This window comes from Oceanispirochaeta sp., assembly GCF_027859075.1.
Classification (GTDB): domain Bacteria; phylum Spirochaetota; class Spirochaetia; order DSM-2461; family DSM-2461; genus Oceanispirochaeta.
Genome location: NZ_JAQIBL010000308.1, coordinates 1 through 47,211 on the forward strand (window position 1 = coordinate 1; position 47,211 = coordinate 47,211).

The following is a 47,211-nucleotide window of genomic DNA, read 5'->3' on the forward strand; positions in this document are numbered from 1 at the left end:
GATGGTGACCTTTATGACGGCATTTGGCAGGACCTGACTTTGAGAGAAGCCCTGGAAATCGCCAACTCAAGGGATGAGATAAAAATCATCACTTATCCATCGGGAACCTATGCTATTGATATTATGAGTCCTCTTCCCATTTCATCTGAATTGTATCTTCTGGGACCCGATGGGGGACTGACCATCGAGGGTTTGTCGAATTCCCAGCACTTCATTGTGGATGACGGGAATCCGGCCGTGCCTCAGGATGTCTATCTCCAGAACCTCAATCTTGAAGGTGGCAGGAATGCTACAGCAGGGGGTGGATCGATTTTCAGCAGGGAAAATCTATTCATCTATGATTGTATTTTCACCAGCAATACGGCAGCCAAAGGTGGCGCAATCTATCAGGAGGGTGGACAGCTGGTCATTCAAAGTTCGATTTTTGATACAAATACAGGCAATCCCGGATCCGGAGGGGGTATTTATATTACCGACAGTCTCTTTAATGGCTTTAATCTGGTTTTTACATGGAACCAGTTCACATCTGCAGGAGCAGATGGAACATGCATTTTCCTCAATAATAGTGACAGCATCATCTCTTTTTCCACATTCGTTAAAAACTTTGCCATAGATTCTGCCACCATTTACAGTCAGAATTCTAATAATACTCTTATTGTAAACTCTGTTTTTGAATCGAATGCCTCGGCGCCGTCTTTTATGGATGTGGAAGTCACTTCCGGAATACTGAATTTAACAGGCTCCTGTGTCCAGAGTGTCAGTCCCTATGACAATGCTCCATTTTCTTCAGGAGTCTCCCCGGGATTCATCGATATTTTGACCGTGGATTTTCCTGAAGGTCCTGATGGTCTCTGGAAAACCTCGCTTGACACTCTTCATGCCGCCGATAATTCACGGCCCATGGTGGATATCGGGAATGAAAGTTATATACCCAAAGACTGGTTCGATGCCGATGGAGACGGGAACACAACAGAACCCTTTCCTTATGATATCAAAGGGAGTCCGCGGGTCCAGGGACTTGCCGTTGATGCGGGAGCCTACGAATCCTTTTAGTCCTTTTCGCATGGGTAACTTCTCTCTCACTTAAGGCTCATCCTCTTCCGGTTCTTGTTTATTAATGCTATTATAGCCCTCAAATTCCCCCTCTTCAGGAGAGATACAATGAGCAAGCTCTGGGCCAAAGATTATGATCTGAATACACTGATAGAAGAGTTCACCGTCGGCATCGACTACATCCTGGATCAGAAGCTCATCCCCTCGGACTGTGTTGCCAGTCTGGCCCATGCCACCATGCTCCAGTCCATCGGTATCCTCAGCCAGGACGAACTGAAATACCTCAAGAAGGGGCTCAATCAGATTCTGGATGAACATGCCAGAGGTGAATTCGAAATCAAGAGATCCGATGAAGACGGCCACACGGCCATCGAGAACCGCCTTGTTGAGCTTGCCGGTGATGCGGGAAAGAAGATACATACAGGACGGAGCCGGAACGATCAGGTGGTCACAGCCATCCGGGTCTATGCCCGTACAAGGGTTCTGGGCATCATCAAGGAAACGGGAGAGCTGGCCCGGGCCATTCTGGATCTGGCAGAACTCCATAAAGAGACTCCCATGCCGGGACGGACTCATATGCAGATTGCCATGCCCTCCTCGGTAGGGCTCTGGGCCGGCGGATTCGCGGAAGAGCTCATCGATTCGATTCGTCTCCTCTCTGCCGCCTGGGAAATCCTGGATCAGAACCCCCTGGGGGCTGCTGCAGGATACGGTGTTCCCCTTCCTCTGAACAGGGAGATGACCACAGAACTCATGGGCTTTTCCAGGGTTCAGAATAATGTTGTCTATGTGAATAACAGCCGGGGCAAGATGGAGTTGATGGTTCTGGATATTCTGGATCAGATCACTCTGACTCTGAGTAAAATGGCTCAGGACCTGATACTTTTTTCTCTCCCTGAATTCGGCTATTTCAGCCTGCCCGCCCAGTTGTGCACCGGTTCCAGCATCATGCCTCAGAAAAAGAATCCCGATGGTTTGGAACTGATGAGAGCCAAGGCCGGGACAGTCAGTGCCTGCGGGACACAGATCAGGAATATCCTGCGCTCTCTTCCCTCGGGGTATAACCGGGACTTTCAGGAAACCAAGGAGCCCTTTCTCAAGGGCTGTGATATCAGCTCTGTCTCTTTGAAGATGATGACCCTGACGTTCCGGGAACTTGAAGTGAACATTGACGGCCTCAAGGCCGGGTTTTCCAAGGACATTTATGCCACCGATGCGGCCCTGGATCTTGTGGCCTCCGGAATGAGTTTCAGGGATGCTTACAAAGAGGTGGGCCTTCATCTGGACAAGCTGGGCGACCAGGACCCGGACGAATCCATCCATTCCAGAACCTATACCGGTACGAGCGGAAAGCTCTGCCTGGACGAGGCCCTTCAGCGTCTGGAGGCACTGATGAACAGCGCCACAGAGAGGGAAGTGAAAATTGCTACAGCTCTGGAATCCCTGATGGGGCAGAGCCTGAATCTTCTGGTCAGATAACCCTCCCAGGTGTCTGGGAGAGAAAATCTTTACTGATCTGAGAGTTCCTGAATCTGGGTCAGCAGGTCCCGGAGCTTCTGCTGTTCTGACAGACTGTTTTCCAGTTCCTTTTCCAGCTCTATTCTCATCTTTTCCTGTTCTGTTTTCTTCTTTTCCAGAGCGGAGTTTTTGTTACGCAGATTCACTATATCACTCTGCAGGCTCATGCTGAAGTTCGTTGAATCCTGCAGTAGTTTCTTATTCTCCTGAGTATTCTCTTCAATCTTCCTGGAAAAACCGGAATTCAGATCAGAAATTTCTTTTTCAAATTGGGATTTGATTTCATCAATCTTTTCCGGCCGGGAGCTGGTCTTTTCCGCTTCCAGGCTTTCATTCAATCCCAGTGGGTTCATCTTCAGGACCAGGAGTGAACTTTTCAGATCCTGCAGCTTCACATTCATACTGCTGTCGCTAAATCCGCGTTTTCGGGCCAGTATCGTGAGATTCCCTTCGGCGGGGAAGAGACCGCTTAAGCGGCTCTGCCCGGTGAGTTTTCCATCCACAAAGATCTGTCCTCCCGGGGGGGCTGTCCTGATTTCCAGATACATCATGGTGGCTGGATCACGGTAGGGGAGGCCAGGGCCTTCTTCTTCAAAAATCCTCTTGTCTTCCTGGTTCAGTTCTTTTGCCTCAGGCAGGGGCAGGTCTTTGTTCCAACCCTGTAAATCCAGGCTGAAACCCGATGGTACAGTTTTCAGCAGTTTCTCTTCCTGGTTTCCTGATTTCTGGAGGACCACCACGTTTCCTTCCTGAACAGCCACTCTGCTGCCGCCGGAATAGATTTCCACCATGAATTCTGTGCCCTCAACCCGATAGATTTTCTCTTGTGCTATGACTTCAAGATTATCTGTTGCATCCAGGCGGTCAACCTTGTAGATCATTGAACCTGTTAAAAGCTCGGTTCGTATATCTGAATCCATAGGGCTGGATAGGAGTTTTTGAATTTTAACCAGAGTGTTGCTGCGGAGGCTCATGGTGGCCTTGCCGACAAAATGAACCTGACACCAGGATTCATCTACAACCTTGATGACATCCCCTTCCCTGAGGGCATCTCCGACATGGGGAGTGAGGATCAGTTCTTCTCTGATGATGAAAACATCACCGGATATTCTGGATATTATGGCATCACCCGGTTCTATAGGGATAAAACGCAGGGATTCTTCCAGACCTTCATTCCCGGCGGTCTTGAAGAATATGGAATAGCCGTAAAGGAGTCCTACCGCCAGCAGGAGGCCCGCCATGATCAGTAATAGGGATTTAACAAGGGATTTCATTGTGTCCTAACCATCCTGTATTTCACCGGCCAGAACTGATCTGACCAGGGTTGATAGATCTTCAGGTAGCTTGAGTGATATGGGATCAAATAAGCGGATAACCCGTTTTCGGCTGTACCGGCCATCGGCACTCATAATGGACTTTCTGTCAGATTCACTTCTTTGCCAGGTTAGACAGCGCTGAACAGATTTTTTATCATAACAGAGCTGGAAACCTGTAATCCTATCTCCCGAAGCATCATACCAGACGATCAGATCCGTATTTTCATCTACAAACCATCGCCGGTAATCCTCTCCGGGAACCTGCCGGACCTTTTCAATTTCTACCAGCATGGTTCCTCCTGTTCAGGCTTTCTAGTTGTATATTCTCAGAGCCTGAGCAATATTTAGACAATAATCTCCAATCTGATCAATGTGCCGGACAATATCAAGATACAGCAATTCTCCTTTAATGTCCGCACCGCTCTTCAGGTTCTTCCGCACCTCTTTTTTCAGGCTCTTCTTGAAAGACTCCATTTTGCTTTCCATCTCATAGGCTTCTTTCAGGGTTTCCTTACTCATATGCAAATTGACCCGGGACTTGATGAAGAAAAGGAACTTTTGAACCAGAGTTATGACGGGGATCAGCTCCTCAGCGGCTTTGTCATGCATGGGAATGTCTTTCTTGAAACGCCGCTCTGCCAGGAGTATCAGGCTATAGCAGCTGTCTCCAATGCTCTCCAGCTCATTGACGATTCTCATCATGGAACTGACATTGTTGCGCCCGTTCTGATTCAGGCTGTCTCCGAAACAGGCAATCAGAAATTTTGTAATTTCTTCCTGCATCTGATCGCTGTAATCTTCCAGTTCCTTGACTTCCTTGACCCGGGCACCCATCTTCTTCTTTGGATTTTTGAAGACTTCCGTGTAGATATTAAACATGTCTTCAATCACTTTTGTCATATGAGAGACTTCTTTCTGTGCTTCAATAATATTGATCTCGGGAACATTCTGAATGGTTGAATCAATGTAGGTCAGTTTGTATTTTCCCAGCCCTGCTTCCACTTCTCCGGCGGGAATCATCCTTTCAACCATCCTGGCGATTTGAGGTACAAATCCAATGAAAATCAGGGTGTTCAGAATATTGAAGAGGGTGTGGAACATGGCAAGGTTCATGGTGATCTCGTCTCCTGGAACGATCGATCTGACCATGACTATAAAGGGTTTGAACATCAGGGCGACCACAAGGACACCGGCACAGTTAAAAAGGATATGGACCAGTGCTGCTCTTTTAGCATTCACATTGGTACCGATTGAGGCCAGAAAGGCATCGATGGTGGTTCCGACGTTGGAACCCATCACCATGGCGGCCGCGGCTTCCAGGGGTATGAGTCCATTGTAGGCCATGGTCAATGTGATGGCCATGGAGGCGCTGGAGGAGTGGACAATGATGGTGACCAGAGCACCGGCTATAATAAAGATAATGAGCGAGAGGGCGCCTCGGCCTGTGTATTGAGACAGGAAGGAGACCATCTGATCATCCAGTTTGGGCATGTAATTCTTCAAAAAGGAGAGTCCCAGGAAGAGGATACCAAAACCAATCAGGAACTCTCCCCAGTCATTTCGTTTAGCTGACTTGGAAAAGTACAGGGGCAGGCCCAATCCGATAATGGGGAGGGCCATGGTGCTGATTTTGAATTTGAATCCCAGGAGGGAGACGATCCATCCCGTGACTGTTGTTCCTATGTTGGCTCCCATGATGACACCGATGGACTGGGTCAGGGTCAGGAGTCCTGCATTGACAAAACTGACGACCATAACAGTTGTCGCTGAAGAAGACTGGACAATCGCGGTGATCAGGAATCCTGTGAGAACCGCCGCAAAACGATTGGAAGTAATATGATTCAGAACACTCTGAAGCCCGTCTCCCGCAGCTTTCTGAATCCCTTCGCTCATCACTTTCATTCCGAAGAGAAAGACTCCCAGTGCACCAATAATCTGCATGATGTTCAAGACTAATGTCATATTTTTAAAACTCCTGTATTTACTTTATGTAAAGATAGATGGTTCTTTTTTTGAATTGGGAAATAACTGAATCCCTCGGGGGTGAATCAGACGAGTCAGTTTAATCGGGGGAAGCAGACATTTGCAATAGAATTTTCCGGCTTTTAAACTTATATTTAACATTTCCCCGATGAAAGTCTTATTTTGAGATATTTTGTCTGTTTCTCCTTATGGAAAAGAACAGAAGACCAGCTAAGGTTAGAAAGTAGGGGAAGCTGAGAATCAGGCTGGGGGGCAGACCCAGAAATCCCTGGGCTCTGTTGGCCCCCCATTCGGCCAGAGCAAAAAAGAGACAGGCCAGGGCTATACCCGGAATTTTCCTGTATCCCAGGTAGATGGCAACAAGAGCAATCCAGCCTTTTCCGGCAGACATGCCGGGTACAAACACTCCCAGGCGGAGAGATAAAGCCGCTCCAGAAAGTCCGCAAAGAATCCCTGACAGGAGTAGCATGTTTTTTTTGACTCTCAAGGGGGATATTCCCCGGCTGATCAGGAGATCGGGATGATCACCGCAGGATCGGATGATCAAGCCCTGCCTTGTTCTGTAAAATAGGATCATCAGCACCAGAATGGTCGCCAGAGCCGCCCAGACAAACATATCGAGTCCTGCAGGCCGGGGAAGAGAGCCGATCTGCAGGGGTCTGATAATCCCCTGATTCCCATAGAGCTTCTGTGTTATCGATGCGATGAGGGCCGGGACCAGAATATTGATGCCCAGGCCGCATATAAAGGGATTCCCCTTGAGAGTGAAACTGCTGAAATTGAATACTGCCGCCACCAGGATTCCCGCCAGAAGAGCCGCCAGAATTCCCAGGACAGGACTGCCGCTCAGGCCTCCCACCAGAAGGGCCGTGAAGGCGCCGCTCAGAATCATCCCCTCCAGAGCGATATTCAAAATACCCGCTCTTTCGGTTAACAATCCGCCCAGGGCGGCTAGAATCAGAGGGGAGGCACTGCTTAGAATATTCAGTATCATCCCAGATCTCCCTTTCCTACAACCCTGCGGAGTCTCAGGACCTGTGAGGAGATCAGGAGAAAGAGTATGCCCTGAATGATGGCGCCCAGCTCAAGGGTCAAATCGGACTGAAGCACGGCAATTTTGGCTCCCTGGCTGATCCAGGCAAAGAAAAGAGCCGCCGGTACGATGGCAGGGATTTTATTCCCGGCGATCAAGGCTACGGCTATGCCATTCCATCCCAGTCCGGAGGTCAGTCCCTGTATTCCTGCATAATAGGTCCCTGTCAGAACCAGTGACCCTGCGAGTCCATGAAGGGCCCCGCTGATGGTCAACGGGATGGTTTCATAAATTCCCGTATTCAGACCGCCAAAGCGGGCGAAACTGCTGCTGCTCCCTGTCATCTGCAATTCATAACCTGCCCGGGTATGATTCACTATATAATAAGAAGTAGGGAGCAGGACAAGGGGGAGGAGAAAGCTCAGATTGAAGGGGCTGGGAGGCAGGATGGAATTCAGTCTGAATTTTTCAGCTAGAGCTGCCGTTGTCATAAGATAGCTGGACGGGTCGCTCAAGGGACCCGTGATCAGATAATCAATCACCTTGGTGACCCCTGCAGAGAGTAGAAATGTGCTGATAAGATCATCCACCTTCCAGATGGCCTTCATCAGTCCCGAAATCAGCGCCATCATGGCCCCTCCGATCATGCCGCAGAGAGTGATGATCAGGATGCCGGGGATTCCCGGAAGGTCCGGGAAGTATCTGGCTGCCAGGACGGAGCATAAGGCCCCCATATAAAGCTGACCTTCTCCTCCGAGGTTGAAGGAACCGGCCCTGAAGGCCACAGTGATCCCCAGACCTGTCAGGCTCAGAAGAACAAGCATATTCAGCATTTCTCCCAGATAGAGAGGGTTGCTGAGAACTGCCGGGATGAAGTAATAGAGGGTTTCCAGGGGGGATGCGCTGAAGATGAAAATAACCGTTCCTGCCGCTAGGAGGCAAAGGATCAAAACCATGGCGGTGGGTGGTATTCTGATTTTTTTCATACTCTGTCGGCTCCGGTCATTCTTTCTCCTACAAAGGTTCTGTTCCATTCTTCTTCATTCCTTGATATCTCGCTGAGAACTCCCCCCGTCAAAACGCAGGCTCTGTCGCTCAAAAGAAGCATCTCATCCAGATCTGTTGTCAGCAGCAGGACCGCTGTTCCCTCATCCTTTGCCTGGAACAGCTGATCATGAAGGGCTTCCCTGCTTTTGAAATCAAGTCCCCAGCTGGGTTCGGAAACAATAAGAAGGCGAGGAGAGCCTCCCAATTCCCGGGCCACTATCATCTTCTGAATATTGCCTCCCGAGAGAGTTCTTACCTGTTGATCCGCCAGACCTTTTATTTTATGGATACGGATATATTCCTTCGCCCAAAGGAGGAGTTTTTTCCGGTAACTGCTTAACCCGCCGGAGATTTCCCGTTTGAGGACCGATAGGTTCTCGGCCAGTGTTGAATTTGGATCGGCTCCCCTTTGGAGACGGTCTGCCGGGATATAGGAGATGCCCCAGCGCCTCAGCTTATAGGGGCTGAGAGGTATTCTGTTCCGGCCATTGATTAATATCAGTCCCGTTGAGGGCTGGACCATTCCGCTCAGGAGGTCTTCCAGATGGGTCAGACCGTTTTCCCGGATTCCACTGATTCCAAGAATTTCTCCTGCATCAAGATGAAGAGATATGTTTTTCAGCCGTTTGGTACCCAACTCGGTCACATCAACATCCATGAGTTCCAAAACGGTTTTACCCCGGTCTTCTCTCCCCGGTGATTTTCGAAGAACAGTTTCCCCCGGTTTTGATTCGCCGATCATCAGGCGTGAGATTTCGGAGGCATTGAAGTCTTTCTTGTTCACCACCGCCATGAGCTGTCCCTTACTCAGGATGGCCAGTCTATCGGCCGTGATGATGGCTTCATGGATTTTGTGGGTTATAAAGAGGATGGTTTTTCCTTCTTCTTTGAACTGTTTCATCAAGGCAAAGAGTTTATCTCTCTGTTTATCCGAAAGACTGGCTGTCGGTTCATCCAGAATGATGAGGGATTTCTGTTTCCATAAGGCACGGATCAGTTCGGCTCTCTGGATTTGAGGCGCCGTCAAGTCCATCCCCTTCATGTCCAGATCCAGGGGAAGGTCATAGCGTTCCTGAATCTCAGAAATATCCCTTCTGAGGGACTTTGGATTAAAGATGGGATTTAAATGGCACCCGCCTTGTTCCAGGATGATATTTTCAAAGACTGAAAGGTTCCCGGCCAGAAGAGGCTTCTGATGAATCATTCCGGTGAATTCTCTTCTGGCCCGGGGAGTTGACCCTGACGGAACGGTCATCCTTCCCTCGCTTGGAATCAGGAATCCCGAGAGCAGGAACATCAGGGTCGACTTCCCGGCTCCGTTCTCTCCCATAAGAGCCAGGATCTCCCCTTTGTATGCCTGAAGGCTGATGTCCCGGCAGGCAAGAATACCGTTTTCTGAAAACCGATGAGTAATTTTATCTATGGTAAGAACCGGTTCTTGGCTTTTTGACAAGGGAATCCTTTCTCCTTTGCAGTCGTTGAGAGCTTATCGGAAGAGGAGGGTCCCTTTTCTGAGTTTAGTATGCTCTTGCGTCATAGTATCCCGCAGTACCTGGGGGACATATTCAATATACAGTGGATCGTCGTCGATAAAGTCAATATAGCCTTCCATCACTCCTGCATATACAGAGGACCCCGGTTCCAGTTTTCCTTCAAGAGCCAGGAGGGTCTGTTCATAGGCTGCCCTGTCTTCCTTGATAATACCGCTTCCCAGTACCACTCCAGGTTCGATGCTGTATCCGTTGGTATCGTACCAGAGGACATAATGGCCTTTCTCTTTTGCCGCACTGACAACGCCCTGGTTGGCTCCGCCTGCAATGGTCAGGATAATATCGACCCCATCGTCATACATGCTGGTCGCCAGGTCGGATGCCTTGGCGGCATCATACCAGTTTCCAATCACACGGAAATCCAGTTCGGCGTCTCCCCCTGCGGCAGCCTTTAGACCCTGAGTAAAACCGGGTTTGATTTTCTGCATCATTTCAGGATACTCCTGTCCAGCAATAAGGCCCACTTTCAGTTCCCGGTTGGCTCCACTCAGCTCATCCGATCTAGTTGCCAGTCCGGCAAAATATCCCAGAAGGTAGGACAGTTCCAGATGGCTGAAAAGAAATGTGGATACTGTATCATTCTCAATGCTGCTTCCTTCGAGGATCAAAAAATTCTGATGGGGGTATACTTTTTTTATCTCACGACAGATTTCAGGCATTGACGGGTTGGATGTGATAATCAGGTCATATTTTTTTTCAGAAGCCAGAGCCAGTACCTGGGATTTCCATTCGGCCTGATTGAATCCGCCTTCAATGGTTTTGACTGGAATATCTTTTGTTGCGGCTGCTTTTCGAACACCTGCATCCATCATTTCGTAGGTCGGGCTTCCAGAGAGCACTCCCGGGACAAACACGGCCAGAGACGAAACTGCAGGGGAGGAAGAGGACTGGACCTTCTTTTGGGGGGTACAGGAACTCATCAAAATCAGTATCAGGGCCATCATCATCACTATATTATGTTTTTTATTATGATAAATCATTTCATACTCCTTGGTCCGGGGAACTTTTAAATCGGATGTTGTTTCATACTTTAATGATCCTATACGTGTATTATAGGGACCTTCACCCGGATTGAGCAAATTATGGTGCAATCATCTGTGCTGGTAAACCCCATTTCGAGACTGAATCTCCTCTGAATCTAGGGAAAGCGAATATTGACCCCTCATGATGGGACATGATATCTTTTCAGCGAAGTTCACAACAATTAAGGATAACAGATGAGTTTTTCCAAACCAACGTCTCTTGGGGTGATCGCCTGCCCGGGAGGAGAGCAATTTGCAGATGAAATTACCTCCCATTTGAAGAAGATTTACAGGACAAGGTTCGAAAATAAAGTCAGCTATATTTCCCGTCTTTATAATATAGATAGAGTGGAGGTAAGCAAACAGTCCAACTTTGCGGATGATGTGATTTCTCATCGGGTTACCGCAGTGGGTGATGCAAGTAATTACAGGAGTCCTTCATTCAAAATACCATGCAAAGTGACAAAATTTGCCAATGGGGAAGTGAAGGCAGAGATTCTCCGTTCCATCAGGGGAGCGGATGTCTACATTGTTCAGGATATGGCCAACAATACGCCTATTCGCTTCGCCGGTTCTGACGAAAAAAGTGTCTGCTCCATCAACGATCACCTGATGAGTCTGTACGTGACAATTGATGCCGCCATGCAGTCGGGGGCCAGGCGGGTCAGTCTTGTACTCCCGACCTATCCTTACAGCAGACAGCATAAATCAAAAGGCCGTGAAGGTCTGACGGCTTCTACCCTGGGGCGGATGTTTGAAAGTATGGGTGTAGAGAGAATCATAACCCTGGATATTCATTCTAAGGAAATATCCCATTGTTTTCATAAACTTTCTCTCGAAAACCTCCATGCTTCCTATCAAATTCTGCGTCAGCTGAGCGGCAAGATCAACATGTTGGAAGAAGATCTGGTTGTCGTTTCCCCTGATACGGGTGCCATTGAACGCAATAAGTTCTATGCCAACTCACTGAAAAAGCCACTGGCTCTCCTTTATAAAGAGAGAGACTATTCCAAGCTCACCAGGAGCGCTGCCGACTCCAATATTACCTCAGCCCGTCTTTTAGGGGATGTGGTAGGAAAGACAGTCTTTATGGCAGACGATATGCTGGGGACCGGAGGGACCCTGATCAAGGCCATGAAACTGATCAAAGAACTGGGTGCCAAGAAAATAATCTGTTCTGTGTCTCTTCCCATGTTTTCAGGTTCTGCAGTGGAGCATTTTGATGAAGCCTATAAAGCAGGCTATTTCGATTATATTGTGGGTACCAATGCGGTCACTTTACCGGAAGAGATCCTGTCCAAGGAGTGGTTTTTTTCAGCCAGCGTCTCCAATCTTTTTGCACGGTCCATTTCCAGGGTTCATCATAACCGTTCTGTTTCTCCTCTGCTGGATAACAGCAAGATGATTCAGAGGATGCTGAAGAAAAAGTAGTTTTCCCATGTAGAGGTAATCATTGATACTGGCAGTTGATATCGGAACATCCTCGATGAAGGGTGGACTTATAACCGAGGAAGGTTTTCTTTTCTCTTTTCACCGGGTCGGCTTTTCTGCGGACTCCCTCAAGGGAAACTTCTCATTCCCCCCCGAACTATGGAGTCAGGGATTTCTGGAAATCCTGGAAACCCTGGGAGCTTCCCGGGTCAGTGCTGTCGCCATCAGTGGAAATGGTCCGACCCTGGTTCCCGCCGAATTGAATGGCAAACCCCTGTCTCCGGCCCTGATGTGGAACGATGACTACGGGACAAGTTCTCTGATCAGTGATTCCTACTATCTTCCTAAAATCCACTGGCTTCGTGAAAATGAGCCCGCATTGTATAAAAGAGCGGATCTGTTCCTGTCCTGCCCTGAAATTCTGTATACCCAATTGACGGGCAAGTCTGTCATGGTTTCGCCCCAAAAGGGCTATATCCCCTATATCTGGTCCGATTCAGAGCTGGATAAACATCAGTTCAGAAAATCGGCATTTCCCGATCTTGTACCCATGGGGTCCGTTGTCGCTCCTGTTTCGGCGACAGCCCTCCTTAAAACCAGCCTGAAGGCCGGCACTCCTGTTATTGCCTGTGGTTCTGATTTTATTGTGTCCCTCATAGGTTCGGGAGCCATACAGCCGGGACGCATCTGTGACAGGGCCGGAACCTCGGAAGGCATCAACTACTGCGCCACTCATGCCTGCGGTGACAGCCGGGTGCGGGAGTTGCCCCATGCCCTGGAGGGCCTCGTGAATGTTTCGGCCATCCTCTCCTCAACAGGCAGCCTGTTTGAATGGTACCGTCAGCTTACTGGGCAGGAAAAGTATAATTATAAAGAAACTATGGATGGAGTGAATGCCATTCCCGCCAGTCAGGATCATCCTTTCTTCTTCCCCAGTATGAAAGGGGAGAATCTTTGGGAGTTTTCAAATGGCATGTTTGCGGGTCTGGATCCGGGGCAGGGCAAATTTGAATTGGGACGTTCTGTGATGGAAGCCATCGGTTTTGCAGTCAGACGGAGTCTTGAAATCTTTGAAGAGCTTGATCTTCCGGTGAAAGAACTACGGGTGGCCGGGGGGCAGGCCAAGAGTCCTGTCTGGAATCAGATGAAGGCGGATATTACTGGAAAAACCGTGTTGATTCCTGAAGTTGAAGATGCCGAATTATTAGGTTCCGCCTGTCTTGCCTCATGCGCCCTGGGGCGGTATAAAAACATAAGGGAAGCGTCGGAAGACCTGGTTAAGATAAAACGTGAAATCTACCCTAGAAAGGATTTTTCAGAAATCTACGACAGAAAATATACCCGCTACAGAAGAGCCTGTGAAAGTGTTGTCTCTTTTTATCAGGAATATCCAGGAAAAGAATAAAATTATTCAGTGTAGAGATATATTTGGAACTTATATTTATCTGCTATTTTTTCTTTAAAAGAGTTGACAAAGGAAAAGCATTTTGGTAGTTTACATGAGCAATTCGCAGCATGCCTCTGTAGCTCAGTCGGTAGAGTACGACCATGGTAAGGTTGGGGTCACCGGTTCAAATCCGGTCGGAGGCTTTATTCATTTCTACAAGAGACAGTATGTGAGCCTGTTGATTCAGTAATGCACGGGAGATTTTAATAATGGCAAAAGCAAAGAAAGGGGCAGTAGAACTGATTGCCCTTCAGTGTACGACTTGCAAGAGAAGAAATTATACCACTACAAAAAACAGAAGAAATATCCAGGGAAAGTTGGAACTGAAAAAATATTGTAAATGGTGTAAGGTGTCTACTGATCACAAAGAGACCAAAATTAAATAAGTTTTTTATTCAGGCCAGTAGCTCCAATGGCTAGAGCGCCGGTCTCCAAAACCGGATGTTGTAGGTTCGAGTCCTACCTGGCCTGTTTTTTAATTTTTTTTCTGATTAGACTGACCTCCGACCTAGTGTCGGAGTTTGTTTGTCTAAAGAGGCAGAGTGAATTCATCTGTCTACAATCATCGGGAGCTTGTTATGAATAAAGTTAAGGCTTTTGTTTTAGTAAGTTATGGAGAGCTTAAAAAGGTAGTTTGGCCAGGTAGGGAATCAGTCACCGCTTCAACAAAAGTTGTGCTTGTTTCTACTGCGTTGTTCGCCATCTTTTTTGGTCTGGTTGATTTTGTCCTTATGAAAGGGCTTTTCTTTATTTTCTAATGCCCCCAGCGGCAAGGATGTATAATGGCAAAGGGATGGTACGTGCTTCATACCTACTCGGGGTATGAAAATAAAGTGGAAAAGTATATCCGCCTCTATATGGAAGACGGATCTCTTTCCGGTGCAGTGCTTGATGTAAAAGTACCTGCCGAAGATGTTGTGGAAGTACGCAACGGTAAGAAACGCACTGTGTCTAAAAAATTCCTGCCAGGTTACGTCCTCATTGAGATGGACCTTCCTGATCGCGGGTGGAAAAATGTTTGTACTCAAATAAAGAAGATTCAAAGCGTTGTCGGTTTTGTCGGTTACGCTTCCGGTTCCAAGCCGCAGCCTATCAGTCATGATGAGGCTAAATCTATATTGCAGAAAACAGGTGCTATTAAAGCAGAGCGCCGTTATCAGTCCAAGCAGGATTTTGCGATAGGTGAGGAAGTTCGGGTTGTAGAAGGACCCTTTGAATCTTTTTCCGGAAACATCGAAGAGGTGCATCAGGAAAAAGGTAAGCTGAGAGTTCTGGTCGGAATCTTCGGCAGGAGTACTCCTGTTGAGGTTGACTTCTCTCAGGTTGAAAAGATCTAAGAACGGCGGTTGGCGCTGTTTGTAAATAGATGGGAGTCCTTTCTTTTGGAAGGATGTTAATACCACAAGGAGATATAAATGGCCAAGAAAAAGGTAACAGCTTATATTAAGCTCCAGGTGCCTGCGGGTAAAGCAACCCCGGCGCCTCCTGTAGGTCCGGCCCTCGGTCCTCATGGTGTTCCTGCTCCTCAGTTTGTTCAGCAGTTTAATGAACGGACTCAGAATTACGAGCCGGGACTCACAATTCCTGTAGTTATTACAGTATTCGGTGACAGAACATTTACTTTTGTTATCAAGACCCCTCCAGCAGCGGTTCTTTTGAAAAAAGCTGCGAAATTGGATAAGGGATCTGCTGAACCTCACAAGGTTAAGGTTGCTACTGTGACCCGTGCTCAGGTTCAGGAGATAGCTAAAACCAAGATGGAAGACTTGAGTGCTAATGACATGGATGCTGCGATTAGCATCATTTCAGGAACCGCCCGTTCAATGGGCATAAAGGTGGAGGGCTAAGGCTGGTGAAAAAAGGTAAAAATTATATAGCCGCTGCAGCTAAAGTCGAAGAAGGCAGAATCTATGATTGCAACGAAGCGATTGAACTTGTAAGAGAAGTTGCTTATGCAAAATTTGATGAAACCGTCGAATGCTCTGTTAAGCTCAATATTAAAAAGAATCACTCTGTCCGTGATACCGTCAGTCTTCCTCATCAGTTTACAGCTGAAAAAAAGATTCTCGTGTTTGCCAAGGGTGATAAGGCGAAGGAAGCATTGGATGCCGGTGCTACCTATGTTGGTGATGATGACCTTGTTGCCAAGATTAAAGACGGATGGCTTGACTTTGATGTCTGTGTCGCGACTCCCGATATGATGAGGGAGGTCGGTAAGCTCGGTCCTGTTCTCGGTCGTCGAGGCTTGATGCCGAACCCCAAGACCCGGACTGTTACCATGGATATAAAAGGTGCTCTTGCCGAATTGAAGCAGGGACGTGTTGAATATCGTGCAGACAAAACTGGTGTTGTTCACCTTGCTGTTGGAAAAGTCTCTATGGGCGCTTCCAGTATCAGGGAAAATGTCGATGTTTTTCTGGGAGACCTTAGGAAGAAGAGACCTACTGATGTAAAAGGTGATTTTGTAAAATCCATTGCTCTGTCTTCTACCATGGGACCTGGTGTTAAAATAGCGGTCAAGGAGTAAGAGATGGCAGATAAAAAAATACAGCAGAGTAAAATCGACGCCGTTAAAGCTCTGAAAGAGCAATTTGACGGCGTAAATAGCTTCTTCTTTACTGATTACAGGGGTTTGACTGTAGAACAGGTTACAATCCTGAGAGCTAAGCTGCGGGAGCAGGATGCTGAGTATCATGTAATCAAGAACAATCTGGCCAAAATTGCCATGCAGGACCTTGGAAAAGATGGTCTTAATGATTTGCTGGTTGGACCTACTGCGGTAGCTCTGGCCCATGATGAGGCCGGGCCTGTTGCCAAGACAATACTTGATTTTGGTAAAAAAACGACAGTGACCATGAAAGGCGGTTTTCTGGATGGCGCTTTCTTCGATGAAGCTGCTGTTGTGGCTTTTTCAAAGCTGCCTACCCGTACAGAGCTTATTGCCAAGTTGATGGCAACAATGCAGGCTCCTGTTCAGAACGTGGCATTTGTCCTCAATGGTGTTACTACAAAGCTGGTTAGAACCCTGGCAGCCGTTGCAGAACAGAAAGGAACAGAATAAGTTATCCCCTTATAGGGATCTTATGATATTGCGGCGTTAGTCTTCTGGTAGTTGTTATTGCTATCGCTGCAGAAAAAAATTAAATTACAAGGAGAAGATAATATGACAACTGAAGAAATTCTGGACGCAATTGCAAGCATGTCTGTTATGGAAGTTTCCGAGCTGGTTAAGGCTATGGAAGAGAAATTTGGAGTTACAGCCGCTGCACCCGTTGCCGCTGCTGCTGGACCCGCCGCTGCTGCTGAAGTAGTAGAAGAGCAGTCCGAATTTGACGTAATCCTTAAGGGATTTGCTGACGGTAAGAAAATTGGCGTTATCAAAGAAGTTAGAGCGATTACAGGTCTTGGTTTGAAAGAAGCTAAAGAACTGGTTGAGGGCGCTGATAGTGTCGTTAAAGAAGCCATTTCTAAAGAAGATGCTGCCAAGATTAAAGAACAGCTGGAAGGTGCCGGCGCAACTATTGAAATTAAATAATTCCAATAGCTGTATATAGAGTTGATTCTTTCTCATTTGACCACAAGAGTTTATTTTCTCTTGTGGTTAAGTGCATATCAGGGGGTTTTGAGTGTTTGAAAGGGAAAAGTTAGAAAGCCGGAGCTATATCGGTAACAGATATGAAGAAGTTATAGATCTGCCTGGATTGATTGATATTCAGCTTTCCTCGTATGAAAAGTTTCTACAGACCAATGCCCTGCGGGGTGATAATACCATGGCCAGCCAGGGATTGGAAGAAGTTTTTCAGGCTACATTCCCCATTGAGAGCGCCAATGGAGAGTTGGTTCTCGATTATGACTATTATAAGCTGGATTATAATGGTGTAAAAATGACCGAAGCCGAGTGCAAGAAAAAAGGTCTGTCTTATGCTGTTCCTATTAAGGCTCGTATCAATCTGATTTTCCAGTCAACCGGAGAAATCAGACAAAAAGAAATTTACATGGGCGATATTCCTCTCATGACTGATAGAGGAACCTTTATTATTAATGGCGCCGAAAGGGTTGTCGTTTCACAGATTCACCGGTCTCCGGGTGTTATCTTCTCAGTTGAAAAGGGTCTTTATTCTTCGCGAATTATCCCCTATCGTGGATCATGGCTTGAGTTTGAAATTGATCCCAAAAAAGAGCTGGTTTTTACCAAAATAGATAGAAAGAAAAGAATTCTCGGTTCTCTGTTCCTCAGAGCTTTGGGGCTGGATACTCGAGAAAAAATCATAGATCAATTTTACAAAATTAAAAAAGTAAAAGTAAATAACAAGAGAGACGGGGATAAGTCTCTTGTCGGTATGGTTTTTGGACGCGCCGTTTATACAGAAATTGAGGGTGTTAAGAAGAAAATCTACAGAGCCGGTGAAAAAATCCATCCTCATGATACTGACGAACTCGTTCATTCCAAGATCAAGACGGTTGAAGTGATTGACTTTAAACATCCTGAATCCCTGAATTCTTCCTTGATTCTCAATTGTTTTGAAAGAGAAGAAGCTAAATATAATCAGGACGATCCTGATCAGGATGAACCAACAAAAGAAGATGCTTTGTCTTCTATATACTCCGTGCTGATGCCCGGAGAGCCTATCACCGTTGACAGTGCCGAGAAAGATCTTATTTCCATGTTTTTCTCCAGCAGACGATATGATCTGGGGCGCGTCGGTCGCTACAAGCTGAATAAAAAATTCGATTATGAAAATCCCGAGGACGTTCATGTCCTGACACGTGAGGATGTCGTTAATACGATGGGTTTTCTGATTAAGGTTTATGACGGAGATGCTTCGATCGACGATATCGATCACCTTGGGAACAGAAGAATCCGTTCCGTTGGTGAGCTTCTGTCCAATTCTCTCAAGACAGCTTTTTCCAGAATGGAAAGGATTGCCAAGGAGAGGATGTCCCTCAAAGAAGTCGAATCTCTGAAACCTCAGGATCTTGTGTCCATCAAGCCCATCGTGGCGGCGGTTAAAGAGTTTTTTGGTTCGTCTCAGCTGTCTCAGTTTATGGATCAGGTCAACCCTCTTTCAGAGTTGACTCATAAAAGAAGGCTTAACGCACTGGGGCCCGGAGGTCTTTCAAGAGATAGAGCCGGTTTTGAAGTTAGAGATGTACATTACACTCACTACGGACGGATGTGTCCTATAGAAACCCCTGAAGGTCCGAATATCGGTTTAATTGTATCTCTGGCAAACTTTACCAGAGTCAATGACTACGGATTTCTGGAGACTCCCTTTAGGAGAGTTGTTGACGGACGGGTTACCAGGGATGTTGAATATCTGTCTGCCATGGATGAAGAGAAATACTTCATTGCTCAGGCCAGTGCTGCCCTGGATAAGGATGGCGGATTCGTTGAAGAGATGATTGCCGTTAGAAAATCAGGTGATTATACAATCAAAAATCATAGTGACATCAAATATATGGATGTTTCTCCCCGGCAGATTATTTCTACCGCAGCTTCATTGATCCCCTTCCTGGAACATGATGATGCGAACCGTGCTCTTATGGGTTGTAACATGCAGCGTCAGGCTGTACCTCTACTTTTTCCTGAGGCTCCACTTGTTGGAACCGGGATGGAGAAAAAGGCAGCCTATGACTCAGGCGTGTGCATTAAAGCTAAAAAAAACGGTGAAGTTATTAAAGTAACCTCCCAGGAAGTCATTATTAAACCGGATGATGCGGAGAGCGAAGTCAACGATCTCTATCCCATGGTTAAGTATCAGAGGACCAACCAGGATACCTGTTTTAATCAAAAACCCATTGTCAAACTGGGTGAAAAGGTTAAGGCCGGAGATGTCCTGGCAGACGGACCCTCCACGAAAAATGGAGAGCTCTCTCTGGGTAGAAACCTGCTGGTTGGATTTGTTCCCTGGAACGGTTACAACTATGAGGATGCTGTACTTATCTCTGAGAAAGTTGTCAAAGATGATTATTACACCTCTATCCATATCAAAGAGTTTGTGACTGAAGTTCGGGAAACCAAACTTGGTCCGGAAAAACTGACAAGGGATATTCCAAATACTTCAGAAAAAGCTCTTGAACAGCTTGATGAAGAAGGTATCATCCGTGTGGGTGCCAAGGTTAAGTCCAGCTATATCCTGGTTGGAAAGGTGACTCCCAAGTCGGAAACAGAAACAACACCAGAATTCAAATTGCTTAACTCCATTTTTGGAGAAAAGGCAAAAGAAGTTAGAGATACTTCCCTGAAGCTTCCTCATGGTGTGGAAGGAACTGTTATTGACATTCAGCGCCTCAAGCGCTCCGAGGGTGATGATCTTTCTCCCGGTGTTGATGAAGTCGTCAAGGTTCTTATCGCCACCAAGCGAAAACTTAAGGAAGGGGATAAGATGGCAGGTCGTCATGGTAACAAGGGTGTAATCGCCCGTGTTCTTCCAGAAGAAGATATGCCCTATATGGAAGATGGAACTCCTTTGGAAGTCTGTCTGAATCCCCTTGGTGTGCCTTCCCGTATGAATATTGGTCAGATCATGGAAACTATGCTTGGTATGGCGGGAGCCAGATTGGGGAAAATGTATGAAACAGCCGTATTTAATTCCGCTTCTACTGAAGAGATCTCAGCAGAACTGGTAAAATCGGGTGTTACAGCGTCAGCCAAGATTAAGCTGTATGACGGATATACCGGAGAGCCCTTTGAGAATGATGTATTTGTCGGATACATGTATTATCTGAAACTGCATCACCTTGTCGATGACAAGATGCATGCCCGTTCTACCGGTCCTTACTCGCTGGTAACACAGCAGCCTCTGGGTGGTAAGGCTCAGTTTGGTGGACAGAGACTGGGAGAAATGGAAGTTTGGGCTCTTGAAGCCTATGGAGCTGCCAATACTCTTCAGGAACTCATGACCATCAAGTCAGATGATATGAATGGAAGGGCGAAGATTTATGAAAGCATTGTTAAGGGTGATGCGAGTACTGCAGCCGGTATTCCCGAATCCTTTAACGTTCTCGTACAGGAATTGCGTGGACTGGCCCTGGATGTCAGAATCTATGACACCAAGGGCAAACAGATCCCTTTCACAGAACGTGATGAGGAACTGATAAACAGACAGGGAAGCCGGTTCTAGGCAGAAGGGGACTTTAAGTGAAAGAAATACAAGATTTTGACAGTCTGATGATAAAGTTGGCATCTCCGGAACAGATCAGAGCCTGGTCTTATGGAGAGGTCAAAAAGCCCGAAACTATCAATTACAGAACCCTTCGTCCAGAAAAAGACGGTCTGTTTTGTGAACGTATTTTCGGTACTACGAAAGAGTGGGAATGTTATTGCGGTAAATTCAAATCCATCCGTTACAAGGGTGTTATTTGTGACCGCTGTGGTGTTGAAGTTACTCATTTCAAGGTCCGGCGTGAACGCATGGGTCATATTGAACTGGCTTCTCCCGTTTCGCATATCTGGTACTACCGATCAGTTCCTTCTCGAATGGGCCTGCTTCTGGATTTGTCCATAGCAGCACTCCGTTCCATCCTCTACTATGAAAAATATGTGGTGGTTGAAGCGGGCGATACAGACCTCAAGAAGATGCAGCTCCTTTCTGAAGAGGAGTTTATGGAGGCTCAAGACCGTTACGGTATGTCCTTTACTGCCGGAATCGGTGCCGAAGCCGTCCGAAGTCTTCTTGAAGGAATGGATCTGGATGCCCTCTCTGTAGAGCTCCGTGCAAAAATGGTCGAAAAAGGACCAAAGGCCGATAAGAGACTCCTGAAAAGGATTGAAATTGTTGAGAACTTCCGGGATTCGGGAAACAGATCTGAATGGATGATTCTGGATGTCATACCGGTAATACCCCCCGAACTGAGACCCATGGTTCAGTTGGACGGAGGCCGTTTTGCTACTTCTGACCTGAATGATCTCTACAGAAGAGTCATCAATAGAAATAACCGTCTTAAAAGACTGATGGCATTGAACGCACCTGATATCATCATCCGGAATGAAAAACGGATGCTCCAGGAAGCTGTAGATGCCCTTTTTGACAACTCCAAAAAGAAGAAAGTAGTCAAGGGTGCCTCTAACAGGCCCCTCAAGTCTCTCTCTGATCTTCTCAAAGGAAAGCAGGGACGTTTCAGACAGAACCTCCTCGGAAAACGTGTCGACTATTCAGGTCGTTCCGTTATTGTTGTAGGACCTAATCTGAAACTGCACCAGTGTGGTCTTCCTTCTAAGATGGCTCTAGAGCTTTATAAGCCTTTCATCATGAAGAAATTGGTAGACAAGGATATCGTCTATAACATCAAGAAAGCCAAAACTCTTGTTGAGCAGGAAACTCCTGAAGTCTGGGCCGTTCTGGATGAAGTTGTTAAAGAACATCCTGTCCTTTTGAACCGTGCTCCTACGCTTCACAGATTAGGAATACAGGCTTTTGAACCGGTTCTGGTAGAAGGAAAAGCCATTCGACTGCATCCTCTTGTCTGTCATGCTTTTAATGCGGACTTTGACGGTGACCAGATGGCTGTTCACGTTCCTCTGACCCATGCGGCTCAGATCGAGTGCTGGACCCTCATGCTTTCAGACACAAATCTTATGAACCCCGCCAACGGCCAGCCCGTTGTATTCCCCTCGCAGGACATGGTTCTGGGGCTGTATCACCTGACCAAGAACAGGCCCGGTGCCAAGGGTGAAGGACGATACTTCTCCTGTGCAGAAGAAGTCATTATGGCTCTTGACTCCCGGTCTGTGGCTTATCAGGCGATGATCAAAGTTCGTCTGGATGGTGAGTTTGTTGAAACAACACCGGGAAGGGTTATCTTTAATGAACTTCTTCCAAAGAAGGTGCTCTTTGTCAATCAGACACTTGGTGATAAACAGATCAGAACACTGATCGAAAAAACCCATGAAATACATGGGGCTTTCACCACTGTTTTGATGCTGGATATCATTAAAGATACGGGCTACAAATATGCAACAAAATTCGGTGCTTCAATTGGAATGGATGATATTATTATCCCCGAAAACAAGAAAGAGCTGATTGATGCAGCCAATGAGGAAGTCCTGAAAATCCAGAACCAGTACCTTTCCGGACATATTACTCAGGAAGAACGGTATAACCGTGTTGTTGAGGTCTGGAGTAAGACCAATGAAGAATTAACCAACGTAATGATGGATAACCTGAAGAAAGATCAGGGTGGTTTTAATAACGTATTTATGATGGCCGACTCGGGAGCGAGAGGTTCCAGAAATCAGATTAGACAGCTGGCCGGTATGCGTGGTTTGATGGCAAAACCTTCGGGAGACATCATCGAACTGCCTATCCGTTCAAACTTTAAAGAAGGCCTGTCGGTCATCGAGTTTTTTATCTCGACAAACGGTGCCCGGAAGGGACTGGCCGACACCGCTCTTAAGACGGCGGATGCAGGTTACCTGACCAGACGTCTCGTAGACATCGCTCAGGACATGGTTGTCAATGAAGAAGACTGCGGTACCATCAACGGTATTGAAACCCATGCTCTTAAAGACGGTGAAGAAATCGTTGAATCTCTAGCTGACAGAATCCAGGGACGTTTTACTCTTGAACGAGTGAAGCACCCTATCACAGGTGAAGTCATCATTGATGTTAATGAAGAGATTACTGATGAAATTGCCCGTGCCGTTGAAGAAGTCGGAGTTGAAAACGTAAAGGTCAGAACCGTTTTGACCTGTGAGGCTAAACATGGTGTCTGTCGTAAGTGCTATGGCCGGGACCTTTCTACAAAGAAAACTGTGAATATAGGTGAGGCTGTCGGTATCATTGCGGCACAGTCTATCGGACAACCCGGTACGCAGCTGACAATGAGAACCTTCCATGTTGGTGGTACTGCAAGTACCATTGCCGAGGATAACAGAGTCTCCCTGCGCTACCCTGTTCTTGTTCGAGAGATCAACGGTACACATGTCGATATGGATAACGGTACCAAACTCTTTACCAGAAGAGGTTCCCTCTTTGTTGCCAAGGTTCTTGACTCGTTTGACTTGAAAAAAGATGTTGAAGTTCTTGTTGAGGATGGACAGAAGGTTATTAAGGGCGAAGTGATTCTCAAGGTGAAGGGCGAAGAAGTTTTCGCGAATGAAATTGCATTTATCGCCATAGTCGGAAAGCATCTGCTCTTGGTGGCTCAGGATCAGAAGTTGGTCATCAGAAATGGTTCTACAGTGCAGGTCGTTGTTGGACAGGTTGTTCCGGCAGAAGATGCATTAGCCTACTTCGACCCCTTTAGTGATCCGATTATTGCCGAGCAGGATGGAAAAATCCGTTTTGAAGATATCATTATCGGTACCACTCTAAGAGAAGAAGTAAACGAAGATACTGGAAACATTGAAAAGAAAATTACAGATTTTTCTCTCGAGTCCCTCCAGCCCCGTATTCTTATGATCGGTCCCGATGGAGAGGAAGTTGGAAGTTATTATATCCCGGGAAATGCCTATCTGAACGTCGAAGACGGCCTGGAAGTCAAGGCTGGACGCACCCTGGCTAAGATGCTGAAAGAATCTACAAAAACTCAGGATATTACCGGGGGACTTCCCAGGGTTGGTGAACTTTTCGAAGCCAGAAAACCCAAAGAAGCCACGGTTATGTCCGGAATTAACGGTAAAGTTCGATTTGACGGAATAGTCAAGGGTAAACGTGTCCTCACAGTGGTTGATCCTTATGACAACGAGTATAAACATCTGGTCCCTATGGGTAAGCACCTTCTCGTTAGAGACGGTGACCTGGTAGAAGCAGGAGAGTCTCTGTGTGAAGGGGCAAAAGACCCGCATGATATACTGGATCTTTTGGGGGAAAATGCACTGCAGCAGTTCCTTGTAGATGAAGTCCAGGAAGTTTACAGAATGCAGGGTGTTAATATTAATGATAAACATATTGGTGTTATCATTCGTCAGATGATGAGAAAAATTGAGATTATCGATGTTGGTGATACTCATTTTATCTATGGACAGCAGATTGATAAGTACAACTTCCGCAGGGAGAATGAACGAGTCAAAAGAGAAGGGGGGGAATCTTCAGTTGCCAAACCCCTGCTCCTTGGTATCACCAGAGCCTCTCTGAATATTGACTCCTGGATATCTGCTGCGTCATTTCAGGAAACGACAAGAGTGCTGACCAATGCAGCCATTGCCGGACAGGTTGACCATTTAAGAGGCCTGAAAGAGAATGTTGTTATAGGACATATCATTCCTGCCGGTACTGGAATGAAGAAGTACAGAAATATGAAGTTGTTTAATAAGGATAGTCAGGACCTGGATTCCCATGTTCAGATGATTCTTGAAAACAGGAAGAAAGAGCAGGAGCTCGCCAGTTTGAATCGTGAGCCTTTTGATGAATCTTACGATGAGAAAGCCGAATCTTAAATAGTCTTTGGCCCGGTGTTGTCGTTACTGAGCAGCTCACTTGCAATTTGCAAGCTTCGCTGCTCAGTGCCTAAACACTGAACCAAATCCTTATTTAAGTTGATTCTTATGAGAAATATGGTAGAAATACCACAGTTTTTACCGGAGAGATTATGCTGGTCTTTCCGATATAATTTTTTTGAAAATGCGAAGTGTATCGCTTTTTTGGGAAAATTCCATATATATCTAAATTATGCTTGACTCTAAGTTTTAGAATTGTTAGAGTCCCTATGCATTTAATTCAATTTGTTAACGGGAGAATGTAGTATAAATGCCTACAATAAATCAATTAGTCAGAAATGGACGGAAGTCTTTAATTAAAAAGACCAAAGCCCCCGCCCTTCAGGCTTGTCCTCAGAAAAGAGGAGTTTGTACAAGGGTTATGACCATAACACCTAAGAAACCTAACTCAGCGCTTCGAAAAGTTGCCAGGGTTCGTTTGACCAATGGTATTGAAGTGACTGCTTATATTCCTGGTATTGGTCACAATCTCCAGGAACACTCTGTGGTTGTTCTACGTGGTGGAAAGGTGAAAGACCTTCCCGGTGTACGGTATAGAATTATTCGTGGTACTAAAGATACTCTTGGTGTGGATGGTAGAAGAAAGTCCAGATCTAAGTATGGTACCAAGCGACCAAAGGCGTGAGGTAGGAAATTATGGCAAGAAGACGTGAGGCGCCGGTTAGACCGGTAATGCCCGATTCAAAATATAACAATACAACCTTAGAAAAATTTATCAAGAGAATGATGGTTGATGGTAAAAAATCTACCAGTGCTGCCTGTATTTATGGAGCTTTGGGTATTGTTAAAGAAAAGGGTAGTGAAGATGAGCTGCAGGCATTTTTGAAAGCGCTCGAAAATATTAGACCTGCTGTCGAAGTAAAATCAAGACGTGTTGGTGGATCTACTTATCAGGTTCCTGTTGAAATCAGGGACTCCAGAAGAGATGCACTTGCTATGAGATGGTTGATCGCTGCAGCAAGAAAAAGAAGTGGTAGAAGCATGAGTGAAAAACTCAGTGCTGAAATCATGGATGCATCTAATTCTACCGGTACTGCCTTTAAGAAGAAGGAAGATACTCATAGAATGGCTGAGGCAAATAAGGCATTCTCCCACTATAAGTGGTGAGTTTGTGATACTAGGTTTACTGCTGTTGGCAGTAAGCCCCTCGACGGAATGCCTTCCGTTTGTTTAAATTGAAGGCCGCTACTGTGACAGAGGTTTTGTGCGATAATCAGCGTTTGAGCTGCTTGTCTTCCTGTGATCTAAACCGTTTATAAAATAAATAGGTGGATGGAAGAGTTGTTGTACCGACATATAAGGTTATCTCTCCTTAGTTCTGTTCTTTAGTGAAAAAAATCTGTCATGTTTTGGATCTTTTCTTTTGTTTGGATGTTGTCGTGTGGTAGCTGTTTTTGCTAGTATCACGCTGATACCCGATTAGAGGTGTCCGAAAAAGCGTTTTTTAAAAGAGCCTAGGAGGTAGAAATGGCTAAAGAAAAATTTAAACGAACCAAACCGCATATCAATGTTGGTACTATTGGTCATGTTGACCACGGTAAAACCACTCTTACAGCAGCAATTTCAAATTATTGTGCTTCTAAAAGTGGAAGTAAGGTCATGAGCTATGATGATATTGACAACGCGCCCGAAGAAAAAGAGCGTGGTATCACTATCAATACAAGGCACGTAGAGTACGAAACAGATGCACGACATTATGCTCACGTTGACTGTCCAGGCCATGCTGACTACATCAAAAACATGATTACCGGTGCTGCTCAGATGGACGGTGCTGTTCTTCTTGTAGCTGCTGACTCTGGGCCTGAGCCCCAGACCAGAGAGCATATCCTTTTGGCAAAGCAGGTTGGAGTTCCAAAACTTATTGTTTTTATGAACAAATTAGACCTTGCTGATCCCGAATTGGTCGATCTGGTAGAAATGGAAATCCGCGAACTTCTTGATGAGTATGGTTTTCCCGGAGATGATACTCCCATCATTAAGGGATCTGCTTTTGATGCCATGTCAAACATCGAAGACGGTGAGAAGACTGCCTGTGTTCAGGAACTCCTGGATGCTATGGACTCTTATTTTCCTCTTCCTGAGCGAGCTATTGATCAGCCCTTCCTGATGCCCATTGAAGACGTTTTTTCAATTTCAGGCCGTGGTACTGTTGTAACTGGCCGTATTGAAAAGGGTGTTCTGAAGATTGGTGATCAAATTGAGATCGTTGGAATTAGAGATAATCAGACAACAACTTGTACAGGCGTTGAAATGTTCAATAAACTTCTTGAAGAAGGTCAGGCTGGTGATAACATCGGTACTCTTCTTCGTGGTATTGATAAAAACAATGTTCAGAGAGGACAGGTTCTTTGTAAACCCGGTTCAATTAAACCTCATACAAAGTTCAAAGCTACTCTGTACTGTCTGACAAAAGAAGAAGGTGGCCGTCATAATCCATTCTTCTCCGGTTACAGGCCACAGTTCTATTTCAGAACTACCGACATTACAGGAACAGTAACTCTTCCCGAAGAGAAACAGATGGTAATGCCTGGTGACAATACAGAAATCAATGCTGAATTGATCCACCCCATCGCAATGGATAGTGGACTGAGATTTTCTATCCGTGAGGGTGGAAGAACCGTGGCTTCAGGTCAGATTATTGAGATCTTAACATAAGAGTAATTGAAAGTATCGCCCTGTTTTTTACCGCAGGGCGATTTTCTGGAGGATTAATGGGTAAGGAACGAATACGCGTTAGATTAAGAGGATTTGACGTTGAGTTGATTGACCAGAGTGCAAAGGCCATAGTGCAGGCCGTTCAGAAACAGGGAAGCAAAGTTTCTGGGCCGATCCCTCTGCCTACACGAATTAATAAATTTACTGTATTGAAGTCAACTTTTGTAAATAAGAAGTCTAGAGAGCAGTTTGAAATGAGAACGCATAAAAGACTTATAGATATTTTAGAGCCAACCTCTGCTGTTATGGACGCTCTCATGAAGCTCGAGCTACCTGCTGGAGTGGATGTAGAGATCAAGCAGTAAGTAAGAATGTTGAGGTATTAGATGATTGGTTTAATTGGCAAGAAAGCTGGAATGACACAGGTGTTTGATTCCGAAGGGAAGCTCACTCCTGTTACCGTTATTAAAGTAGAGCCTAATGTTGTCGTAGCCAATAGAACTGTTGAAAGTGACGGCTATAGCGCGGTAGTTCTTGGGGCGGTAGAGATGAAATCCAGCCATGTTAGCAAACCTTATGCGGGACAGTTTAAAGACGATACTACCCCTAAGAAACATGTAATGGAACTACGGGACTTTGAGAGAGAATGTAATGTTGGCGATTCTTTCGGTGTTGAACTGTTAGAAGAGTTTTCCTTCGTTGACGTTATCGGAACATCTAAGGGGAAAGGTTTCCAGGGTGTAATGAAACGGCATAATTTTAGTGGAGGACGTGCAACGCACGGTTCAAAATTCCACAGAGTCGGTGGTTCTACTGGTATGGCAGCATACCCTTCGAAAGTAATTAAGGGTACGAAAATGGCCGGACGAATGGGTGGTGAACGTAAAACTATTCAGAATCTGGAAGTAGTAAAAGTAGATGCTGAAAAGAAAGTAGTATTGGTCAAGGGTGCTGTGCCCGGTACGAAAGATAGTGTTGTCTTAGTACGTAAAGCCAAGAAGAAATAGAGGATTATTATGGACAGAAAAGTCTTTTCAATTGATGGAAAAGAGCTGCGGACAATAACTCTTGAAGATTCAGTATTCGCTCGTGAAATTAGTGATGGCTCTATTTACAATGCTATCAAAAATGAGCTTGCTAACAAAAGAGTTGGAACAGCCAGTACTCTCACTCGTAGTGAAGTGAGAGGAACAACAGCGAAACCTTGGAGGCAGAAGGGAACTGGACGGGCGAGAGCCGGTCGAAGAAGATCTCCTGTTTGGGTTGGTGGTAGTGTCGTATTCGGTCCTAAGCCGAGAGACTACAGCTATTCTCTTCCCAAGAAAGTAAAGCAGTTAGCTATGAAATCCATACTCACTCTGAAAGCTCAGGATGAGAATACATTTAGAATTGTAGAAGATTTCACGGTTGATACCGGAAAAACCAAAGATTTTAAAGCCATTTTGAAAGCTTTGGTAAATGATGATAAAACAGTTGTTGTTCTTAAGGATGATGACAAATTGATCAGACAGGCAGGTCGTAATCTTCCAAATGTTAGATTCCTTTCTTACAACAGGCTGAGTGCACACACTCTGTTTTATGGTAAGAATGTATTGATGTTGGAAGGCGCCGTTTCAAAGCTGAACGAATTTTATGGTGTATGAGGTTGAGTATGGATGCCTATAAAGTAATTATAGAACCTGTATTGACAGAAAAATCTAACTTTCTCCGTGATGGTGAAACAAAGAAATATGTCTTTAAGGTTGATAAGAAAGTAAATAAGATCCAGGTAATTGAAGCAGTAAAAGATATCTTTTCTGTGAATCCTGTTAGCTGTAATATAGTGAATGTTCGTGGAAAGAAGAAAGCGAATGTTCCTATTTCCGCTGCCAGCTTCATAAGAGGTTATGGTAAGACTTCGTCCTGGAAAAAAGCAATTGTGACACTTGCCGCAGGTGAGAAAATCGATGCTTTTGAAGGCGTGTAAGGTAGGAGTAATTCTGTGGGTATAAAAAAGTATAATCCTAGAACACCGTCCCAGAGATTTAGACAGAGTTTGACTTTTGAGGGTCTCACCCGAAGTCAGCCTGAGAAATCACTCTCTTCTGGTAAATCTTCAAAAGCCGGTCGTGGAGCTGGAGGATGGATTAGTGTTCGCCGCCGTGGTGGTGGCCACAAAAGAAAGTACAGAGAGATAGATTTCAGACGAAATAAGTTTGATATTCCTGGTAAGGTTGCTCAGATCGAATACGATCCGAACAGATCAGCCAATATCGCTCTGCTGCATTATGCTGATGGTGAAAAACGTTATATTGTTGCTCCCAAGGGTGTTGAAGTTGGAACTGTGCTTTTAAGCGGTCCTAATTCACCCATTGAAGTGGGAAATTGTCTTCCTCTGGAAAATATTCCGGTAGGTCGTGTTGTTCACTGTATTGAATTGCAACTTGGTCGTGGTGCTCAGATGGTAAGAACAGCCGGTAGTGGTGCTCTTATCGCAGCTAAGGAAGGTGATTATGTAACCATTAAGATGCCTTCCGGTGAAATGCGCCTCGTTTTCAGCAAGTGTATTGCAACTATTGGAGAAATCGGCAACGAAGATCACATGAATGTGAAAATCGGAAAAGCCGGTCGTTCTAGATGGATGGGTAAAAGACCCAAAGTTCGTGGTGTTGTTATGAACCCCGTTGATCACCCCCATGGTGGTGGTGAAGGTAAGACTTCCGGTGGACGTCATCCTGTTTCCCCCTGGGGAAAACCGACCAAAGGTTTCAAGACAAGAAAGAAACATAAAAACTCTGACAATTTTATTGTTAAGAGACGGAAATAGGAGTAAAACGTGTCTAGATCAATTAAAAAGGGACCGTTTATTGCCAAAAGCTTGTTTAAAAAGGTTATTGAACAGAATAAGTCCGGTTCCAAGAAGGCTATGATAAAAACTTTCAGCAGAACCTCCACAATTATTCCAGAAATGGTCGGTTTGACAGTTTCGGTTTACAATGGCAAAACATGGATTCCTGTATATGTAACAGAAAACCTTGTTGGTCATAAACTTGGTGAGTTTTCTCCAACCAGAATGTTCCGTGGACATGCTGGTTCCGATAAGAAATCGAAAAGGTAGGTGAGTGATGGAAGCAAAGAAAGGTTACAAAGCGATAGCTAAGAATTTGCCAATGTCTCCCACTAAAATCAGACCTATTGCTGATAATATTAGAAGGAAACCTTATTCTGAAGCAGTTGCGATTCTTGAGAATCTGCCGAATAAAGGAGCTAAACTTTTAAAGAAAGTTGTCATGTCTGCAGCTGCTAATGCATTGCACCAGAACAACATGCTTGATGAAGATGCCCTTTATATCAAAGAACTGTTAATTGACGGTGGTCCCATTCAGAAGAGAATGTGGCCTCGTTCAAGAGGAAAAGCAGATAGACTGCTTAAAAGATCTTCACATATTTCTGTAGTAGTAGATGAATTAGGAAGTACGGGGGAATAAATGGGACAGAAAGTAAATCCTTACGGTCTCAGACTGGGAATAAATAAAACTTGGAAGTCAAAATGGTATGTTGACCCCAGAGATTATGCTGATTCACTGCATGAAGATCTGGCCCTCAGGAAAGCCCTTATGGACAGTCCTGAAGCTCGCGGTGCTGAGATTGGTGATGTTGAAATTATCAGACAGCCTCAGAGAATTACCATGATGATCTATACTGCAAGACCTGGTGTGATTATTGGTACCAAGGGTGCCAACATTGAAAAGATCGGCCAGCGACTGCAAAAGATGACTGATAAGAAAATACAGGTAAAAATCAAAGAAGTGAAGAAGCCTGAGGCTAACGCACAGATTGTTGCTTTGAATATTGCCCGTCAGCTGAAAGGCCGTGTCGCTTTCAGAAGAGTTCTTAAGATGACTGCATCTAACTCTATGAAAGCTGGAGTTAAAGGAGTCAAAATCAAGGTTTCTGGAAGACTCGGCGGTGCTGAGATGGCCAGAACTCAAGAAGTAAAAGAGGGACGTATTCCTCTGCACACCTTGAGAGCTGATATTGATTATGGTTTTGCAGAAGCAAATACAACCTTTGGTGTTATCGGTATCAAAGTCTGGATTTTTAAAGGCGAAGTTTACGGTCATGAACAGAAAGATGATGCCGGACTTCTGGTGAGTAGAAACCAGAGAGACAAGGCTTCAAGGAGCTAAGAGATGCTGAGTCCAAAGAAAACGAAATATAGAAAACGAATGAGAGGCGGACCTCTTAAAGGGAATGCCACTAGAGGGAACACTATTGCCTTCGGTGAATGTGGACTGGTTGCTATGGATAACAAGTGGATTAGTGCTAGACAGATTGAAGCAGCTCGTGTGGCGATGACACGTCACATCAAGAGAGGTGGGAAAGTCTGGATACGAATCTTCCCGGATATCCCTTATACCAAGAAACCTGCTGAAACCCGAATGGGAAAAGGTAAGGGTAACCCTGAAAAATGGGTTGCTGAAGTTAAACCTGGAACTGTAATGTTTGAAATCGGCGGAGTTGAGAAAGATCTGGCTCATAAGGCTATGATCCTTGCAGGAAGCAAGCTGCCTATTAAAACTAAGTTCGTCTATAAGGAGGCGTAATAGTCATGAAAGAGCGTTTCAATGACCTGTCGGTTGAAGAGCTGATCGCCAAAAAGGACGATCTAAGCAAAAAGCTGCAGAAAATGAGATTTGATATGGTTCTGGGACATGTAGAAAATCGGATGGATAAAAGAAATCTGAGAAGAAGCATTGCTCGTTTGAACACAATGATTAACGAGTTTGATCTCGGAATCAGAAAGGTGTAAGGTAAGTCATGGAAAAAGAGACATCCAAGAAGACAGGAAAGAAAGTCTTCACCGGCGTGGTCGTCAGTGACAAGATGGATAAAACAGTCGTTGTGCAGATTACAACTAAGAAACTCCATCCTTTGTACAAAAAGTACGTTACCAGTTCGGTAAAATATAAAGCACATGATGAAAAGAATGATGCTCATATTGGTGACAAAGTCCGCATTCAAGAATGCAGGCCTGTCAGTAAAGATAAATGCTGGTCTCTTCAGGAAATCCTTGAGAGAGCAGTGTAGCGCTGGAGGGTATAAATGATTCAGGATAATACATATTTGAATGTTGCTGACAACTCTGGTGCTAAAAAAGTTATGTGTATCAAGGTTCTCGGCGGAAGTCATAGAAGATATGCCACTGTTGGCGATATCATTGTAGTTGCAGTAAAAGATGCGATTCCTCATGCTCCCATAAAGAAGGGAGATGTCAGGAAAGCTGTTATCGTAAGAACACACAAAGAGTACAGAAGATCAGATGGTACTTACATCAGATTCGATGACAACGCCTGTGTTATTATAGATGATAAAAGCGCTCCCGTTGGAAAGCGTATTTTCGGGCCCGTTGCAAGAGAACTCAGAGATGCTGATTTTATGAAAATTGTATCCCTGGCACCTGAAGTTCTTTAGGGGAGTATGAAAGATGGCTGAAGTGAAATATAAGATTAAAAAGGGCGATCAGGTAAAGATTATTGCTGGCAAAGACAGTGGTAAGACCGGACGCGTACTTAAGATCCAGAGAGGTACCGGCCGAGCAATAATTGAAGGTTTGAACATGGTCAAAAAGACTGTAAAACCTAAGGCTCAGGGCGACAAAGGCAATATCATTGAAATTGAGGCTGCCATAGATCTCTCAAATGTACAGGTTCTCTGTAAGAAATGCGGTCCAACCAGGATCAGCATTAAAGTTGACGGAGATAGTAAAGTAAGAATTTGCAAGAAATGCGGGGAAGCTTTATAATGGCGGCAAATAAACCTAGATTAAAAACTGTTTATTCAGAAAAAATCGCTCAGGAATTATTTACTGAGTTTGGCTATAAGTCCAAAATGCAGATTCCCAAAGTTGAAAAGATTGTTGTAAGCATGGGTGTTGGTGAAGCAATTACCAACAAAAAGCTTCTTGAATCTGCAGTGGAAGAATTGACACTGATTACCGGTCAGAAAGTCATGAAAACCAAGGCAAGGAGATCTATTGCGAACTTTAAGGTTCGTGAAGGTCAGGAAATTGGTGCTAAAGTAACTCTAAGAGTGATTAAGATGTACGAGTTTCTCGACCGTCTGATCAATATTTCTCTCCCCCGTGTAAAAGACTTTAGAGGAGTTAATCCCAAGGCTTTTGACGGTAGAGGTAATTATTCTCTGGGAATTACAGAGCAGATCATTTTTCCGGAAATTGACTACGATAAGATTGAGCAGATTAACGGTCTGAACGTAGCCATTGTAACTACGGCTAAAACTGATGACGAAGCAAGAACACTTCTTGCCAAATTCGGTATGCCTTTCAGGAAATAGGCCCTTAGGCCTAAGGATAGGAGTTTATAGATGGCAAAAAAATCTATGATCGTTAAGTGTAATAGAAAGCAGAAATTCAGTACTCGTGAATACAACAGATGTCGTATTTGTGGGAGACCTCGTGGATATATGAGGAAGTTTGAGATGTGTAGAATCTGTTTTCGAAAACTTGCTAACGAAGGTATGATTCCCGGCGTTACGAAATCGAGCTGGTAGGAGAGTATTATGAGTGTTTCAGATCCTGTAGCGGATATGCTCACAAAGATTAGAAATGCCAGCAGGGCTAAATTTGAGAAGGTCGATATTGTTCCTTCCAAGCTCAAGCTGGAAATTATTAAAATTCTGAAGAATGAAGGTTTCGTCAAGAATTTCAAAAAAGTGACTCAGGATGACGAGAGTGTTATTCGTGTCTTTTTGAAATATGATGATCAGGAAAATCCAATTATTCATGGAATCCAATCTGTATCTACTCCCGGTAGACGGGTTTATACAGGTTACAAGGATATTCCCCGTGTATTAAATGGATTCGGTACAGTGATTGTTTCTACTTCAACTGGAGTGACAACTGGCAAGAAAGCCACTGTCGGGAAAGTCGGTGGTGAGATCATCTGTAAGGTCTGGTAAGGGGGAGAATTAATGTCTCGTATAGGTTTAAAACCAGTATCAGTCCCTAAGGGTGTCACTGTTGCTGTAAAAGACAATATACTGACCGTTAAAGGAGCCAAGGGTGAATTGACCCAGGCTTACGAGCCTGAAGTCAGCTTTGAACTCAAGGGTGATTCGGCTATAGTCAGCAGAAGAGATGATACCAAAAGAGCCAAGTCAATGCATGGCCTTTACCGAAAACTGTTGGAAAACATGGTAGAAGGTGTTTCCACTGGATTTTCAAAATCTCTTGTTATCAATGGAGTTGGTTACAGGGCAGAAAGCAGAGGTAAAAGTCTTTTTCTGAACCTGGGATTTTCAACCCAGATCGAATATGTTCTTCCCGAAGGGGTGAGCGTTACTTCAGAGGGTAATAAGGTTACTGTTTCTGGTATATCCAAGGAACTAGTAGGACTTGTTGCCAGTGAAATCCGTGGACTTAGACCTCCCGAACCTTATAAAGGTAAGGGGATTAAATACGAAACAGAACATGTCAGACGTAAAGTCGGTAAGTCTGGTGTTAAATAGGTTGTAAATTATGGATAGAATTAAAGAAAAGCAAGCTAAACGGTTGCAGAGAAAAAAACATGTTCGGAAAAAAATATCCGGAACTGCTGATAGGCCCAGACTGACTGTTTTTAAAAGCAACAAAAATCTTAATCTCCAGGTAATTGATGACGTTAAGGGTCACACCATCGTCAGTGCCTCTACACTGGAAAAAGATCTTACTGCAATTAAAGTTAACGTCGAAGGTGGAGCTCAGCTTGGTAAGGTCATCGGCGAAAGAATGAAAGCAGTAGGAATCAATGCAATAGTATTTGACCGTAACGGTTTTATGTACCATGGTATTGTTAAAGCAATTGCTGAAGCAGCCAGAGCCGAAGGCATTCAGTTTTAAGAGGTAAACTATGGCGTATGAAAAAAGAAACAGAGAAGAAAAAGAATTTACCGAAAAGTTAATCAAGCTGAATCGTGTTTCAAAAGCTGTAAAAGGTGGACGAAAAATGTCTTTCTCCGCACTGATGGTTGTCGGTGATGGTAAAGGCCGCGTTGGTTTTGGATTCGGTAAAGCTAATGATGTAGCTGAAGCAATCAGAAAGAGTGTTGAAAAGGCTAAGGGTAACCTCAGAACCATTCCTCTCAAGAAGAATACAATTCCCCATGAGATTCTGGGTGAGTTCAAAAGTGCTTCTGTATTACTGAAACCTGCTGCACCCGGTACTGGTATTATTGCTGGTGGTCCTGTTCGTGCGGTAATGGAAGCTGCAGGCATTCATGATATTCTGTCCAAGTCTCTTGGCTCCAAGAATACCATGAATATCGTTAAGAGCGTTTTCAACGGTCTGGATAATCTGTTCGATGCTAAAGCCGTTGCAAGCGGTCGTGGTAAGAACATAAGTGAACTGTGGGGTTAATATGGCTAAGAAAATTCGTGTTAAACTTGTACGCAGTACAATAGGCCGCAAGCCCCAACAGAGGAAAACAGTCAAGGCCCTTGGTCTTGGTAAGCTCAATTCTGTTGTTGAGAAAGAGGTTAACCCTTCTGTTCTCGGTATGGTTCAGTCCATTTCACACCTCGTTGAAGTAGAGGAGATGGAATAGATGAATAACATTTTTGTACTTAAAGCCCCTCAGGGTGCTAACAGAAAGAAAAAAGTTCTCGGAAGAGGGCATGGTGCCGGTACTGGTAAAACATCCGGTCGAGGTCACAAAGGTCAGAACTCCCGATCCGGTGGCAATGTTCGCCCTGGATTTGAGGGTGGGCAGATGCCTCTGTATAGAAGAGTGGCAGCAAGAGGTTTCTCGAACTATATGTTCAAGAAGACTGCTGTTCCTGTGAATCTGTTCCTATTGGAAAAGAATTACAGTGACGGCGAAATTGTTTCAATGAAAACGCTGCTGGAAAAAGGCCTGATCAAAAAATCCGAGAAGAGTATAAAAATACTTGGAAATGGTGAGCTGAGTAAAAAGCTTGACGTCCAAATTGAAAAAGTTTCCGCTGGTGCAGTTGAAAAGATTGAGAAAGCCGGTGGAAAAGTAGTTAAAAATCCAAATCAGGAATAGTTGGTAATTTATGGCTGGTAATCCACTCTACGACATGTTTAAAGTAAAAGAGCTCAGGATGAAGATCTTTTTTACTCTGGGAATGCTGATAGTATTCAGATTAGGCGCAATCCTGCCCATACCGGGCATTGATGCTTCTGCACTCAGGCTCTATTTTCAGAATCAGGCATCAAGCGGTTCGGCAATGGGAATTACAGAATATCTTGACTTTTTTGCTGGAGGAGCCTTTAAAAACTTCTCTATCTTTATGCTTGGTATAATGCCCTATATTTCCATGTCCATTATCATGCAGCTTCTGCTGCTTGTGTTTCCTCGTTTAAAGAAAATTGCCGAGGAAGATGGCGGTAAAAAGAAAGTTCAGAAACTGATTCGTTACGGAACTGTAGTTGTATGTATCATTCAGTCTTATGCTGTAACCGTATATGCCAGCAGAATCCCTGATGCTATCATCCCGTCCATGTTTGGGTGGAAGTATACCGTTGTTGCCATGTTAACTGTAACAACCGGTACCATGTTCCTGATGTGGATTGGTGAGCAGATCAATGCCAAAGGAATTGGTAATGGTATTTCATTACTGATTTTTGCCGGTATTGTAGCTAGAATGCCTGGTGCATTCAGCATTTTGGGTAAAGAAATCCGTAGTGGAAATCTAAACCCTGTATTTGTAATTTTCGCTCTATTGATGTTTGTGGGTATCATTATGCTGGTGATTTACGAACAACAAGGGCAGAGAAAAATCCCTGTGAATTATGCGAAGAGAGTAGTTGGTCGGAGGATTTATGGTGCACAGAACACCTATATACCCATCAAGATCAACCCCAGCGGTGTAATCCCCGTTATCTTTGCTTCCTCTATTCTGACATTCCCCCTTCAGATAGCTGGTACACTCGGAAGCACTAGTAAAGCTTGGTCACAGGTTGCCAGTTGGCTCAGGCCTAATGGTGGACCTTATCTGGTTTTATATGCACTGTTAATTATCTTTTTTGCTTACTTTTATACCCAGGTTTCTATGAATCCTATTGAAATTGCTAGGCAAATAAGAGAGAATGGCGGTTCAATCCCGGGAATCCGGTCGGAAAACATGGAAGGGTATCTGACAAAGATACTCAACCGTATTGTACTTCCCGGATCAATGTTCCTGGCATTGATAGCTTTGATTCCTTCCTTTATCATTAACCTGTTTGGATTCCCACAGCAGGTTGCCTACTTGATGGGAGGTACTTCGTTGTTGATTATGGTCGGTGTTGACCTTGACACAATGAGTCAGATTGAGGGCCATCTTAAGATGCATCACCATGATGGACTCGTGAAACGAGGGAAACTTAAAACAAGGAATCTTTGAGAGGTATATTATGAAGGTTAGAGCAAGTGTTAAACCTATTTGTGATAAATGTAAGGTTATCAGAAGACGTGGTGTCCTGAGAATCATATGTGAAAACCCTAAGCACAAACAGAGACAGAAGTAGGAGGTCCATAAGTGGCTCGTATTGCAGGTATTGATCTGCCCAACAAGCATGCAGATATTGCATTGACATATATCTTCGGTATAGGTAGAACCTCTGCTAAAGAAATCTGTGCAAAGACAGGTGTAGATCCAGAAAAACGAATCAATGAACTCTCAGGTGAAGAAGTCAATGAGCTGAGAAAATTGATCGAAAGTGAATATAAGGTTGAGGGTCGTCTGAGATCTGAGGTTGCTTTGAATATCAAACGACTAATGGATATCGGATGTTACCGGGGTCTTCGCCATAGAAGAAGTCTGCCCGTTAACGGACAGAGAACCAAAACTAATGCCCGAACCCGTAAGGGGAAGGTCAAAACCGTTGCTAAGAAAAAGAAATAGAACGGTTGGAGGTTTAAAAATTGGCTAAGACAAAGAAAAAGAAAGAAAAGAAAAATATATTTGAGGGTAATGTTTATATTCAGGCTACCTTCAATAATACTATCGTAACCATTACTGACTTGAAGGGAAATGCAGTTGCATGGAGTAGTGCTGGATCCCTGGGTTTTAAGGGTGCTAAAAAATCTACTCCCTATGCCGCTCAGACTACAGCCGAAACAGCAGCCAACAGAGCCCTTGATTTTGGGCTTCAGGAAGTTAACGTTTTTGTTAAAGGTCCTGGTGTCGGTCGGGAATCTGCGATCAGATCCTTGGGTGGACTTGGTCTTCGGGTGAAATCTATCAGGGATATTACTCCAATTCCTCATAATGGATGCCGTCCTAAAAAGAGCAGAAGAGTATAATACCTAAAAGCAGGTGGAACAAATACCGGTTTGATACTTCAAACCGGTTGTTCGCTTATTTGTAGTAAGGAGCATAAATGGCACGTAAAAACCTATTGAAGGGATTTAAACGACCAAAAGGAATCACCTTTGAACATGGTGAGCAAGAATCTGGTTATGGTAAATTTATGGCTTACCCTTTTGAAAGAGGATATGGAGCAACAATCGGTAATTCATTACGTCGGATTTTGCTTTCTTCTATTCAGGGATACGCCATAACAGCAGTGAGAATTACAAGCTACAATAAAGATGGTAATGCTCATGTTATAACCAGTGAATTTGAATCCATTCCTGAAGTCGTTGAAGATACACCCGAATTGATAAGCAATTTAAAATCTCTGCAATTAAGCCTTCCTGAAGACATTGAAGAGAAGACAATCCTTGTTGAGTGGAAAGGGATTGGCGTCATGACTGGTGCAGATCTTGAAAAAGATGGTATCACAGTGACCAACAAAGACCTCAAGATTTGTACCTTGATGGAAAATGCTGATCTCGAATTCGAAATTCAGATAGACCTTGGAAGAGGCTATGTTCCTTCTGAACTGAATGATAAATATATTGAAGTTGTAGGGACAATCCCTATTGATTCAATCTTTTCCCCCATCAGGAAAGTAAGGTATGAAGTTGAGAATACTCGTGTCGGTCAGAGGTCTGACTATGACAAATTGATCCTTGAAATCTGGACCGATGGTACAATTTCACCTGAGGACGCTCTTGCAGAGTCAGCCAAAATTGCTAAAGACCATTTCACTATTTTTATCAATTTTGATGAAGACGATGTGGTTGGAGATGATGAAGTTGATGAGGAAGAAGAGAGAGTTAAAGCTCTTTTAGACACTCCTGTTGAAGAACTCGAATTGTCAGTACGCTCAAGTAATTGTCTAAAAAATGCAAACATCAAAACAATTGGTGATTTAACCAGAAGAACTGAAGAGGATATTGCTAAAACCAGAAATTTTGGTAAAAAATCTTTGATGGAAATTAAAGAAAAGCTGAAAGAATGGAATCTCTCTTTAGGTATGGTTGATTATAGTGTTTTGAAAAAAACAATTAAACTTGAGAATAATAAGGAAGAATAGTCATGCATAACCGAATTGGTTTTAATAGGCTCGGCCGTAAAGCCAGTCATAGAAGAGCTCTTCGTAGAAACATGGTCACTTCTCTCTTTAAACACGAGAGAATCCAGACCACTAAAGCGAAAGCACTTGAAATCAGAAAAACAGCCGAAAAGATGATTACCAGAGCAAAAGAAGACTCTGTGCATAATCGTCGGATCATAGCCAAGAATATTGCTAATAAAGATATTCTGAACAAATTGTTTACTGAAATTGCACCCCGTTTTACAGAAAGGCCCGGTGGATATACAAGAATTCTTAAAATGGGATTCAGAAAAGGCGATGCTGCTGAAATGGTTCTCCTGGAACTTGTTGAAAAAGCAGATAAGTAAAGAAAAACAAAAGAATCCTGACTGAGGATTTGATATATGAAAGAGACGTTAAAATTACTTTTAATGAATCCCTAATGTAAAGTTTAATTCGTTTCGATATTAGTAAGGAAGGTTTCTCTCCTCAAGGAGCGATATCTTCCTTATTTTTTTGGGTAAACAAAATTAAATGCGAATAATCTATAAGATTCTAACAGCTTTATTTATCTCTTTAATCCTGATAAGCACGCTAGCATATTTTGCTTTCACAGGAGCCTTCACACAGATTGAAACTCAATATTTCAGTCAGCGCGTGATCGAAGGGCAGAGGGATAGGCTGGCGCAGAACAATGAACTTGTTCTTCAGTATCATGCTGCCAATATAGAACGCATTAATAGTATTCTGGAATTAAGCTATTTAAAAAATGTTTATGATCCCAGTCAGGAACGTTCCGACATAGTCGATCGTTCAAATTTATTTGGCAGACTGTCAGATGAGCTTGCAGGGTTTCAGTATATAAGAATCATTGACCAGAACAAATTGAATATTCTTTATAGCACTAATGATGCTGACATTAAACAAAAAGACAGTAATCGAATACTCTATAAACAATGGAAAGAAAGCCCTGATTATACTGCTCCCATCCAATATGAGGATTCTAAAGATTCCATTCCTCAGACAATTTATGATCCATCAAGCAGCCGGATTCTATATTCCTTTCCCGCCGTGGATCAGTACGGTTTGTTTAAGGGTACTGTTGTTCTGGAGTTTTCCATATCGGGCCTCCAGAACTATCTTTACAGACAGGGTGGAATTTCAGATGTCAATAGAGTCCAGATTCAGGATCTGGACATCCTGATCTATAATATTACAGCAGACCAATTTGACCTGTTAAGAGACAATATAAACCGCTTTAGATCTCTCGCAGGAGAATCGAATTTTATTCAGAAAGCTGCAGATAGTGAGGGCTCCGATTATTATCTGATCCAGGCTGTGGATAATCATGGATCATTATCTATGGCAGTCATCCCCGGTCAGGACCTTGTTCTAAACAATGAATTCCGAATACTACTTCTACTTTCACTTTTTATTACTCTGTTTTTGATGCTGTTTCTGATATTTAATGTTAAACAAAATCAGGAACTTATACTTAAAAAGAAAATCAAGAAGTTTCAATTGACCTTTCTCAAAGATCTTCTAGATGCAGAAGATGAGCTGAATTGGGACAAATATGAAATAGAACTCAGATCACGGAAAGATGAAGTCCGTAAAGAACTTCTCAAAGACCTTTCCGGTAAATTTAAAAAAAATAAACTGGCTGAAATTGATCAGTTATTGGATAAGAGCTGGGATGAGATCATAAGAGTTTTGATCAGCAAGAAAGATGAGCAGAAGGAAGAGCCCAGTTTTACTGTAAGTGATCTAGAAAAAATGATTAAATCTGCTCTCAGTAATGCCCATTTTACTGTTCAGAATGCTGAAGTTCAGAATGTAAGTCAAATTTCTTCTCAGGGATCGGCTCCAAAAACTGGAATAAGACAAATGCAACCTGTCGATGTTGTTGATGTTGATGATGAAGAACTCGATGAACTCGATGAACTCGATGAGGTTCATGATGCAGGAAATCTGGGAGAGCCCATTGCTGTTGAAGAACTGGATGAGTTGGATGATGCCGAGGAGATGGATGAGCTCGAAGAACTTGACGAAGAGTCTTCTTCTGAAAGCCCGGCACAACCGGTAGATGTTGAAGTACTTGATCAGCTGGATGATGTTGAGGAACTGGATGATCTGGAAGAATTGGATGAAGTACCAGAGGCTGCTGTTGATAATAATGATGGAATAGAATCTCTCAAAGAACCTGATGATGAGTTCATAGAAGTAGATAAAGAGTCTGACCTTGTATTGGAACCTTATATCAATCCATTAGACCTTGATTCATCGGAAGAATCTGAATCCACCGACGATGCTGAGATCCTCGAAGAACTTATAGACCTCGGAGAATCAATTAAACCCGAGCCTACCGGATTATTGGAAGATCTGGATTCGAGGGCAGAGAAAGGAGAATCAGATCTTCAGGATTCCATGATGATTGATCTTGATGAGGTCAATAGTGGTTTCAGCATCCGAGGATTAGTTGAATCCATGGATGTGGATCAAATCTCTCGAAACCTCGAAATACGGTATAACCAGTTTCTGAATGAGGATGAGGCCAACCAAGAGGGTAAAGCCGTTCTTGATGAACTTAATGTTGTTGAGGAAGTTCAGGAATTGCCAGTTGAGAATGTCGATATGGAAGATCTGGATAAACTCCCGGTTGCCTATGATGATGATCAGCAGGAAGAGGATCTTATAGAATTGGATTTTCATGACGATCTTTCTCTTTTCGGTTTAGATCTAACAGGTGGATATCCGATCAATCAGGAAAAAATCAGGGAAAAGCATATTCAGATGGAGAGCATAAATAATGTTGAATCAGTAGGCATTGAAGTAGCTTTGATTGAAGAGCCTCAAGAAACCGAGTTTCTTGATGATAAAGGGCTGATAGAGTTAGATACTATCAGTTCCAAAGACTATTACGGTGAAACTGATTCCTCAATGGATTATAATTCAAATGGATCAGCAATAGTTTCTGATCTGGAACATGATCAGAGAGGGGATGATGGCATGAAAAGTAAAGATAGCTTAGATATTTCCCCATCGGATGAGATAGAGCCGAGAGACAATCTTGAAAACCTTGATGAGTTGGAAGAGCTGATAGAATTGGAAGACGTCGATGAGTTGGATGATCTCGAGGATATCGAAGACATCGAGGAATTGGATGATCTCGAGGAAGGTGATGATCTTGAAGAGTTGGAAGATCAGGATAAGATTGAAGATCCGGCTGATGTCGTAAAAATAGATTTTGCCGCATATTTACAGAAGGCTGGAATTGAATTTGAAAAAGAAGTTCTCCCCGAAAGTGAATCCGAAGAAGAGATTCTGGATGGCAAGATTACTTCTGAATCTTTTATGCAGGGAATGGATAGCCTGGTTCAAAACCTTGCCGAAGATCTCCTACCTCAAATCAGTGATGATGACTTGGATATCGATGAATATTCAATCAGAGATGAGGTTTTCAGTCTTAAAATGACCGAAGAAGGTTTGGATTTTGACAAATTTCGGAGTCATTACCGGTCTGGATCTCTTGGTTTGCTGAAATCCCTTCGTGACTTGACCCGTGAATACAAGGCTCTTAGTGGTATCCTCATGAAAAAAGTCAATAATAGATTGGTCACAGTACATTCAATCGGTATCAATGAAGATGGTGTTGATAGTCTGTCTTCTGCAAATATACCTGTAGTCCTGAATCAACTGACCAGTGAGAGGGGTATTGTTTTCATTAAAAACAAAGACCACTCTTCCCTGGAACATTGTTTTGCACATCCCGATTTCAGACTTTTTAAATGCTGGGTTTTCATGCCTTTGGTCAGTAATGAAGGATTTGAATATATCTTCCTTGGCTATAAGGATTCATCTCAATCTCTCCTGGGAGAATTGTTTGGATAATGGATAGTTCCCTTCTGTAATTCCCTGCTGATTTATAGATTTTGACTCAAATACTTAGACTTGACAAATAGGTCTTTACTTATATAATCATAATATCTTGTAAAATTAGGGGGAAATATGGATCTTGTATATAAGATAGCTCTTCCCCTCGTTGGAATAGTAATCGGTTGGACAATACGATGGCTTTATGCCAGATATCAACTTTCTTCTTCAGAACAAAAATCGTTAAGAGTTAAACAGGACGCAGTTAAAGAAGCAGAACAGGAAAAGAAATCAATCTTACTGGATGCACAGAATCAGATAATGAAAGAACGCCGTCAACTGGAAAAAGAAAACCGGGACAGACGGAACGATATTCAGAAATATGAAAGACGAGTGCAACAGAAAGAGGATAATCTTGATAACAAAACTGCCACGCTTGAACGCAGTCAGGCTTCCCTAAACGAACAGGAAGCGGTTCTTGTAAAAAGAGAAGAAAATGTCGCAGAGGAAGAAGTCCGCTGGCAGGCAGAATTAGAACGAATTTCAGGTTTAACCAAAGACGAGGCGAAGAAATTAATCATACAGAGTCTGGAAAATGAAGCAAAGCATGATGCCCAGGTATTGATTAATAAAATTGAACAAGAAGCAAATCTTACTGCTGATAAGAAGGCCCGTGATATTGTTGTCACGACAATTCAGAGGTTGGCCACTGATGTGAGTACGGAAATTACCGTTACCTCCGTCAGTCTGCCCAATGATGAAATGAAAGGGCGGATTATTGGCCGTGAAGGTCGGAACATCAGAACACTTGAGACTCTTACCGGTGTGGATATCATCATTGATGATACTCCTGAAGCGGTGGTGATCTCCTGTTTTGATCCGATCAGGAAAGTAATTGCAAAAATTGCATTGGAGCGTTTGATCGCTGACGGCAGAATCCATCCCGCAAGGATAGAAGAAGTCGTTCAGAAGGTGACGAAAGAGATCAGTCAAACCATTTATGAAGAGGGTGAAAAAGTCCTCTTTGATCTGGGGATTCACAATGTCAGGCCTGAGGGCATCAGGGCATTGGGGAGACTGCATTTCAGGACGAGCTATGGTCAGAATGTTTTGTCTCACTCGAAGGAAGTTGCCGTTATTGCAGGCATGATTGCTTCCGAAGTGGGAGCCGATGCCGAAATTGCCAAGAGAGGCGCTCTTCTCCATGATATTGGTAAGGGTCTGGAAACTGATGGCGATGTGAATCATGCGGAACTGGGTGCTGAACTCTGTAAACGTATGAATGAAGATCCCCGGATCATCAACGCAGTTGCGGCCCATCATAATGATGTGGAAATTAATTCTGTAGAAGGAATCCTTGTTCAGGTGGCAGATGCCATTTCGGCAGCCAGACCTGGTGCAAGGCGTGAAACTTTGGACAACTACATCAAGCGATTGGAAAATCTTGAAAAGATTGCCATGAGTTTTGAGGGTGTTGAAAAAGTATTCGCCATTCAGGCAGGACGTGAACTGAGAATTATGGTCAACAATGATAAAATTGATGACTCAAAGGCTCAGATCCTGGCTAAGGATATTGCGAAACAGATTGAAAATGAACTTAAATATCCCGGACGCATCCGGGTCACCATTATTCGCGAAACGCGGGCTGTTGAATACGCCCGATAGGAAGTGAACTTTGGCGAGTGAAATACGCGCCCTTATTCTGGGAGATGTTGTTGGATCTCCCGGGAGCAGGGCGCTCTTCTTTGGACTTAAAACTCTCATAAAAGAAACAAGAGCCGATCTGATTATCGTCAATGGGGAAAATGCCGCATCTGGATTCGGAATGATGCCTGATGATGTACATAGGTTGTTGACCTCCGGTGCCGATGTCATTACCAGCGGGAATCACATCTGGCAGAAGAAGGAGATCCTTCCAGTCCTTGATAGTGAAGAACGTCTTCTCAGGCCTGCTAATTATCCACCAGGCGTTCCAGGGCATGGATTCTGTATCCTTGAGAAGAAAAGGCAGAGAGTCGCAGTCATGAACCTCCTTGGTAGGTCACGGATGGGATTTAATGGCTTGTGCCCGTTTCAAACAGGGAAAAAGATTCTTCAGCAGCTTCAAGGAAAGGCGGATGTTTTTATCCTGGATTTTCATGCCGAAGATCCAATGGAAAAGGAAGCCCTTGCCTGCTATCTGGACGGCCAGTTGAGCCTCATTTTTGGAACACACACTCACATACAAACCGCAGACGAAAGAATCCTCCCCGGTGGTACAGGTTACATTACCGATATTGGAATGGTTGGTCCTATGGACAGTGTCATTGGATCAGATCCTCAACAGAGCATTCGACGGAGTCTCTCCCAGCTGCCTCTGAAAATGGAAGTCATTGATAATGAAGCTCTTATCTGCGGACTTTCTGTTGTGATTCAAGACGGTAAGACAGTCCAGATCGATCGGATCAGGCAATTTCCAGAATCATGAAAAAGATTCGTCTTCTTGTTAAACTTCGTCAGGTCTTTCCCGAATATACTGAAAAAGAGTTGTTTGCATCCATCCTCTGCGGTGAGGCCCTGGTCAACGGTGCCGTCATCCGTGATTCAAAGGCTCTGATTCCCCTGGATGCCGCTCTTGATCTTCGAAAAAAGAAATATGTCTCCCGGGGCGGATTTAAGCTTGAAAAGGTTTTGAAACTATGGGATCTGCCTGTGAGGGAAAAGATCATTATTGATGCGGGTTCATCTACGGGAGGATTTACTGATTGTCTTCTTCAAAACGGGGCATCCACCGTGTATGCTGTGGATGTGGGGTATAATCAACTGGATTATTCTCTGAGGACAAATACGGCTGTCATCGTCATGGAAAAAACCAATATTATGAGTGTAGAGTCGCTGGACCCAAAACCCGATTGGGCAGTGGCAGATCTTTCTTTCAGATCTCTCAGGTCGGCAGCCTCGCATATCCTCGGGCTGACTGTTGATTCAAGGCTTATTGCTCTGATGAAACCTCAGTTTGAACTGGATGATCCTGATGAAGATTTTGATGGCATTGTCCGGGATCACCGGCAAATTATGGAAATATGTAAAAAAGTAATACTGGAAATGGCCCAGGAGGGAGCTTTTGTACAAAAGGTGGCCTTGTCTCCCGTCACTGGCCGCAAAGGAAATCAGGAACTGCTGTTCGATGTAACAGGACAAAGGGTTCAATCCTTTGATCCGGAAAAAATCCTATCTAATCTGGAACTGGATTTTTTGAATCGGACCTGATTTTATTTCATGAATGTCAGGGAGTGTTCTGAAAAGATTCCCGGCTCAGCGCTTCACCTATAAAAAAACCTTCACCCCCCAGATACTCCCTCACCACCCCTTCGATCAGGATCTGAACATCTTTGATGTTGGGAAATTCAGTAGAGGTATACCCACTCTGCTTCAATTGAGGCACGTAACCCTCTCT

The 47,211-nt window shown here is 44.2% G+C and carries 52 protein-coding genes, 2 tRNA genes and 2 pseudogenes; 49 read left to right on the top strand and 7 right to left on the bottom strand.

What is annotated here, in order from left to right:
* Together PF479_RS17060 and argH are read left to right on the top strand one after the other, a co-directional pair.
* Positions 1-1,053, top strand: a pseudogene (locus tag PF479_RS17060) (hypothetical protein); the annotation flags it as partial.
* Positions 1,054-1,161: 108 nt separating this feature from the next.
* A complete protein-coding gene (argH, locus tag PF479_RS17065) occupies positions 1,162-2,532 on the top strand; it encodes an argininosuccinate lyase (protein ID WP_298009094.1) in 1,371 nt (456 codons plus the stop codon).
* A 29-nt stretch (positions 2,533-2,561) separates the two neighbouring features.
* Here argH and PF479_RS17070 read toward each other — a convergent pair whose 3' ends face one another.
* From PF479_RS17070 to PF479_RS17100, 7 genes are all read right to left on the bottom strand, one after another.
* The gene (locus PF479_RS17070) at positions 2,562-3,845 is read right to left on the bottom strand and encodes a FecR domain-containing protein (RefSeq protein WP_298009097.1); all 1,284 of its coding nucleotides are present in this window, start codon (positions 3,843-3,845) and stop codon (positions 2,562-2,564) included.
* 6 nt (positions 3,846-3,851) lie between these two features.
* On the bottom strand, positions 3,852-4,178 hold the full coding sequence (locus PF479_RS17075; protein WP_298009100.1) for a hypothetical protein: 327 nt from the start codon (positions 4,176-4,178) through the stop codon (positions 3,852-3,854).
* Positions 4,179-4,199: 21 nt separating this feature from the next.
* Positions 4,200-5,849, bottom strand: a complete 1,650-nt coding sequence (locus PF479_RS17080; RefSeq protein ID WP_298009105.1) for a Na/Pi cotransporter family protein — start codon at positions 5,847-5,849, stop codon at positions 4,200-4,202.
* Positions 5,850-6,027: 178 nt separating this feature from the next.
* Positions 6,028-6,864 carry an ABC transporter permease gene (locus PF479_RS17085; RefSeq protein ID WP_298009109.1) on the bottom strand — a complete coding sequence of 279 codons (837 nt, stop codon included), beginning with the start codon at positions 6,862-6,864 and terminating at the stop codon, positions 6,028-6,030.
* Positions 6,861-7,889, bottom strand: a complete 1,029-nt coding sequence (locus tag PF479_RS17090; protein WP_298009112.1) for an ABC transporter permease — start codon at positions 7,887-7,889, stop codon at positions 6,861-6,863. Before PF479_RS17090 ends, PF479_RS17085 begins: the two co-directional genes overlap by 4 nt.
* On the bottom strand, positions 7,886-9,403 hold the full coding sequence (locus PF479_RS17095) for an ABC transporter ATP-binding protein (protein WP_298009114.1): 1,518 nt from the start codon (positions 9,401-9,403) through the stop codon (positions 7,886-7,888). Before PF479_RS17095 ends, PF479_RS17090 begins: the two co-directional genes overlap by 4 nt.
* A 33-nt stretch (positions 9,404-9,436) precedes the next feature.
* Positions 9,437-10,480 carry a BMP family ABC transporter substrate-binding protein gene (locus PF479_RS17100; protein WP_298009117.1) on the bottom strand — a complete coding sequence of 348 codons (1,044 nt, stop codon included), beginning with the start codon at positions 10,478-10,480 and terminating at the stop codon, positions 9,437-9,439.
* 237 nt (positions 10,481-10,717) lie between these two features.
* Here PF479_RS17100 and prs point away from each other — a divergent pair, with 237 nt between their 5' ends.
* From prs to PF479_RS17335, 47 genes and pseudogenes are all read left to right on the top strand, one after another.
* On the top strand, positions 10,718-11,953 hold the full coding sequence (gene prs / locus PF479_RS17105) for a ribose-phosphate diphosphokinase (RefSeq protein ID WP_298009120.1): 1,236 nt from the start codon (positions 10,718-10,720) through the stop codon (positions 11,951-11,953).
* A gap of 22 nt (positions 11,954-11,975) precedes the next feature.
* Positions 11,976-13,358, top strand: a complete 1,383-nt coding sequence (locus PF479_RS17110; protein ID WP_298009123.1) for an FGGY-family carbohydrate kinase — start codon at positions 11,976-11,978, stop codon at positions 13,356-13,358.
* Positions 13,359-13,470: 112 nt separating this feature from the next.
* A tRNA-Thr gene (locus tag PF479_RS17115) sits at positions 13,471-13,543 on the top strand.
* Between the two features lie 66 nt (positions 13,544-13,609).
* Complete coding sequence (rpmG, locus tag PF479_RS17120; protein ID WP_298009126.1) at positions 13,610-13,786, top strand: 50S ribosomal protein L33; 177 nt, start codon at positions 13,610-13,612, stop codon at positions 13,784-13,786.
* Positions 13,787-13,797: 11 nt separating this feature from the next.
* A tRNA-Trp gene (locus PF479_RS17125) sits at positions 13,798-13,871 on the top strand.
* A 107-nt stretch (positions 13,872-13,978) separates the two neighbouring features.
* The gene (gene secE / locus PF479_RS17130) at positions 13,979-14,158 is read left to right on the top strand and encodes a preprotein translocase subunit SecE (protein ID WP_298009130.1); all 180 of its coding nucleotides are present in this window, start codon (positions 13,979-13,981) and stop codon (positions 14,156-14,158) included.
* A gap of 24 nt (positions 14,159-14,182) precedes the next feature.
* Positions 14,183-14,737 carry a transcription termination/antitermination protein NusG gene (nusG, locus tag PF479_RS17135; protein ID WP_298009133.1) on the top strand — a complete coding sequence of 185 codons (555 nt, stop codon included), beginning with the start codon at positions 14,183-14,185 and terminating at the stop codon, positions 14,735-14,737.
* A gap of 78 nt (positions 14,738-14,815) precedes the next feature.
* Positions 14,816-15,247 carry a 50S ribosomal protein L11 gene (gene rplK, locus PF479_RS17140; protein WP_298009136.1) on the top strand — a complete coding sequence of 144 codons (432 nt, stop codon included), beginning with the start codon at positions 14,816-14,818 and terminating at the stop codon, positions 15,245-15,247.
* Between the two features lie 5 nt (positions 15,248-15,252).
* On the top strand, positions 15,253-15,927 hold the full coding sequence (rplA, locus tag PF479_RS17145) for a 50S ribosomal protein L1 (RefSeq protein ID WP_298009138.1): 675 nt from the start codon (positions 15,253-15,255) through the stop codon (positions 15,925-15,927).
* Positions 15,928-15,930: 3 nt separating this feature from the next.
* The gene (gene rplJ / locus PF479_RS17150) at positions 15,931-16,461 is read left to right on the top strand and encodes a 50S ribosomal protein L10 (protein ID WP_298009141.1); all 531 of its coding nucleotides are present in this window, start codon (positions 15,931-15,933) and stop codon (positions 16,459-16,461) included.
* Between the two features lie 102 nt (positions 16,462-16,563).
* Positions 16,564-16,935 (top strand): 50S ribosomal protein L7/L12, encoded by a 372-nt coding sequence (gene rplL, locus PF479_RS17155; protein ID WP_298009144.1) that lies wholly within the window; start codon positions 16,564-16,566, stop codon positions 16,933-16,935.
* 91 nt (positions 16,936-17,026) lie between these two features.
* A complete protein-coding gene (rpoB, locus tag PF479_RS17160; RefSeq protein WP_298009147.1) occupies positions 17,027-20,524 on the top strand; it encodes a DNA-directed RNA polymerase subunit beta in 3,498 nt (1,165 codons plus the stop codon).
* A 17-nt stretch (positions 20,525-20,541) separates the two neighbouring features.
* Entirely contained in the window at positions 20,542-24,780 is a 4,239-nt protein-coding gene (gene rpoC / locus PF479_RS17165) for a DNA-directed RNA polymerase subunit beta' (protein WP_298009150.1), read from the top strand.
* A 310-nt stretch (positions 24,781-25,090) separates the two neighbouring features.
* Complete coding sequence (rpsL, locus tag PF479_RS17170; RefSeq protein WP_298009153.1) at positions 25,091-25,465, top strand: 30S ribosomal protein S12; 375 nt, start codon at positions 25,091-25,093, stop codon at positions 25,463-25,465.
* Between the two features lie 11 nt (positions 25,466-25,476).
* Positions 25,477-25,947: a 30S ribosomal protein S7 gene (gene rpsG, locus PF479_RS17175; RefSeq protein ID WP_298009155.1), complete on the top strand. Its 471-nt coding sequence runs from the start codon at positions 25,477-25,479 to the stop codon at positions 25,945-25,947.
* 360 nt (positions 25,948-26,307) lie between these two features.
* Positions 26,308-27,495, top strand: a complete 1,188-nt coding sequence (tuf, locus tag PF479_RS17180) for an elongation factor Tu (RefSeq protein ID WP_298009158.1) — start codon at positions 26,308-26,310, stop codon at positions 27,493-27,495.
* Positions 27,496-27,551: 56 nt separating this feature from the next.
* Complete coding sequence (rpsJ, locus tag PF479_RS17185) at positions 27,552-27,860, top strand: 30S ribosomal protein S10 (protein ID WP_149486646.1); 309 nt, start codon at positions 27,552-27,554, stop codon at positions 27,858-27,860.
* A gap of 21 nt (positions 27,861-27,881) precedes the next feature.
* Positions 27,882-28,502: a 50S ribosomal protein L3 gene (rplC, locus tag PF479_RS17190; protein WP_298009163.1), complete on the top strand. Its 621-nt coding sequence runs from the start codon at positions 27,882-27,884 to the stop codon at positions 28,500-28,502.
* Positions 28,503-28,511: 9 nt separating this feature from the next.
* Positions 28,512-29,138 carry a 50S ribosomal protein L4 gene (gene rplD, locus PF479_RS17195; RefSeq protein WP_298009165.1) on the top strand — a complete coding sequence of 209 codons (627 nt, stop codon included), beginning with the start codon at positions 28,512-28,514 and terminating at the stop codon, positions 29,136-29,138.
* Between the two features lie 8 nt (positions 29,139-29,146).
* Positions 29,147-29,461, top strand: a complete 315-nt coding sequence (rplW, locus tag PF479_RS17200) for a 50S ribosomal protein L23 (RefSeq protein WP_298009168.1) — start codon at positions 29,147-29,149, stop codon at positions 29,459-29,461.
* A gap of 15 nt (positions 29,462-29,476) precedes the next feature.
* On the top strand, positions 29,477-30,301 hold the full coding sequence (rplB, locus tag PF479_RS17205) for a 50S ribosomal protein L2 (protein ID WP_298009170.1): 825 nt from the start codon (positions 29,477-29,479) through the stop codon (positions 30,299-30,301).
* A 9-nt stretch (positions 30,302-30,310) separates the two neighbouring features.
* On the top strand, positions 30,311-30,592 hold the full coding sequence (gene rpsS, locus PF479_RS17210; RefSeq protein WP_298009173.1) for a 30S ribosomal protein S19: 282 nt from the start codon (positions 30,311-30,313) through the stop codon (positions 30,590-30,592).
* Positions 30,593-30,599: 7 nt separating this feature from the next.
* Complete coding sequence (gene rplV / locus PF479_RS17215; RefSeq protein ID WP_298009176.1) at positions 30,600-30,962, top strand: 50S ribosomal protein L22; 363 nt, start codon at positions 30,600-30,602, stop codon at positions 30,960-30,962.
* Entirely contained in the window at positions 30,963-31,664 is a 702-nt protein-coding gene (gene rpsC, locus PF479_RS17220) for a 30S ribosomal protein S3 (RefSeq protein WP_298009179.1), read from the top strand. It abuts the gene before it with no gap.
* A gap of 3 nt (positions 31,665-31,667) precedes the next feature.
* Positions 31,668-32,081 (top strand): 50S ribosomal protein L16, encoded by a 414-nt coding sequence (gene rplP / locus PF479_RS17225; RefSeq protein WP_298009181.1) that lies wholly within the window; start codon positions 31,668-31,670, stop codon positions 32,079-32,081.
* Between the two features lie 5 nt (positions 32,082-32,086).
* Positions 32,087-32,287: a 50S ribosomal protein L29 gene (gene rpmC, locus PF479_RS17230; protein WP_298009184.1), complete on the top strand. Its 201-nt coding sequence runs from the start codon at positions 32,087-32,089 to the stop codon at positions 32,285-32,287.
* A gap of 8 nt (positions 32,288-32,295) precedes the next feature.
* Positions 32,296-32,565 (top strand): 30S ribosomal protein S17, encoded by a 270-nt coding sequence (gene rpsQ / locus PF479_RS17235; protein ID WP_298009186.1) that lies wholly within the window; start codon positions 32,296-32,298, stop codon positions 32,563-32,565.
* A 15-nt stretch (positions 32,566-32,580) separates the two neighbouring features.
* Positions 32,581-32,949: a 50S ribosomal protein L14 gene (gene rplN / locus PF479_RS17240; protein WP_298009188.1), complete on the top strand. Its 369-nt coding sequence runs from the start codon at positions 32,581-32,583 to the stop codon at positions 32,947-32,949.
* Positions 32,950-32,962: 13 nt separating this feature from the next.
* Positions 32,963-33,280: a 50S ribosomal protein L24 gene (gene rplX, locus PF479_RS17245; protein ID WP_298009191.1), complete on the top strand. Its 318-nt coding sequence runs from the start codon at positions 32,963-32,965 to the stop codon at positions 33,278-33,280.
* Positions 33,280-33,831: a 50S ribosomal protein L5 gene (rplE, locus tag PF479_RS17250; RefSeq protein ID WP_298009193.1), complete on the top strand. Its 552-nt coding sequence runs from the start codon at positions 33,280-33,282 to the stop codon at positions 33,829-33,831. The genes rplX and rplE overlap by 1 nt, the downstream gene beginning before the upstream one ends.
* A 30-nt stretch (positions 33,832-33,861) precedes the next feature.
* Positions 33,862-34,047 carry a type Z 30S ribosomal protein S14 gene (locus PF479_RS17255; RefSeq protein ID WP_149486632.1) on the top strand — a complete coding sequence of 62 codons (186 nt, stop codon included), beginning with the start codon at positions 33,862-33,864 and terminating at the stop codon, positions 34,045-34,047.
* A gap of 9 nt (positions 34,048-34,056) precedes the next feature.
* On the top strand, positions 34,057-34,455 hold the full coding sequence (gene rpsH / locus PF479_RS17260) for a 30S ribosomal protein S8 (protein ID WP_298009198.1): 399 nt from the start codon (positions 34,057-34,059) through the stop codon (positions 34,453-34,455).
* A 12-nt stretch (positions 34,456-34,467) separates the two neighbouring features.
* A complete protein-coding gene (gene rplF, locus PF479_RS17265; RefSeq protein ID WP_298009200.1) occupies positions 34,468-35,004 on the top strand; it encodes a 50S ribosomal protein L6 in 537 nt (178 codons plus the stop codon).
* A 10-nt stretch (positions 35,005-35,014) separates the two neighbouring features.
* Positions 35,015-35,374, top strand: coding sequence for a 50S ribosomal protein L18 (gene rplR / locus PF479_RS17270; RefSeq protein ID WP_298009202.1), 360 nt, complete (start codon positions 35,015-35,017; stop codon positions 35,372-35,374).
* Positions 35,375-35,384: 10 nt separating this feature from the next.
* Positions 35,385-35,891 carry a 30S ribosomal protein S5 gene (gene rpsE, locus PF479_RS17275; RefSeq protein WP_298009205.1) on the top strand — a complete coding sequence of 169 codons (507 nt, stop codon included), beginning with the start codon at positions 35,385-35,387 and terminating at the stop codon, positions 35,889-35,891.
* A gap of 1 nt (position 35,892) precedes the next feature.
* Complete coding sequence (rpmD, locus tag PF479_RS17280) at positions 35,893-36,078, top strand: 50S ribosomal protein L30 (protein WP_298009207.1); 186 nt, start codon at positions 35,893-35,895, stop codon at positions 36,076-36,078.
* Entirely contained in the window at positions 36,079-36,540 is a 462-nt protein-coding gene (gene rplO, locus PF479_RS17285; RefSeq protein ID WP_298009209.1) for a 50S ribosomal protein L15, read from the top strand.
* A 10-nt stretch (positions 36,541-36,550) separates the two neighbouring features.
* The gene (gene secY / locus PF479_RS17290; protein ID WP_298009212.1) at positions 36,551-37,882 is read left to right on the top strand and encodes a preprotein translocase subunit SecY; all 1,332 of its coding nucleotides are present in this window, start codon (positions 36,551-36,553) and stop codon (positions 37,880-37,882) included.
* Between the two features lie 10 nt (positions 37,883-37,892).
* Positions 37,893-38,006 (top strand): 50S ribosomal protein L36, encoded by a 114-nt coding sequence (rpmJ, locus tag PF479_RS17295; RefSeq protein ID WP_149486624.1) that lies wholly within the window; start codon positions 37,893-37,895, stop codon positions 38,004-38,006.
* 11 nt (positions 38,007-38,017) lie between these two features.
* Positions 38,018-38,383 carry a 30S ribosomal protein S13 gene (gene rpsM, locus PF479_RS17300; protein ID WP_298009216.1) on the top strand — a complete coding sequence of 122 codons (366 nt, stop codon included), beginning with the start codon at positions 38,018-38,020 and terminating at the stop codon, positions 38,381-38,383.
* 20 nt (positions 38,384-38,403) lie between these two features.
* On the top strand, positions 38,404-38,784 hold the full coding sequence (rpsK, locus tag PF479_RS17305) for a 30S ribosomal protein S11 (protein ID WP_298009219.1): 381 nt from the start codon (positions 38,404-38,406) through the stop codon (positions 38,782-38,784).
* A 77-nt stretch (positions 38,785-38,861) separates the two neighbouring features.
* On the top strand, positions 38,862-39,902 hold the full coding sequence (locus PF479_RS17310) for a DNA-directed RNA polymerase subunit alpha (protein WP_298009221.1): 1,041 nt from the start codon (positions 38,862-38,864) through the stop codon (positions 39,900-39,902).
* Between the two features lie 2 nt (positions 39,903-39,904).
* A pseudogene (gene rplQ, locus PF479_RS17315) lies at positions 39,905-40,258 on the top strand (50S ribosomal protein L17); the annotation flags it as partial.
* A 178-nt stretch (positions 40,259-40,436) separates the two neighbouring features.
* On the top strand, positions 40,437-43,793 hold the full coding sequence (locus PF479_RS17320; RefSeq protein WP_298009223.1) for a hypothetical protein: 3,357 nt from the start codon (positions 40,437-40,439) through the stop codon (positions 43,791-43,793).
* 117 nt (positions 43,794-43,910) lie between these two features.
* A complete protein-coding gene (gene rny, locus PF479_RS17325) occupies positions 43,911-45,440 on the top strand; it encodes a ribonuclease Y (protein ID WP_298009225.1) in 1,530 nt (509 codons plus the stop codon).
* A 10-nt stretch (positions 45,441-45,450) separates the two neighbouring features.
* Positions 45,451-46,242, top strand: coding sequence for a TIGR00282 family metallophosphoesterase (locus PF479_RS17330; RefSeq protein WP_298009227.1), 792 nt, complete (start codon positions 45,451-45,453; stop codon positions 46,240-46,242).
* Positions 46,239-47,024: a TlyA family RNA methyltransferase gene (locus PF479_RS17335; protein WP_298009229.1), complete on the top strand. Its 786-nt coding sequence runs from the start codon at positions 46,239-46,241 to the stop codon at positions 47,022-47,024. Before PF479_RS17330 ends, PF479_RS17335 begins: the two co-directional genes overlap by 4 nt.
* Positions 47,025-47,211: the final 187 nt, after the last annotated feature.

What these genes read in the sequence shown, in the direction of transcription:
- argH (WP_298009094.1), top strand. Translation starts at nt 1,162, where the DNA reads ATGAGCAAGCTCTGGGCCAAAGATTATGATCTGAATACACTGATAGAA.
- PF479_RS17070 (WP_298009097.1), bottom strand. Translation starts at nt 3,845, where the DNA reads ATGAAATCCCTTGTTAAATCCCTATTACTGATCATGGCGGGCCTCCTG.
- PF479_RS17075 (WP_298009100.1), bottom strand. Translation starts at nt 4,178, where the DNA reads ATGCTGGTAGAAATTGAAAAGGTCCGGCAGGTTCCCGGAGAGGATTAC.
- PF479_RS17080 (WP_298009105.1), bottom strand. Translation starts at nt 5,849, where the DNA reads ATGACATTAGTCTTGAACATCATGCAGATTATTGGTGCACTGGGAGTC.
- PF479_RS17085 (WP_298009109.1), bottom strand. Translation starts at nt 6,864, where the DNA reads ATGATACTGAATATTCTAAGCAGTGCCTCCCCTCTGATTCTAGCCGCC.
- PF479_RS17090 (WP_298009112.1), bottom strand. Translation starts at nt 7,889, where the DNA reads ATGAAAAAAATCAGAATACCACCCACCGCCATGGTTTTGATCCTTTGC.
- PF479_RS17100 (WP_298009117.1), bottom strand. Translation starts at nt 10,480, where the DNA reads ATGATTTATCATAATAAAAAACATAATATAGTGATGATGATGGCCCTG.
- prs (WP_298009120.1), top strand. Translation starts at nt 10,718, where the DNA reads ATGAGTTTTTCCAAACCAACGTCTCTTGGGGTGATCGCCTGCCCGGGA.
- rpmG (WP_298009126.1), top strand. Translation starts at nt 13,610, where the DNA reads ATGGCAAAAGCAAAGAAAGGGGCAGTAGAACTGATTGCCCTTCAGTGT.
- secE (WP_298009130.1), top strand. Translation starts at nt 13,979, where the DNA reads ATGAATAAAGTTAAGGCTTTTGTTTTAGTAAGTTATGGAGAGCTTAAA.
- nusG (WP_298009133.1), top strand. Translation starts at nt 14,183, where the DNA reads ATGGCAAAGGGATGGTACGTGCTTCATACCTACTCGGGGTATGAAAAT.
- rplK (WP_298009136.1), top strand. Translation starts at nt 14,816, where the DNA reads ATGGCCAAGAAAAAGGTAACAGCTTATATTAAGCTCCAGGTGCCTGCG.
- rplJ (WP_298009141.1), top strand. Translation starts at nt 15,931, where the DNA reads ATGGCAGATAAAAAAATACAGCAGAGTAAAATCGACGCCGTTAAAGCT.
- rplL (WP_298009144.1), top strand. Translation starts at nt 16,564, where the DNA reads ATGACAACTGAAGAAATTCTGGACGCAATTGCAAGCATGTCTGTTATG.
- rpsL (WP_298009153.1), top strand. Translation starts at nt 25,091, where the DNA reads ATGCCTACAATAAATCAATTAGTCAGAAATGGACGGAAGTCTTTAATT.
- rpsG (WP_298009155.1), top strand. Translation starts at nt 25,477, where the DNA reads ATGGCAAGAAGACGTGAGGCGCCGGTTAGACCGGTAATGCCCGATTCA.
- tuf (WP_298009158.1), top strand. Translation starts at nt 26,308, where the DNA reads ATGGCTAAAGAAAAATTTAAACGAACCAAACCGCATATCAATGTTGGT.
- rpsJ (WP_149486646.1), top strand. Translation starts at nt 27,552, where the DNA reads ATGGGTAAGGAACGAATACGCGTTAGATTAAGAGGATTTGACGTTGAG.
- rplC (WP_298009163.1), top strand. Translation starts at nt 27,882, where the DNA reads ATGATTGGTTTAATTGGCAAGAAAGCTGGAATGACACAGGTGTTTGAT.
- rplD (WP_298009165.1), top strand. Translation starts at nt 28,512, where the DNA reads ATGGACAGAAAAGTCTTTTCAATTGATGGAAAAGAGCTGCGGACAATA.
- rplW (WP_298009168.1), top strand. Translation starts at nt 29,147, where the DNA reads ATGGATGCCTATAAAGTAATTATAGAACCTGTATTGACAGAAAAATCT.
- rplV (WP_298009176.1), top strand. Translation starts at nt 30,600, where the DNA reads ATGGAAGCAAAGAAAGGTTACAAAGCGATAGCTAAGAATTTGCCAATG.
- rpsC (WP_298009179.1), top strand. Translation starts at nt 30,963, where the DNA reads ATGGGACAGAAAGTAAATCCTTACGGTCTCAGACTGGGAATAAATAAA.
- rplP (WP_298009181.1), top strand. Translation starts at nt 31,668, where the DNA reads ATGCTGAGTCCAAAGAAAACGAAATATAGAAAACGAATGAGAGGCGGA.
- rpmC (WP_298009184.1), top strand. Translation starts at nt 32,087, where the DNA reads ATGAAAGAGCGTTTCAATGACCTGTCGGTTGAAGAGCTGATCGCCAAA.
- rpsQ (WP_298009186.1), top strand. Translation starts at nt 32,296, where the DNA reads ATGGAAAAAGAGACATCCAAGAAGACAGGAAAGAAAGTCTTCACCGGC.
- rplN (WP_298009188.1), top strand. Translation starts at nt 32,581, where the DNA reads ATGATTCAGGATAATACATATTTGAATGTTGCTGACAACTCTGGTGCT.
- rplX (WP_298009191.1), top strand. Translation starts at nt 32,963, where the DNA reads ATGGCTGAAGTGAAATATAAGATTAAAAAGGGCGATCAGGTAAAGATT.
- rplE (WP_298009193.1), top strand. Translation starts at nt 33,280, where the DNA reads ATGGCGGCAAATAAACCTAGATTAAAAACTGTTTATTCAGAAAAAATC.
- PF479_RS17255 (WP_149486632.1), top strand. Translation starts at nt 33,862, where the DNA reads ATGGCAAAAAAATCTATGATCGTTAAGTGTAATAGAAAGCAGAAATTC.
- rpsH (WP_298009198.1), top strand. Translation starts at nt 34,057, where the DNA reads ATGAGTGTTTCAGATCCTGTAGCGGATATGCTCACAAAGATTAGAAAT.
- rplF (WP_298009200.1), top strand. Translation starts at nt 34,468, where the DNA reads ATGTCTCGTATAGGTTTAAAACCAGTATCAGTCCCTAAGGGTGTCACT.
- rplR (WP_298009202.1), top strand. Translation starts at nt 35,015, where the DNA reads ATGGATAGAATTAAAGAAAAGCAAGCTAAACGGTTGCAGAGAAAAAAA.
- rpsE (WP_298009205.1), top strand. Translation starts at nt 35,385, where the DNA reads ATGGCGTATGAAAAAAGAAACAGAGAAGAAAAAGAATTTACCGAAAAG.
- rpmD (WP_298009207.1), top strand. Translation starts at nt 35,893, where the DNA reads ATGGCTAAGAAAATTCGTGTTAAACTTGTACGCAGTACAATAGGCCGC.
- rplO (WP_298009209.1), top strand. Translation starts at nt 36,079, where the DNA reads ATGAATAACATTTTTGTACTTAAAGCCCCTCAGGGTGCTAACAGAAAG.
- secY (WP_298009212.1), top strand. Translation starts at nt 36,551, where the DNA reads ATGGCTGGTAATCCACTCTACGACATGTTTAAAGTAAAAGAGCTCAGG.
- rpmJ (WP_149486624.1), top strand. Translation starts at nt 37,893, where the DNA reads ATGAAGGTTAGAGCAAGTGTTAAACCTATTTGTGATAAATGTAAGGTT.
- PF479_RS17310 (WP_298009221.1), top strand. Translation starts at nt 38,862, where the DNA reads ATGGCACGTAAAAACCTATTGAAGGGATTTAAACGACCAAAAGGAATC.
- PF479_RS17320 (WP_298009223.1), top strand. Translation starts at nt 40,437, where the DNA reads ATGCGAATAATCTATAAGATTCTAACAGCTTTATTTATCTCTTTAATC.
- rny (WP_298009225.1), top strand. Translation starts at nt 43,911, where the DNA reads ATGGATCTTGTATATAAGATAGCTCTTCCCCTCGTTGGAATAGTAATC.
- PF479_RS17335 (WP_298009229.1), top strand. Translation starts at nt 46,239, where the DNA reads ATGAAAAAGATTCGTCTTCTTGTTAAACTTCGTCAGGTCTTTCCCGAA.